This is a genomic window from Nonomuraea indica (assembly GCF_002850745.1).
Taxonomy (GTDB): Bacteria; Actinomycetota; Actinomycetes; order Streptosporangiales; family Streptosporangiaceae; genus Nonomuraea; species Nonomuraea indica.
The window spans coordinates 324,555-381,207 of sequence record NZ_KZ559470.1; the positions used below are offsets into that span (position 1 = coordinate 324,555).

The 56,653-nt window shown below is 72.3% G+C and carries 51 protein-coding genes (1 of these 51 running past the window's edge); 15 read left to right on the plus strand and 36 right to left on the minus strand.

What is annotated here, in order from left to right:
• Positions 1–67 precede the first annotated feature (67 nt).
• A complete protein-coding gene (locus CXR44_RS16210; RefSeq protein WP_101786858.1) occupies positions 68–1,108 on the minus strand; it encodes a LacI family DNA-binding transcriptional regulator in 1,041 nt (346 codons plus the stop codon).
• A gap of 147 nt (positions 1,109–1,255) precedes the next feature.
• On the opposite strand from CXR44_RS16210, the gene CXR44_RS16215 reads away from it, so the two are divergent.
• The 3 genes from CXR44_RS16215 to CXR44_RS16225 all read left to right on the plus strand — a co-directional run bounded on the left by CXR44_RS16215 (position 1,256) and on the right by CXR44_RS16225 (position 3,828).
• A complete protein-coding gene (locus CXR44_RS16215; protein WP_101786859.1) occupies positions 1,256–1,864 on the plus strand; it encodes an AAA family ATPase in 609 nt (202 codons plus the stop codon).
• A 52-nt stretch (positions 1,865–1,916) separates the two neighbouring features.
• Positions 1,917–2,453, plus strand: a complete 537-nt coding sequence (locus CXR44_RS16220; RefSeq protein WP_101786860.1) for an NUDIX hydrolase family protein — start codon at positions 1,917–1,919, stop codon at positions 2,451–2,453.
• Between the two features lie 94 nt (positions 2,454–2,547).
• On the plus strand, positions 2,548–3,828 hold the full coding sequence (locus tag CXR44_RS16225; RefSeq protein WP_101786994.1) for an ArsB/NhaD family transporter: 1,281 nt from the start codon (positions 2,548–2,550) through the stop codon (positions 3,826–3,828).
• Between the two features lie 19 nt (positions 3,829–3,847).
• Here CXR44_RS16225 and CXR44_RS16230 read toward each other — a convergent pair whose 3' ends face one another.
• The 4 genes from CXR44_RS16230 to CXR44_RS16245 form a co-directional block, all read right to left on the minus strand.
• The gene (locus CXR44_RS16230; RefSeq protein WP_144069980.1) at positions 3,848–4,501 is read right to left on the minus strand and encodes a class I SAM-dependent methyltransferase; all 654 of its coding nucleotides are present in this window, start codon (positions 4,499–4,501) and stop codon (positions 3,848–3,850) included.
• Positions 4,502–4,692: 191 nt separating this feature from the next.
• On the minus strand, positions 4,693–5,172 hold the full coding sequence (locus CXR44_RS16235) for a hypothetical protein (protein WP_101786862.1): 480 nt from the start codon (positions 5,170–5,172) through the stop codon (positions 4,693–4,695).
• Positions 5,173–5,300: 128 nt separating this feature from the next.
• Positions 5,301–6,536, minus strand: a complete 1,236-nt coding sequence (locus tag CXR44_RS39450; protein ID WP_101786863.1) for a hypothetical protein — start codon at positions 6,534–6,536, stop codon at positions 5,301–5,303.
• Positions 6,537–6,611: 75 nt separating this feature from the next.
• Complete coding sequence (locus CXR44_RS16245) at positions 6,612–8,444, minus strand: AMP-dependent synthetase/ligase (RefSeq protein ID WP_101786864.1); 1,833 nt, start codon at positions 8,442–8,444, stop codon at positions 6,612–6,614.
• Between the two features lie 149 nt (positions 8,445–8,593).
• On the opposite strand from CXR44_RS16245, the gene CXR44_RS16250 reads away from it, so the two are divergent.
• Both CXR44_RS16250 and CXR44_RS16255 read left to right on the plus strand, forming a co-directional pair.
• Complete coding sequence (locus CXR44_RS16250; protein WP_101786865.1) at positions 8,594–10,111, plus strand: peptide MFS transporter; 1,518 nt, start codon at positions 8,594–8,596, stop codon at positions 10,109–10,111.
• Positions 10,104–10,718, plus strand: coding sequence for a trimeric intracellular cation channel family protein (locus tag CXR44_RS16255; protein WP_245899201.1), 615 nt, complete (start codon positions 10,104–10,106; stop codon positions 10,716–10,718). Before CXR44_RS16250 ends, CXR44_RS16255 begins: the two co-directional genes overlap by 8 nt.
• A gap of 125 nt (positions 10,719–10,843) precedes the next feature.
• Here the strand turns inward: CXR44_RS16255 and yczR are convergent, their stop codons facing one another.
• The gene (gene yczR, locus CXR44_RS16260) at positions 10,844–12,274 is read right to left on the minus strand and encodes a MocR-like transcription factor YczR (protein ID WP_180903460.1); all 1,431 of its coding nucleotides are present in this window, start codon (positions 12,272–12,274) and stop codon (positions 10,844–10,846) included.
• Between the two features lie 63 nt (positions 12,275–12,337).
• Between yczR and yczE the strand changes: the two genes are divergently transcribed.
• Positions 12,338–12,976, plus strand: a complete 639-nt coding sequence (gene yczE, locus CXR44_RS16265; protein WP_101786868.1) for a membrane protein YczE — start codon at positions 12,338–12,340, stop codon at positions 12,974–12,976.
• A 9-nt stretch (positions 12,977–12,985) separates the two neighbouring features.
• A complete protein-coding gene (locus CXR44_RS16270) occupies positions 12,986–14,797 on the plus strand; it encodes a glycoside hydrolase family 15 protein (RefSeq protein ID WP_101786869.1) in 1,812 nt (603 codons plus the stop codon).
• Between the two features lie 198 nt (positions 14,798–14,995).
• Here the strand turns inward: CXR44_RS16270 and CXR44_RS16275 are convergent, their stop codons facing one another.
• Together CXR44_RS16275 and CXR44_RS16280 are read right to left on the minus strand one after the other, a co-directional pair.
• Positions 14,996–16,006 (minus strand): hypothetical protein, encoded by a 1,011-nt coding sequence (locus tag CXR44_RS16275; protein ID WP_101786870.1) that lies wholly within the window; start codon positions 16,004–16,006, stop codon positions 14,996–14,998.
• 39 nt (positions 16,007–16,045) lie between these two features.
• On the minus strand, positions 16,046–16,942 hold the full coding sequence (locus tag CXR44_RS16280; protein WP_101786871.1) for a S66 peptidase family protein: 897 nt from the start codon (positions 16,940–16,942) through the stop codon (positions 16,046–16,048).
• A gap of 54 nt (positions 16,943–16,996) precedes the next feature.
• Between CXR44_RS16280 and CXR44_RS16285 the strand changes: the two genes are divergently transcribed.
• The gene (locus CXR44_RS16285) at positions 16,997–17,905 is read left to right on the plus strand and encodes a sulfotransferase family protein (protein ID WP_101786872.1); all 909 of its coding nucleotides are present in this window, start codon (positions 16,997–16,999) and stop codon (positions 17,903–17,905) included.
• Here the strand turns inward: CXR44_RS16285 and CXR44_RS16290 are convergent.
• From CXR44_RS16290 to CXR44_RS16350, 13 genes are all read right to left on the minus strand, one after another.
• Entirely contained in the window at positions 17,898–19,763 is a 1,866-nt protein-coding gene (locus tag CXR44_RS16290; protein ID WP_101786873.1) for an ABC transporter ATP-binding protein, read from the minus strand. The two genes, CXR44_RS16285 and CXR44_RS16290, sit on opposite strands and share 8 nt — an antisense overlap.
• A 230-nt stretch (positions 19,764–19,993) precedes the next feature.
• The gene (locus CXR44_RS16295; RefSeq protein ID WP_101786995.1) at positions 19,994–20,827 is read right to left on the minus strand and encodes an enoyl-CoA hydratase/isomerase family protein; all 834 of its coding nucleotides are present in this window, start codon (positions 20,825–20,827) and stop codon (positions 19,994–19,996) included.
• 120 nt (positions 20,828–20,947) lie between these two features.
• Positions 20,948–21,163, minus strand: a complete 216-nt coding sequence (locus CXR44_RS16300) for a helix-turn-helix domain-containing protein (protein ID WP_020547488.1) — start codon at positions 21,161–21,163, stop codon at positions 20,948–20,950.
• Between the two features lie 113 nt (positions 21,164–21,276).
• Positions 21,277–22,875 carry an ABC-F family ATP-binding cassette domain-containing protein gene (locus tag CXR44_RS16305; RefSeq protein WP_101786874.1) on the minus strand — a complete coding sequence of 533 codons (1,599 nt, stop codon included), beginning with the start codon at positions 22,873–22,875 and terminating at the stop codon, positions 21,277–21,279.
• Between the two features lie 114 nt (positions 22,876–22,989).
• Positions 22,990–25,662: an exo-rhamnogalacturonan lyase family protein gene (locus CXR44_RS16310; protein ID WP_101786875.1), complete on the minus strand. Its 2,673-nt coding sequence runs from the start codon at positions 25,660–25,662 to the stop codon at positions 22,990–22,992.
• On the minus strand, positions 25,659–26,279 hold the full coding sequence (locus CXR44_RS16315) for a rhamnogalacturonan acetylesterase (protein ID WP_101786876.1): 621 nt from the start codon (positions 26,277–26,279) through the stop codon (positions 25,659–25,661). Before CXR44_RS16315 ends, CXR44_RS16310 begins: the two co-directional genes overlap by 4 nt.
• Positions 26,276–27,184, minus strand: a complete 909-nt coding sequence (locus CXR44_RS16320) for a carbohydrate ABC transporter permease (RefSeq protein ID WP_101786877.1) — start codon at positions 27,182–27,184, stop codon at positions 26,276–26,278. The genes CXR44_RS16315 and CXR44_RS16320 overlap by 4 nt, the downstream gene beginning before the upstream one ends.
• 12 nt (positions 27,185–27,196) lie before the next feature.
• Positions 27,197–28,174, minus strand: a complete 978-nt coding sequence (locus tag CXR44_RS16325; RefSeq protein ID WP_219601826.1) for an ABC transporter permease — start codon at positions 28,172–28,174, stop codon at positions 27,197–27,199.
• A gap of 59 nt (positions 28,175–28,233) precedes the next feature.
• Complete coding sequence (locus CXR44_RS16330; protein WP_219601827.1) at positions 28,234–29,667, minus strand: extracellular solute-binding protein; 1,434 nt, start codon at positions 29,665–29,667, stop codon at positions 28,234–28,236.
• A 116-nt stretch (positions 29,668–29,783) separates the two neighbouring features.
• Positions 29,784–30,398, minus strand: coding sequence for a YesL family protein (locus CXR44_RS16335; protein ID WP_245899202.1), 615 nt, complete (start codon positions 30,396–30,398; stop codon positions 29,784–29,786).
• A gap of 141 nt (positions 30,399–30,539) precedes the next feature.
• Positions 30,540–31,196: a DUF1961 family protein gene (locus CXR44_RS16340; protein ID WP_219601828.1), complete on the minus strand. Its 657-nt coding sequence runs from the start codon at positions 31,194–31,196 to the stop codon at positions 30,540–30,542.
• Between the two features lie 11 nt (positions 31,197–31,207).
• Positions 31,208–32,227: a LacI family DNA-binding transcriptional regulator gene (locus CXR44_RS16345; protein WP_101786880.1), complete on the minus strand. Its 1,020-nt coding sequence runs from the start codon at positions 32,225–32,227 to the stop codon at positions 31,208–31,210.
• A 352-nt stretch (positions 32,228–32,579) separates the two neighbouring features.
• The gene (locus CXR44_RS16350) at positions 32,580–33,173 is read right to left on the minus strand and encodes a TetR/AcrR family transcriptional regulator (RefSeq protein WP_101786881.1); all 594 of its coding nucleotides are present in this window, start codon (positions 33,171–33,173) and stop codon (positions 32,580–32,582) included.
• Positions 33,174–33,253: 80 nt separating this feature from the next.
• On the opposite strand from CXR44_RS16350, the gene CXR44_RS16355 reads away from it, so the two are divergent.
• The gene (locus tag CXR44_RS16355; RefSeq protein ID WP_101786882.1) at positions 33,254–34,075 is read left to right on the plus strand and encodes an NAD(P)H-binding protein; all 822 of its coding nucleotides are present in this window, start codon (positions 33,254–33,256) and stop codon (positions 34,073–34,075) included.
• 172 nt (positions 34,076–34,247) lie between these two features.
• Here CXR44_RS16355 and CXR44_RS16360 read toward each other — a convergent pair whose 3' ends face one another.
• Positions 34,248–34,901, minus strand: a complete 654-nt coding sequence (locus tag CXR44_RS16360; protein WP_180903461.1) for an acVLRF1 family peptidyl-tRNA hydrolase — start codon at positions 34,899–34,901, stop codon at positions 34,248–34,250.
• Between the two features lie 196 nt (positions 34,902–35,097).
• Between CXR44_RS16360 and CXR44_RS16365 the strand changes: the two genes are divergently transcribed.
• Both CXR44_RS16365 and CXR44_RS16370 read left to right on the plus strand, forming a co-directional pair.
• Complete coding sequence (locus CXR44_RS16365) at positions 35,098–36,147, plus strand: EAL domain-containing protein (RefSeq protein WP_101786883.1); 1,050 nt, start codon at positions 35,098–35,100, stop codon at positions 36,145–36,147.
• A 64-nt stretch (positions 36,148–36,211) separates the two neighbouring features.
• Positions 36,212–37,531 (plus strand): aminotransferase class V-fold PLP-dependent enzyme, encoded by a 1,320-nt coding sequence (locus CXR44_RS16370; protein WP_219601829.1) that lies wholly within the window; start codon positions 36,212–36,214, stop codon positions 37,529–37,531.
• A 168-nt stretch (positions 37,532–37,699) separates the two neighbouring features.
• On the opposite strand, the gene hisG is transcribed toward CXR44_RS16370, so the two are convergent.
• Complete coding sequence (hisG, locus tag CXR44_RS16375; RefSeq protein ID WP_101786884.1) at positions 37,700–38,545, minus strand: ATP phosphoribosyltransferase; 846 nt, start codon at positions 38,543–38,545, stop codon at positions 37,700–37,702.
• A gap of 63 nt (positions 38,546–38,608) precedes the next feature.
• Positions 38,609–38,872 (minus strand): phosphoribosyl-ATP diphosphatase, encoded by a 264-nt coding sequence (locus CXR44_RS16380; RefSeq protein WP_101786885.1) that lies wholly within the window; start codon positions 38,870–38,872, stop codon positions 38,609–38,611.
• A gap of 237 nt (positions 38,873–39,109) precedes the next feature.
• Here CXR44_RS16380 and CXR44_RS16385 point away from each other — a divergent pair, with 237 nt between their 5' ends.
• Together CXR44_RS16385 and CXR44_RS16390 are read left to right on the plus strand one after the other, a co-directional pair.
• Positions 39,110–40,213 carry a cytochrome P450 gene (locus CXR44_RS16385; RefSeq protein WP_144069981.1) on the plus strand — a complete coding sequence of 368 codons (1,104 nt, stop codon included), beginning with the start codon at positions 39,110–39,112 and terminating at the stop codon, positions 40,211–40,213.
• 90 nt (positions 40,214–40,303) lie between these two features.
• On the plus strand, positions 40,304–41,530 hold the full coding sequence (locus tag CXR44_RS16390) for an MFS transporter (RefSeq protein ID WP_101786887.1): 1,227 nt from the start codon (positions 40,304–40,306) through the stop codon (positions 41,528–41,530).
• A gap of 26 nt (positions 41,531–41,556) precedes the next feature.
• Here the strand turns inward: CXR44_RS16390 and CXR44_RS16395 are convergent, their stop codons facing one another.
• The 12 genes from CXR44_RS16395 to CXR44_RS16450 form a co-directional block, all read right to left on the minus strand.
• Positions 41,557–44,004 carry a glycoside hydrolase family 2 protein gene (locus CXR44_RS16395; RefSeq protein WP_101786888.1) on the minus strand — a complete coding sequence of 816 codons (2,448 nt, stop codon included), beginning with the start codon at positions 44,002–44,004 and terminating at the stop codon, positions 41,557–41,559.
• Positions 44,005–44,191: 187 nt separating this feature from the next.
• On the minus strand, positions 44,192–46,198 hold the full coding sequence (locus CXR44_RS16400) for a DEAD/DEAH box helicase (protein ID WP_101787000.1): 2,007 nt from the start codon (positions 46,196–46,198) through the stop codon (positions 44,192–44,194).
• 332 nt (positions 46,199–46,530) lie between these two features.
• Positions 46,531–46,890, minus strand: a complete 360-nt coding sequence (locus tag CXR44_RS16405; protein ID WP_101786889.1) for a metal-sulfur cluster assembly factor — start codon at positions 46,888–46,890, stop codon at positions 46,531–46,533.
• Positions 46,887–47,327: a Fe-S cluster assembly sulfur transfer protein SufU gene (sufU, locus tag CXR44_RS16410; RefSeq protein WP_101786890.1), complete on the minus strand. Its 441-nt coding sequence runs from the start codon at positions 47,325–47,327 to the stop codon at positions 46,887–46,889. Before sufU ends, CXR44_RS16405 begins: the two co-directional genes overlap by 4 nt.
• Positions 47,328–47,329: 2 nt before the next feature.
• Entirely contained in the window at positions 47,330–48,607 is a 1,278-nt protein-coding gene (locus tag CXR44_RS16415) for a cysteine desulfurase (RefSeq protein WP_101786891.1), read from the minus strand.
• Positions 48,604–49,350: a Fe-S cluster assembly ATPase SufC gene (sufC, locus tag CXR44_RS16420; RefSeq protein WP_101786892.1), complete on the minus strand. Its 747-nt coding sequence runs from the start codon at positions 49,348–49,350 to the stop codon at positions 48,604–48,606. The genes CXR44_RS16415 and sufC overlap by 4 nt, the downstream gene beginning before the upstream one ends.
• 4 nt (positions 49,351–49,354) lie before the next feature.
• The gene (locus CXR44_RS16425; RefSeq protein ID WP_101786893.1) at positions 49,355–49,678 is read right to left on the minus strand and encodes a non-heme iron oxygenase ferredoxin subunit; all 324 of its coding nucleotides are present in this window, start codon (positions 49,676–49,678) and stop codon (positions 49,355–49,357) included.
• Positions 49,675–50,799, minus strand: coding sequence for a Fe-S cluster assembly protein SufD (gene sufD / locus CXR44_RS16430; RefSeq protein WP_101786894.1), 1,125 nt, complete (start codon positions 50,797–50,799; stop codon positions 49,675–49,677). The genes CXR44_RS16425 and sufD overlap by 4 nt, the downstream gene beginning before the upstream one ends.
• Entirely contained in the window at positions 50,799–52,211 is a 1,413-nt protein-coding gene (gene sufB, locus CXR44_RS16435) for a Fe-S cluster assembly protein SufB (RefSeq protein WP_101786895.1), read from the minus strand. The genes sufD and sufB overlap by 1 nt, the downstream gene beginning before the upstream one ends.
• Positions 52,208–52,915, minus strand: coding sequence for a helix-turn-helix transcriptional regulator (locus tag CXR44_RS16440; protein WP_245899203.1), 708 nt, complete (start codon positions 52,913–52,915; stop codon positions 52,208–52,210). Before CXR44_RS16440 ends, sufB begins: the two co-directional genes overlap by 4 nt.
• Before the next feature lie 177 nt (positions 52,916–53,092).
• Positions 53,093–54,331 (minus strand): multidrug effflux MFS transporter, encoded by a 1,239-nt coding sequence (locus tag CXR44_RS16445; RefSeq protein ID WP_101786896.1) that lies wholly within the window; start codon positions 54,329–54,331, stop codon positions 53,093–53,095.
• A 93-nt stretch (positions 54,332–54,424) separates the two neighbouring features.
• Positions 54,425–55,201 (minus strand): VOC family protein, encoded by a 777-nt coding sequence (locus CXR44_RS16450; protein ID WP_101786897.1) that lies wholly within the window; start codon positions 55,199–55,201, stop codon positions 54,425–54,427.
• Between the two features lie 145 nt (positions 55,202–55,346).
• On the opposite strand from CXR44_RS16450, the gene CXR44_RS16455 reads away from it, so the two are divergent.
• Both CXR44_RS16455 and CXR44_RS16460 read left to right on the plus strand, forming a co-directional pair.
• Positions 55,347–56,255 carry an ABC transporter ATP-binding protein gene (locus CXR44_RS16455; RefSeq protein ID WP_101786898.1) on the plus strand — a complete coding sequence of 303 codons (909 nt, stop codon included), beginning with the start codon at positions 55,347–55,349 and terminating at the stop codon, positions 56,253–56,255.
• Positions 56,252–56,653 carry the start of an ABC transporter permease gene (locus tag CXR44_RS16460; protein ID WP_101786899.1) on the plus strand. Its footprint extends 402 nt past the window's final position, so 402 of the gene's 804 nt are visible here — the first part of the coding sequence; the start codon lies at positions 56,252–56,254; the stop codon falls past the right edge of the window. Before CXR44_RS16455 ends, CXR44_RS16460 begins: the two co-directional genes overlap by 4 nt.

Genomic DNA, 56,653 nt, shown 5'->3' on the forward strand with positions numbered 1-56,653 from the left:
CGGCCAGCAGGGGGCCGGGCCGCCGTCATCCGAGGGTGCCGGAGGTGGCGGGGCGGTCGGAGGTGGTTCAGCGGGCGGGGCTTCGGGGCGCGCCGGTGCTCTCGCGGACGACGAGGTCGGGCTCCACCATGCGGCGGGACTCGCGCTCCTCCCCCGCCATGCGGTCGAGCAGCAGGTGGAAGGCGAGCCGGCCGACCTCGCGGAAGTCCTGGCGGACGGTGGTGAGCGGCGGCCAGTAGTAGGCCGCCTCCGGGATGTCGTCGAACCCGACGACGCTCACGTCCTCCGGCACGCGCCGGCCCGCCTCGCGCAGCGCGCGCAGGAAGCCCAGCGCCATCTGGTCGTTGGCCACGAAGACGGCCGTGACCGACGGGTCCTCGGCGAGCCGCAGGCCCAGTTGGTAGCCGCTGCGCGGGCTCCAGTCGCCGCGCAGCGGCTCGGGCACCGCGCGGCCCTCGGCCTCCAGCACGCCGCGCCAGCCCTCGATGCGGCCGCTGGCGTCGATCCAGTCCGCCGGACCGCCGAGGTGCCACACGGTCTCGTGGCCGAGGCTGAGCAGGTGCCGGGTGGCGCGGGCGGCCCCGGCGCGCTGGTCGACCGTCGCGACGGGCACGGGGATGTCCTCGCCGGCGTCGACGGCGACCACGGGCAGATCGGGCGGCAGGTGGCGCAGGCCGTCGCCGGCCGACTCGTGCGGCGCGACGATGATGACGCCGTCGACCGACTGCGAGCGCAGCCGGTGCACGGCCTCCTCGATCGACCGGCGGCTGAGCGCGCTCAGGCTGGCGATGCTCACGGCGTAGCCGCTGAGCCGGGCCGTCTGCTCGATGCAGTAGAGGGTGGAGGCGGGGCCGTACAGGGTGGTGTCGATGCTCACCACGCCCAGCACGCCGGACCGGCCGGTCACGAGCTGCCGCGCCGCCGTGTTGGGCCAGTAGTCGAGCTCGCGGACCGCCGCGAGCACCCGTGCCCTGGTCTCGGCGCGCACCCGGTCGGGCGCGTTGAGCACCCGCGAGACGGTCATCGCCGACACCCCGGCCAGCGCGGCGACGTCGCTGAGCACCGCGGGCCTGGATCGCGGGTTGGGTTCGCCGGAACCGGCTGCCATGCGCTCACCCCCACTTCGTGGCGATAACGCTAACAGGGCCGGCGCCGGTTCGCGTGCCCGGCAGCCGATCTCCGGCAACCGCTCCCTTGGTGCGGAACACCCGATTTGACCTATACTGCGTCGCCGAGACGGCGGGAGGTCGAGATCATGGTTGCCGCTGTGCCGGCCGTCCCGCCCACGGCCGGAACGCTCCGCTTTCCGGCGGGAGCGCTGGTGATCCTCACGGGGCTGCCCGGCGCGGGCAAGTCCACCCTGCTGCGCCGCCTGTACGGCCTGGACGGCACCGAGAACGCCCCCGTGGCGGCCGGCGGCGTCATGGTGATCGATTCGGCGCAGTCGCGGGCGCGGTGGGCCGGCAGGCTCGGCTGGGCCCCCAAGCCGGCCCGCACGGCCCTGGTGTTCGCCACGCACGTGTGGCGGATCCGGCGGGCGCTGCGGTCCGGGCACGCGGTGATCGCCCACAACCGCGGGTGCGGCCCGGTCGTCCTGCGCGGCTTCGCCTGGCTGGCCCGCCGCTCGGGCGTGCCCTTCCACCTGCTGCTGCTGGACGCCACGGTCGAGGCGGCGCTCGCCGGCCAGCGGGCGAGAGGGCGTGTGGTGCCGCCGCGGACGTTCGCCGCGCACCGGCGGCGCTGGGCGGCGCTGGTGACGAGGGCGCGGGCGGGCCTGCACGCCCCGGCGGTGGGCGCCCTCGTGCTGGACCGCGCGGCGGCCGACCTCCTCGTGAGCGTCCACTTCGACGGCACGGCGCCGTGAGTGCAGGAGGCAGGTCCCGCGTTCGGCGGCCCGGGGCAAGTACGATCAGCGGATGACCGAAATGACCGAAACCGCGTCCGGCTGGCTGTCGCCCGAGGAGCTGGAGTCGCTGCGGGGCCGCATGCCGATCCTGTACGTGGACGCCGTGCCGGTGCGGGTCGACGACACGGGCACCGTCACCCACGTCGGCCTGCTGCTGCGCATCGCCCCGGACGGGACCGTGAGCAGGGCCCTGGTCTCGGGCCGGGTGCTCTACCACGAGCGGGTGCGCGACGCCCTGCTCCGCCACCTGGAGAAGGACCTCGGGCCGGTCGCGCTGCCCAGCCTGCCGCCGTCGCCGGCGCCGTTCACCGTGGCGGAGTACTTCCCCACACCGGGCGTCACGCCGTACCACGACCCGCGCCAGCACGCCGTGTCGCTGGCGTTCATCGTGCCGGTGCGCGGCGACTGCCGGCCCCGGCAGGACGCGCTCGACCTGGTGTGGTTCACGCCGGAGGAGGCCGCCTCGCCGATGGTGCAGCAGGAGATGACCGGCGGGCACGGGGTGCTGCTCAAGCAGGCGCTCGCGCACGTGGGGCGGCTGCCGTAACGCGGCCCGGCTTGATAGGTTGCGGGGCAGGTGAGCCGGGAAGTCTGGTCGGCGCGTTTTCGCCGTTTCCGTGTGCCGACGGGTGGAGGACTTCTTGAGCGTGCTGGCCTGGGTGAGCGTGGCGGTGTTCCTGGGCGCGTACGCGTTGATCGCGACCGAGAAGGTGCACCGGGTCGCGGCGGCGCTCGGCGGCGCCGGGATCATGCTGCTGATCCATGCCACCGACGCCGAGGCGGCGTTCTTCTCCGAGCACTCCGGCATCGACTGGAACGTCGTCTTCCTGCTGCTCGGCATGATGGTCATCGTCGGGGTGCTGAAGCAGCCCGGCGTCTTCGAGTACCTCGCGATCTGGGCGGCCAAGCGGGCGCGGGGGCGGCCGTTCCGGCTGATGGGGCTGCTGGTGGGCATCACGGCGGTCGCCTCGGCGCTGCTGGACAACGTGACCACGGTGCTGCTGATCGCGCCGGTGACGTTCCTGGTGTGCGAGCGGCGGGCGGTCTCGCCGGTGCCGTTCCTCATTGCCGAGGCGATGGCGTCCAACATCGGCGGCGCCGCCACGCTGGTGGGCGACCCGCCGAACATCATCATCGCCAGCCGGGGCGGCCTGACGTTCAACGACTTCCTCGTGCACATGGCGCCGATGGTGATCGTGCTCGTGGTGGTGTTCGTCGGCCTGTGCTGGCTCATGTTCGGCCGGGGGTTCCACCACGACCACGAACGCGCGGCGGAGGTGATGGCGCTGGACGAGCGGGAGGCCATCGCCGACCGGCGGCTGCTGTGGCAGTCACTGGCCGTGCTGGGCCTGGTGATGGCGGCGTTCGTGCTGCACCCGGTGCTGCACTACGAGCCGTCGGTCGTGGCCCTGCTCGGCGCGGGCGTGCTCGTGGCGGCCACCAGGGTCACCACGGAGGAGGCCATCTCGGAGGTGGAGTGGCCGACCCTGGTGTTCTTCGCCGGGCTGTTCGTCATGGTCGGCGCCCTCGTGGAGACCAAGGTCATCGAGCAGATCTCGCAAGCCGCCGTCGAGGCCACCGGAGGGCGGCTCGCGCTCGCCACGATGGGCCTGCTCGGCGGCTCGGCCGTGATCTCGGCCGTCGTGGACAACATCCCGTACGTCGCGACCATGAGCCCGATCGTGGCCGAGCTGGTGGAGGCGAGCGGCGGCGAGCAGGTGCTGTGGTGGGCGCTCGCGTTCGGCGCCGACCTCGGCGGCAACGCGACCGCCGTCGGCGCCGCCGCCAACGTGGTGGTCCTCGGGATGGCCGCCCGCAACGGGACGCCGATCAGTTTCTGGCGGTTCACCAAGTACGGCCTGATCGTCACGGTGGTGACCGTCACGCTGGTGGCGCCCTACCTGTGGCTGCGCTACCTGTGAGGCCGTGCCGGCCGCGGGCTCAGGCGGCCCTGCCGGGCTCGTGCTGGTAGACCGCCACGGAGAACGGGCGGGGCGACGTGTCGTGCACGTGGTGGGCGATCCGCGACATCGCCCGGTCCTCCTCCACGAACCGGTGCAGCCGTTCGGCCTCCGGCCACGGGTGCACCAGGACGAGGACCCCGCCGGGGGCGAGCACGCCGGTGAGCCGCTCCGACGCCCGCCGCAGCCGGTCGGGCCGGCCCACGTAGTAGAGGGTCTCGGCACAGAAGACCAGGTCGAAGGCGCGGCCCGTGGCGAAGGTGACCAGGTCGGCCTGGACGAGCGCCGTGCGGGCCGCCGATTCCCTGGTCCGGTCGCGGGCCCGCCGCAGCGCCCGGTGGGAGATGTCGATCCCCATGATGCGGGCCCCGGGGTGCGCCGCCGCCAGCAGCCCGGTGAACACGCCCTCGCTGCAGCCCACCTCCAGGATCCGCCGGTACGGCCTGGCCGGCACCTGCCCGAGCGTGGCCTCGTACTTGTGCCGCTCGTAGCCGTCGGTGCCCAGGTGCCACGGGTCCGGGCTGCGGTGCCACCAGTCGAAGTAGCGCCGCAGCACCCCTCCCTGGCCCCGCGGGGAGAGCAGGGAGATCGTCCTGAAGAAGGCTCGGTGCATGAGCTCGGGAAGTCGTGCCACGACGGTTCCACCCTCCGGCCGAGGTACATCTCGTCACGAACCTAAGCCGCCGTCCTCCGTCCGTCATCGTTCCCCGGACCCACCGCCGGCATGACACTCAGGGAGGAGACGGGTCATGCCCGAGGACCGGCCGCGAACGCGGAACGCCCGGCCCCCGTCACGGGGGCCGGGCGTCCAGCGGCCGAGCCGGATCAGTGGTGGCGGCCGATGACCTTGACGTAGTCGGTGGCCCCGGCGGGCTCCAGCCCGCGGGAGCCGTCGAAGACGGCCTTCCACGTGCCCGAGGTGTGGGCGCGCGCGGTGGTGTGGAAGTAGCCGTCGCCGCTGGTCCGGACGGTGTCCACGTAGTGCCACCGGCCGCTGTGGTTCGGCTTGAAGAGGATGGTGATCCGCTTCCAGCCGAGCCGGTGCCAGGCCTCGGATTCGCCGCAGTCGTCGGCGTGGTGGACGGAGACGAAGCCACTGATGTAGTCCTCGTCGCACTGCACCGACAGCCTGCCTTCGAGGTCCAGCGTCGTGCCGCGCCAGACGGGCTCCGGGTTGGCGTCGAACTGGAGCCGGGTGTGACCGCCGTCGTAGCCGGGATCGGCCAGTGCCGGAGCGGCGGCCGCTCCCAGCACGGTGGCGCCGAGAGCGGCCGCCGCCAGGCCGGCGGCGAGTCGTCGCATCATGATCCAAGGTCCTTCCCCGTGAGCGCACGCCCCGGTTGGGACGCGCTACTCACAAAGATGTGCAAAAGGGAAGGAAAGTTTCGACCAAGATGATCACAGTTCGACAACGGTCACGGCGGTGCCGGGCCTCAGTCCCGGTGACCGCCCATGTCGAACACACGTGACAGGACCGGGGCGTGAACCTCGGTGCCGGGGAAGCGGACGCGCCACTGGCCGCCCGGCCGGGCGCGCACCGTCCTGGTGAACGCGCCGTCCTCCCCGGTCCGCGCGGTGGCCACCTTCTGCCACGTGCCCGACGAGGCGGCCCGCCAGAGGATCTCGAGCGGCTGTTCGGCGAACGTCGTGTAGTCGGTGTGTCCGCGCGCCCCCACCCGGGTGAGCACCCCGCTCAGCCGTACCTGGGCGGCGCTCTGCGACTCGCCGAGACGCACCGACGTCAGCCTGGTCTCGCGGCGCAGCTGGAACGTGGTGGTCCTGGTGACGCTGGCCCCCGCCGCGTTGCGCGCGGTCGCGGTGATCGTCCACGTGCCCGGCGGGTAGAAGCGGTTGAGCGCCTTGTCCGGCAGGAAGCGCCAGGTCTCCCAGCCCTCCGTACGGCCGCGGGGCTGCGCCACGGCGAGCCGCGTCGCACGGTCGGGCCAGGCGGCCGGCCCCATCTCCCCCTGCCGGCCCTGCGCGTGCCCGGCCTGTCCGGGGCGCGCCGGCCAGCGCGACAGCGGCCACTCCATGTTCGACGGCGTCCGGCCGGTCTTCCGCCCGAGCGGCCCGCCGGCGGCCTTCCCGCCGGGATTGCCGGGCTTACGGGCCTTGACGGGCCGGGCGGTCACGGCCTTGACCGCGGCGGGCCCGGCGGCCGGCGCCGCGGCGTGCGAGGAGGGGGCCCGGCCGATGGCCGGCAGCGTGACGGGCTGCGAGGGCACGTGCTGGACCGGTATGGACGCGGCGGGCTCGGGCCGGACGAGCGCCGGGTCTCCGGGCCCGTCCTCGGCGGGGAGCGTGGACACGGCCGGCTCCGGGGTGGGCGGCGTTCCCTCCTGGGCGGTGCCGGCCGCCGGGTCGTCGGCGGGCTGCGCCGGCGCGCCGGGCTCGACCTTGACGGTCACCCCCTCCTTGCCCTCGACGCCCCTGGCGATCACGTCGATCACCAGGCGGACGGAGTTCGCCGGCCCGACCACGGGATCGCCCGGCCGGACGAGGATCTCCCGGATGGCGAGCTCAGTGGTGACCGGCGTCGCGGCGGCCGCGGAGGCGAGGCCGGAGGGAGCGGAGGACGTGAGGGCGTGCCCGGTCGCGGCGGAGGACGCCGGCGCGGGCGCCGTGAGCGCCCCCACCGCGAGCGAGACGAGTACGAGTCTTCTGGTCATGACACAGGACGCTAGGAACCGCCCGGTCATGACGAGGTCCAGGACACACGCCCCGGATGGCAAAACGGCGCGCGGTCAGCCGGCGTAGAGCCCCTCGATGACGTCGGCGTACTTGGCGTGGATGACCCGTCGCTTCAGTTTCAGGCTCGGGGTGAGCTCCTCGGTCTCCGCCGTCCACTCGGCGCCGAGCAGGGCCCACCGCTTGACCTGCTGCACCCGGGCGAGCCTGTCGTTGGCCGCCGCGACGGCCGCCTCGACCTCCTTGAGCACCTCGGGGTGGGCGGCCAGCTCGGCGAGCGATCCCTCGATGCCCCGCGCGGCCGCCCAGCCGGGCGCCACCTCGGCGTCCAGGGTGAGCACGGCGACGGGGTAGGGCCGGTTGTCGCCGTAGGCGAGGGCCTGCCCGATGAGGGGGTGCTCCTTGAGCTGGTTCTCGATGCCGGCCGGGGAGATGTTCTCGCCGCCCGAGGTGATGATCAGCTCCTTCTTGCGGTCGATCACCCGGTAGAAGCCGTCGTCGTCGACGGTGCCGATGTCGCCGGTGTGCAGCCAGCCGTCGTCGTCGATCAGCTCGGCGGTCCCGTCGGGCCGGTTGAGGTAGCCGCGCGTGTTGAGCGGGCTGCGGGTGAGGATCTCGCCGTCCTCGGCGATGCGCACCTCGGCGCCCGGCTCCGCCCGGCCGACGCTGCCGAGCCGGTAGCAGTCGGGGCTGTTGGCGGTGAACGCCCCGGTCGTCTCCGTCATGCCGTACACGTCGATGACCTTGAGCCCGAGGCCCGCGAAGAAGCGCTGCACCTCGGCGGGCAGCGGCGCGGCGCCGGTCGCCGTCCACCGGGCGCGGTCGAAGCCGATCATGCCGCGCACGATGGACAGGAGCGACCGGTCGGCCTCCTCGAACGCGGCCCGGACCTCGGGGGTGACGGTGTTGCCGTACTGGCCGGCCTCGACGTAGGCGAGCCCCGCCGCCATGGCCCGGCGGACGGCCTCCTGCTGCTCCTGCGGCTGGGTGGCGAGGACGGCCAGCAGGCGGGCCATCATCTTCTCCCACACGCGCGGCACGCCGAAGAACAGCATCGGCCTGACCTGGCCCAGGGTCGCGCCCAGGTTGGCCAGGTCGGTGCAGAAGTGCACGTGCGAGGCCTTGGCCAGCGGCAGGTAGAGGCTGAGCACCCGCTCGGCGATGTGGGCGTAGGTGAGGTAGGAGATCTGCGTGCCCAGTTCGGGCAGCGCGGTCATCCGGTTGGTCGCCTCCACCTCGTAGAGCACGTTGTGGTGGGTGAGGGGCACGCCCTTGGGCATGCCGGTGGTGCCGGAGGTGTAGAGGACGGTGACCACGTCCTCGGGCGTGACCGCCCGCCAGCGCGCCTCGACGGCTTCCGGATCGGCGGCCAGCGCCGACCGGCCGAGGGCGAGGAAGTCGTCCCAGGACATGAAGCGCTCACCTGCGGGGGCGCCCTCCAGCATGATGACGCGGCGCAGGCCGGGCAGCCGGTCCAGCACCGGTTCCCAGCGGGTCAGGTCGGCGGGCCCGCCGAGGACCGCGTACCTGACGCCCGCGTCGTCCGCCACGAAGGCGATCTGGTCCGGCGCGAACGTCGAGTAGACCGTGCAGCCGACGCCGCCCGCGTGCACCGCGCCGAGGTCCGCCAGGACGTGCTCGCTGCGGTTGACCATCATCAGCGCCACCGCCTCGCCGGGCCGCAGCCCGAGCGCGGCGAACGCGGCGGCGATCTCCAGCACCCGCTGCCTGGCCTCGGCGTACCCGAGCGTCGCCCAGCCGCCCTCGACGGGATCGGAGTAGGCGGGGGCGTCGGGGTGCCGTTCGGCGACCTGCCGGAGCTGTTCGCACACGGTACGGCCCGCGATCAGGCTCTCGATCTCGGCCCGGACTTCGAGGACATCGGCCATGCCATCCGCCTCCAGTCAGTGTTCACTTGTGCCAGGGGCATGCATCGCACCACACGACCGGGGAAGCGGCAAGACCCCTGCGGCGAACCGCGAGACCGGACACGTAGAGTGATGCCTTACGGGCGAAAGGTGACGCCGGGGGGTGTGCCATGACCAGCGAACGGACCTTCTTCGGGCACCCGTGGGGCCTGGCGACGCTGTTCGGCACCGAGATGTGGGAGCGCTTCAGCTGGTACGGCCTGCGCGCGATCCTGGCCACGTTCATGGCCGCCTCCCCCGCCCACCAGGGGCTCGGCATGACCGAGCAGACCGCGCAGGCCGTCGTGGGCGTCTACGGCGCCCTCATCTACCTGGTGGCGCTGCCGGGCGGCTGGATCGCCGACCGGATTCTCGGCCCGCGCCGCTCGGTGTTCTGGGGCGGGTTCGTCATCATGTGCGGCCACATCAGCATGGCCGTCCCGGTGCGGTCGGCGGCGTTCGTCTGGCTCGGCCTGCTCCTGATCATCGCCGGCACCGGCCTGCTCAAGCCCAACATCTCGGTGATGGTCGGCAAGCTCTACCCGGAGGACGCCGACGCCCGCAGGGACGCCGGCTTCTCCCTGTTCTACCTGGGCATCAACCTGGGCGCGTTCTTCGCGCCGCTCGTGGTGGGCCGGCTGGCGGCCGGTGACCGCTGGCACTTGGGGTTCGGCGCGGCGGCGGTCGGCATGGCGCTCGGCCTGCTGCAGTACGTCCTCGGCCGTCGGCACCTGCGGGGCGTCGGCGACCGGCCCGGCATGCCGCTCCCGGCCGACCGGCGCCGGCGCGTGCTGACCCACGCCGGGCTGGCGGCGGCGGCCGTCGCGGTGCTGCTCGCGGCGTGGGCGGCGACGGGCACCTTCTCGCTCGACGCCTTCACGGTGGTGCTGACCGTCGTCATCCTCGCGGTGCCGGTCGCCTACTTCGGCTACGTCATGCTCGGCAGCCACGACCTGACCGCCGACGAGCGGGTGCGGATGAAGGCCTACGTCTGGCTGTTCGTCGCCGCCGCGATCTTCTGGATGCTGTACGACCTGGCGCCGAGCAAGCTGCTGTTCTTCGCCCAGAACCACACCGACCTGTCCCTGTTCGGCATCCGCATCCAGGCCGCGACCACCCAGTCGTTCAACCCGCTGTTCATCATGATCTTCGTGCCGGTGTTCGCCGCGCTGTGGGTGCGGCTGGGCAGCCGGGTGAGCACGCCGCAGAAGTTCGCCTTCGCCCTGGTCATGGTGGGCCTGAGCTTCGTGGTGATGGCGCTGGCGGCGGCGCTGGCCGGCGCGGGCAGGGTGTCGGTGTGGTGGCTGGTGCTGGTCTACCTCATCCAGGTGTTCGGCGAGCTGGCGCTCAGCCCCGTCGGCCTGTCGGTCACGGCCAAGCTGGCGCCGCAGGCGTTCAAGGGGCAGATGCTCGGCATCTGGTTCATCGCCACGTCGGTGGGCGACGCGGTGGGCGGGCAGACCGGCAGGCTGTCGCAGGTCATGTCCGACCCCGCCTACTTCCTGACGCTGGCCGTCATGGCCATCGTGGCCGGGCTGGCGCTGCTGATGTTCACGCGCCGGCTGAGGGAGATGATGGCCGAGCACCACGAGCCCGCCCTGCCCGCGCCCGGCGGCGGACCGTCCGATACAAATGGCCGACGTGCCTGAGCTTCTCGACCTCATCGGGATCTTCGTCTTCGCGCTGTCGGGCGCGCTCATGGGCGTGCGCAAGCGGCTCGACGTGGTCGGCATGGCCGTGCTCGCCGAGATGACCGCGCTCGGCGGCGGTGTGGTGCGCGACCTGGTGCTGAACGTCCGCCCGGCGGCCTTCCAGAGCGTCGGCTACGTGCTGGTGCCGCTGGCGGCCACCGCGATCGTCTTCTTCTGGCATCCGCACGTGGCCAGGGTGATGCCGGCGATCCTCGTGCTCGACGCGGCGGGTCTCGGCCTGTTCTGCGCGGTCGGCACGCTGAAGGCGCTGGAGTACGGGCTGAGCCCGCTGCACGCGACCCTGCTCGGCGTCGCCACCGGCGTGGGCGGCGGCATGCTGCGCGACGTGCTGGCCGGGGAGATCCCGACGCTGCTGTACGACCGGCAGCTGTACGCGGTGCCGGCGCTGGTGGGCTCGGCGATGATGGCCGGGCTGTCGGCGGCGGGCCTGCACGGCTGGCCGGTGACGCTGGCCTCCGCCGTGCTGGCCTTCGGGCTGCGCATCGCGGCGATGCGGTTCCGCTGGCGCGCCCCGCTGGCCAGGGGCGTCGCCCCGCCCGACTGACACCGCCCGGCCCAGACGGCCGGACGGAGGCGGCCGGACGGAGGCGGCCGGACGGAGGCGGCCGGACCTGGAACGGCGGGATCGAGGCAGCCGGACCTGGGACGGCCGGACCGGGACGGCCCGCGTCACACCATCGCGACGAAGGAGTCGGGCGGGCGGGCCGTGCCGGCGGGACCCCGCTCGCGGGCCGTGGCGATGCGGGCCACGGCCTCGCGCAGCACCGCCGGCCCCAGCGTGTACGGCAGGCGCAGGTAGCCCTCCAGCGTGCCCTCGACGCCGAACCACGGCCCGGGCGCCAGCCGCACGCCGTGGCCGGCGGCGGCCTCGGCGAGGGAGACGGCCGAGCCCTCGTCCAGCCGCACCCACAGGGTGCCGCCGCCCCGCGGGACGGCGAAGGACCAGCCGGGCAGGTGCTCGCGCAGCGCGGTCACCAGCGCCTCACGGGAGGCGCGCAGGGTGCGCCGGCGCTCCGCCCTGGTCTCCTCGATCCGGTCGAACAGCCGGGCCACCACGAGCTGCTCCAGGACCGGGCTGGCGATGTCGACCGACGCCCGGTGCAACGCCAGCCGGCGGGCCAGCGCGGCGGTGGTACGCACCCAGCCGATGCGCAGCCCGCCCCACCACAGCTTGGAGGCCGAGCCGATGCTGACGATCCGGCTGTCGGTGTCGAACGCCGCCATCGGCGCGGTGCGCGGCACCTCGTCCAGCTCCAGCTCCGACCACGTCTCGTCGATCACCAGGGTGGTGTCGTGCCGCCGGGCCGCCCCGGCGACGGCGGCGCGGGTGGCGTCGTCCATGAGCGCGCCCGTGGGGTTGTGGAAGTCGGGCATGAGGTAGGCCACCCGGGCGGCCGACTGGCGCATCGCGCAGGCCAGCAGGTCGGGCTGCCAGCCCTCGTACGAGATGCCGACGGGCACCAGCCGGGCGCCGCGCAGGCGGGCCGCGTCGAGGGCGTGCGGGTAGGTGGGCGACTCGACCAGCACCGGGTCGCCGGCGCCGAGCAGCAGGCCCGTGACGATCTGGATGGCGTGCTGGGAGCCGGTGGTGACGAGGATCTGCTCGGGCCGGGTGGCCACGCCGCGGGCGGTGTAGCGGGCGGCGATCCGTTCGCGCAGGACGGGCAGGCCCATCGGGTTGTAGCCGTGGCCCATGCCGTACCTCGGCAGGTCCTCGACCGCCTCGGCCATCGCGGCGCGCAGCGCCGACGGGGCGGGCGGGGCGGCGGCGTGCAGCTGGATCAGGCCGTCGGCGCCGGTGGACAGCCACGGGTTGTCGACGGCGGAGGCCGGGTCGGGCAGCGCGGTCCAGCTTCCCGAGCCCTGCCGGCTCTCCAGGTAGCCGCGTTCGCGCAACAGGTCGTAGGCGGCGGTGACGGTGGTGCGGCTGACGCCGAGGGCCTGCGCCAGGTGCCGTTCGGCGGGCATGCGCACCCGGACGGGGATGCGGCCGTCCATGACGAGCGCCCGCACGGCGTCGGCCAGGGCCCGGTAGTAGGGCCGCGCCCCCGCCGGGACGTCCACGAGCCGGGCCACCTGAGCCGCGCCGAAAAACCTCATAGGGCCACTTTTCATGATTGGCCCTGTTATGGCAAGGCGCAAGCCTGCCATGGTGGGACCATCATGAGCGAAGCGACACTCCCGTACGCCGGATCCCTGCCCGCCCGCCTGCTGCGCCTGTACGGCGGCCTCGCCCTGTACGGCGGCGGCATCGGCCTGCAGGTCCGGTCCGGGCTCGGCAACAACCCCTGGGACGCCTTCCACCAGGGCCTCGCCCTGCGGGCCGGGCTGTCCATCGGCACCGTCATCATCGCGGTCGGCGCGCTGGTGATGCTGCTGTGGATCCCGCTCCGGCAGCGGCCCGGCGTCGGCACGATCAGCAACGTCATCTTCGTCGGCCTGTTCGCCGACGCGGCGATCATGCTGCTGCCCGGTCCCGGCCACTGGACGCTGAGCTGGCTCTACCTGCTGCTCGCCGTCGTGTCGATCGCGCTGGCCACGACCCTGTACATCAGCGCCGGCATGGGACCCGGGCCGCGCGACGGCCTCATGACGGGCCTGATGCGCCTCGGCCTTTCGGTCCGGCTCGGCCGTTTCCTCATCGAGATCTCGGTCCTGGCGGTGGGCTGGCTGCTGGGCGGGACGGTGGGCGTCGGCACCGTCGTCTTCGCCGTGGCCATCGGGCCGCTGACCCAGCTGTTCGGCCGCTGGTTCCCGCTGGAGACGCCGGCGAGGGCCGACGGGAGCCGTCCGGCCGAGTAGCGTCAAGGCATGCGGATCGAGGACTACGCACTCATCGGGGACATGCAGTCGGCCGCCCTGGTCGCCAGGGACGGCTCGATCGACTGGCTCTGCCTGCCGAGGTTCGACTCTCCCGCCTGCTTCGCCGCCCTGCTCGGCGGCGAGCGCAACGGGCACTGGTGGCTCGGCCCCACCGGCCGCCGCCCCGCCGACCGTCGCCGCTACCGTCCTGACACGCTCATCCTGGAGAGCGAGTGGGACACCCCCACCGGCACGGTCCGCGTGATCGACTTCATGCCGCCGCGCGACGTCAACCCCGACGTGGTGCGCATCGTGGAGGGCGTCTCGGGCACCGTCGAGATGTCCATGCAGGTGCGGGTGCGCTTCGACTACGGCAGGATCGTGCCGTGGGTGCGCCGCACCGACGGTCACCTGCAGGCGGTCGGCGGGCCCGACTCGGTGTGGCTGCACTCCCCCGTCCCGCTCAAGGGCGGCGACTACGCCCACCGCGCCACCTTCCGCGTGGAGGCGGGACAGCGCCTGCCGTTCGTGTTCACCTGGCATCCCTCCCACGAGCCGATGCCGCCCCAGATCCACTGCGAGGACCAGCTCGCCGAGACCGAGGCCATGTGGACCGAGTGGGTCGGCCGCTGCAGCCACCAGGGCCCCTGGCGCGACGCCGTGGTGCGCTCGCTCATCACGCTCAAGGCGCTCACCTACGCGCCCACGGGCGGCATCGTGGCCGCCCCCACCACCTCCCTGCCGGAGGACCTCGGCGGGGTGCGCAACTGGGACTACCGCTTCTGCTGGCTGCGCGACGCCACGATGACGATCGACGCGCTGATCGGCAACGGCTACCTGGAGGAGGCCGCCGCCTGGCGCGCGTGGCTGCTGCGCGCCATCGCCGGCCGTCCCCAGGACCTGCAGATCATGTACGGCGTGGCGGGCGAGCGCCGGCTGCCCGAGCTGGAGCTCGACTGGCTGGACGGCTACGCCGGATCACGGCCGGTCCGCATCGGCAACGACGCGGTCAACCAGCTCCAGCTCGACGTCTACGGCGAGGTGATGAACTGCCTGTTCCTCGCGCACGACTCCGGCCTGAGCCTCGACAACCGCGCCTGGTCCATCCAGCGCGAGCTGCTCGCCTACGTCGAGGAGCACTGGGACGAGCCCGACGAGGGCCTGTGGGAGGTGCGCGGGCCACGCCGGCACTTCACCCACTCCAAGATGATGTGCTGGGTGGCGCTCGACCGGGCGGTGCGCAACGTCGAGCGCTTCGGCCTGGCGGGGCCGGTGGAGCGGTGGCGGGCGGTCCGCGACGCGATCCACGCCGAGGTCTGCGCCAAGGGCTACGACCCGCGGCGCAACACCTTCACCCAGTCCTACGGCTCCTCCGAGCTGGACGCGGCGCTGCTGCTGATGCCGATCGTCGGCTTCCTGCCGGCCGACGACCCGCGCGTGCTCGGCACCGTGGCGGCCATCGAGAAGGAGCTGATGGCCGACGGTTTCGTGCTGCGCTACCCGGTGGCGGCCGACAACGACGTCGACGGGCTGCCGGGCGGGGAGGGGGCGTTCCTGGCGTGCAGCTTCTGGCTGGTGGAGGTGATGGCCATGCAGGGGCGCACGGAGGAGGCGCGGGAGCTGTTCGAGCGGCTCCTGGCGCTCCGCAACGACGTGGGGTTGCTGGCCGAGGAGTACGACCCCCGCTACGGCAGGCTCGTGGGCAACTTCCCCCAGGCGTTCAGCCACGTGCCCCTCGTGCACGCGGCGCGGGCGCTGTCGGCGGACGTGCCGCGTGAGGGCATGCTCTCGTCGGAGGGCCGCTCCGCGAGCCACCCCTGACGACGGGATCACAGGCCGGTGCGGCGGAGCGGGCTGGGCGCCGCGAGACCGGGCGAAAGCGGGACCAGTCGAAGCGGGCCGAGCGAGGCGGGCCGAGCGAGGCGGGCCGAGCGAGGCGGGCCGAGCGAGGCGGAACAAGGCGGCCGGGATCGGGCGAAGCGGGATCAGGAGAAGCGGGGCAAGGCGGGCGGGGCGGGGTCAGGCGGCGAGGCGGGCGAGGACGCGGGCGAACTCCGGTGGCGGCGCCACCACCAGCCGCGTCTGCCCGCCGTGCAGGACGATGTCGGCCTTGATGAGCCGCAGCCGCCCCTCGTGCCACCAGTAGACCTGCGCGCTGAGCCCGCCGGTGCGGGCGGCGTGCACGCGCAGCCGCTCGATGGCGCGCACCGCGCCGATCCCGGTCACCGGGTAGACGAGCAGCGTGTACGGGTCGGGCAGCACGGCGAGCACACCGTCGGCGGGCACCGGCACGTAGTCGCCGAGCCAGCGCAGGTGGGTGGCCGTGGACGGGCCCTGCCCGGTCAGCCGCGAGACGGGCGTACCCGACAGCTGGATGGCCTCCACCGACAGCCGCTCCTCGCGCCGCACGTTCGAGGCGGCCAGCTCCAGCGCCTGTCCCGGCGGCACGGGCCAGCAGCCCGCCTCCTCCGGGCGCACCACGCGGGAGCCCACGGTCAGCAGTTCCACCAGGTCGCCGTTGAGGTGGCGGCCCACCACCCGGGTCAGGTCGGCCACCTCGTCGACGGCCTCCACCCGGGTGCGCAGCAGCGGCCGCACCTGGTTGAGGTCGCACACGTCGATCGGGTCGCCGTCCACGGCGACGGCGTGGGCGAGGTGCTCGGAGACCAGCATGGGCCAGTCCTCCCGGGTCCGCCGTCCGGCGACCCGCCGCAACCCGGTCAACCGGACCACGATCTCCCCGGCGCCCTCCCCCGCCCGCCACGACGCGCCGTGCCCACCGGACCCGCCGTACTCGCCGTGTCCGCCGTCCGATGGCCGCTCCTGCGCGAGCCGGTCCGCGGCACCATCCGCGGGCCCGTCCGCCTGCCCGTCGGGCCGTCCGTCCCTGCGCAGGGTCAGGGAGTGACCGTCGACGGCGAAGACGCAGGTGTAGCCCCGGGATTCGGCCACGAGCGCGAGCAGCGAGTCGAGGTCGATGTCCTCGGCCGCCCTCTGCGAGGGCTTCCGGTCGCGTCTCAGCCAGGCCACGCGCCCGCCTCCATGTCCGTTTCGTCCCGGTATGTCTCTCTACCTTGCCTGGTCGCCGTCGCGGAACAGACCAGCCAGCGAGCACGATTCGGTATCGATAACCCCAAGCGTCCCAAGCCACACGCTCAGCTGGGGTGATCCGTGTCCAACGGGCAGCCCGGCCAGGATCGGCACCCCCAGCGGCGCGAGCCGGTCGCGCAGCACCGGGTACGGGTCACCGCAGTCCACCCACGAGCCGAGCGCGAACCCCCGCACGCCGTCGAAGGCGCCTGCCTGCAGGAGCTGGGTGAGCATCCGGTCGATCCGGTACGGCTCCTCGCCGATGTCCTCCAGCAGCACGATCCGGCCGGCGAACGACGGCTGGTAGCGGGTGCCGCACATCGAGGCGAGCAGCGAGAGGTTACCGCCGGCCAGCACGCCCTCGGCCCGGCCGGCCACGATCACCCTCTCGCCGGTGACCGGCGGCGGCGGGCCGAACAGCGCCGCCCGCAGGTGCTCGAACGACCGCGGCTCCGGCTCGACCTCGTCGGCGATCGTCAGGCAGGCGGGCATCGGCCCGTGCAGGGTGGGCACGCCCAGCTCGGCCGCGAAGGCGTGGTGCAGCGCCGTGATGTCGCTGGAGCCGACGAGGACCTTCGGACCGGCCGCCCGCATGGCGTCCCAGTCGAGCAGGTCGAGCAGCCGGGCCGCGCCGTAGCCGCCCCGTGAGCAGAACACCGCCGAGACGGCCGGGTCGCACCAGGCCGCCTGCAGGTCGGCGGCGCGGCCGGCGTCGGAGCCGGCGAGATAGGGCAGCACCTGCCGGTCGAGCGCGCGCCCGCCGACGATCACCTTGAGCCCCAGCCCCTGCTCCAGCCGCTCCACTCCCCGGTCGAGCAGGGCGGCGTCCGGCGGGCCCGACGGCGAGACGATGGCGACGGTGTCACCTTGCTGCATGGATCGACTCCTTGGCTCGGCCACCCGCAAAACGGTGCCACACTTACCTGACGTATGCGACTTCCGCCCCACATCCTCGTGGTCAACGGCATCAAGGTCCGCCGCCCGGTCTTCCTGCTGGGAGCCCCGCATTCCGGCGCGGACCTGGTCGGCCGTGCCCTCAAACGCTCACCCGGGTTCCACGTGACGATGGGCCGCGCGTCCGTCGCCCACGTCGTCCACGCCTTCGCGCGCAAACCGTCGATCGCCGAGAGCTCGGGGGCCGTCCGCGTGCTGCGCGACGCGCTGGCCGAGTCGTGGCAGGTGCTGCCCGGCTCGTGCGGGCGATGCGCCGAACCCTGCCGGGAGGCGGGCGGCGTCACGGGCGGCGGCCCGTGCGTGGCCACCGGCTCCGTGACGAGGTTCGGCGACGCGAGCACCGATCTGCTCTACTGCGCGCCGGTGCTGCTGCGGGCCTTCCCCGACGCGAGGTTCGTGCAGCTCATCCGCGACGGCCGCGACGTGGTGGCCGACATGCTGGGCGACCCGGCGTGCCTGACGTGGTTCAAGCCGGCGATGCTGAGCGAGGGGACCGAGTTCCCCAACGCGTTCCTCGGCGTCAACCGCGACGAGCACGTCGAGAAGTGGAAGGGCATGCCGGTGGCGGGCAAGTGCGCGCTGCGCTGGCGCAGCGCGGTGCGGCTCAGCGCCGCGCTCCGTCGCGACCTGCCGGAGGAGCAGTTGCTGACGGTGCGCTACGAGGACCTCGCGCTGCAGCCGGCGCGGACGGTGGCGGCGCTCACCGACTTCCTCGGCAGCCGCGTCTCCAAGGTGGCCCTGTACGGCGGGGGCGACGGCCCGCCCCTGGACGGCCGTGGCGCCGAGCCCGGCGCGTGGCGGACGCGGCTGCGGCCCGCCGACGTGACACTGGTGGAGAAGGTCGCCCGTGAGGAGCTCATGAGGCTGGGCTACCTCCTCAGCTGAACTGGGTGCGGTGCAGCTCGGCGTAGAGCCCGCCGCGGGCCAGCAGCTCGTCGTGGGCCCCCCGCTCGGCGATGCGGCCGTCCTGGACGACGAGGATCTCGTCGGCCTCGCGGATGGTGGCCAGGCGGTGGGCGATGACCAGCGAGGTGCGGCCGGCCAGGGCGGTCTTGAGGGCCTGCTGCACGGCCGCCTCCGACTCCGAGTCGAGGTGGGCGGTGGCCTCGTCGAGCACGACGACGCGTGGCGCCTTGAGCAGCAGCCTGGCCAGCGCCAGGCGCTGCTTCTCGCCGCCCGACAGGCGGTGGCCGCGGTCTCCCACGACGGTGTCGAGGCCGTCGGGCAGGCTCTCCACCAGGTCGGCGATCTGCGCGGCCCGCAGCGCCTCCCACAGCTCCTCGTCGCCGGCCTCGGGGCGGGCGTAACGCAGGTTGGCCCCGATGGTGTCGTGGAACAGGTGGGCGTCCTGGGTCACCACGCCGACGGTGTCGCGCAGCGAGGCGAGCGTCGCCTCGCGCACGTCGAGCCCGTTGAGGCGGACGGCGCCCTCGGTCGCGTCGTAGAGCCGCGACACCAGCGAGGTGATCGTGGTCTTGCCCGCGCCGGAGGGCCCCACGAGGGCGACCAGCCGGCCGGGGGCCGCGGTGAACGTCACGCCCTTGAGCACGGGGTGGGAGGGGCCGGTGTCCTGCTTGGCCACCGACTCCAGCGAGGCGAGCGACACCTCCTCGGCCGCCGGGTAGCGGAAGCGGACGTCGTCGAACTCGATCGTCACGGGCCCGGGCGGCACCGGCACGGCGTCCGGCCGCTCGGCGACCATCGGCTTCAGGTCGAGCACCTCGAAAACCCGGTCGAAGCTGACCAGCGCCGTCATGACGTCCACCTGCACGTTGGACAGCGACGTCAGCGGGCCGTACAGGCGCATCAGCAGCGCGGCCAGGGCGACCAGCGTGCCGAGCTCGAACACGTCGCCGACCGCCAGCATGCCGCCGATGCCGTACACCAGGGCCGTGGCGAGCGCGGCGACCAGGCCGAGCGCGACGCGGAAGACGGTGCCGTACATGCCGACGGTGACGCCGACGTCGCGCACCCGGGCCGCCCGCGCGCCGAACATCGCGGCGTCGTCCTCGGGCCGGCCGTAGAGCTTGGCGAGCATCGCGCCGGCCACGTTGAACCGCTCGGTGGTGACGGAGCTCATCTCGGCGTCGAGCTGCATCTGCTCGCGCGTCAGCGCGGACATGCGGCGGCCCACCCACTTGGCGGGCACCACGAAGACCGGCAGCAGCACGAGGGCGACGAGGGTCACCTGCCACGACAGCACGAGCATGGCGCCGAGCACGATGACCAGGCTGATCACGTTGGACACGACGGACGACAGGGTGCTGGTCAGGGCGCGCTGGGCGCCGATGACGTCGGTGTTGAGCCGCGAGACGAGCGCGCCGGTCTGCGCCCGCATGAAGAACGCGACCGGCATGCGCTGGACGTGGTCGAACACCTCGGTGCGCAGGTCGTAGATGAGCCCCTCGCCGACGCGGGCGGAGAACCACCGCTGCGCCAGCGTGAGCGCGGCGTCGACCAGCGCCAGCGCGGCGATGGCCACGGCCAGGCCGACGACGACCCCCGGCCGTCTGGGCAGGATGCCGTCGTCGATGATCGCCTTCATCAGCAGCGGGTTGGCCACCACGATGACCGCGCCGGCCATGACGAGCACCAGGAACGCGGTGATCTGCCGGGCGTGCGGCCGGGCGTAGCGGGCGATGCGCCGGACCGTGCCGGGCCGCAGCCGCTGCTTGGTGACGGAGTCGTCGCGCCGCAGCGAGGCCATCACCTGCGGGCCGAAGCCCGATCCCATCATCGCCATCCGGGGTCCTCCTCCCCGGTGTGAGCGCTCGGGGTCATCGCCGTGTTCCCCCGTCCGCTGAGCGCGAAACCGCGCTCAGCCCGCGGCCCTCGTCGCCGTGCCGGTCACGGCAGTGCCGCCGTGCCGGTCACGGCAGTGCCGCCGTGCCGGTCACGACAGTGCCGCGGCGCCGGTCACGGGAGTGTCGCCACGCCGGTCGCGGGAGTGTCGCCGCTCCGGTCGCGGAGGCGTCAGGAAGCGCCGCCGAACAGCGCCTTGATGCGCAGCGCCTGCTCGGCCCGCTCGGCCGCGCACTGCTCCTCCAGGGTGCGCCCCGCCGCGCCCTGGAGGAGTCGCTTGGTCGCCGCCGCCGCGTCCCGGTTGGTGGACAGCAACTCGGCGGTCTTGTCACGGACGGCGTCCGCCAGCCCGTCGCGGGTCACGACACGCTCGGCGAGGCCGATGCGAAGGGCCTCGTCGGCCTCCACGATCCTGGCGGTCAGGCAGATGTCGGTCGCCCTGGCCAGGCCCACGAGCTCCACGAGCGGCTTGGTGCCGGTCAGATCGGGCACCAGCCCCAGCGCGGGCTCCTTCATGCAGAACTTGACGTCGTCGGCCACGATCCGCAGGTCACAGGCCAGCGCGAGCTGGAACCCCGCGCCGATGGCGTGACCCTGCACGGCCGCGACGGAAACGATCTCGGGTCGGCGCAGCCACAGGAACCCCTGCTGGGCCTGCTGCACCGTCTGCTCGAACGACGCGTCGCCGAGCCTGGCGACCGAGCCGAACGAGCCCTGTCCGGGCACTCCCTCCGGTGTGAACATGCGCAGGTCGATCCCTGCCGAGAAGGACGGTCCCTCACCTCTCACGACGACGACGCGCACCTGCTCCGGCAGGCTTTCGCCGATGCGGGCCAGCCCCGACCACGTCGCGAACGTCTGTGCGTTCCGCTTGTCCGGCCGGTCCAGCGTGATCGTCGCGATCTCACCGTCCACCTCGTAGCGCAGTCCGATCTCCGCCAACGACTCGGCAGAGACGTCCTCCGTGAACCCCCCGCGCCCATGTGGCGCCTTCGCTTCCGCCATCGCCCGCTCCTTCATCACTGAACCGTCGCGCCCGAGCTTACAGAACTTCATTCTGGGCTCGGGCGCGACGGCTGGCTGACTAGGGACGAGCGGCTGCGGTCGCACGTTCCGAGGCGGCCGTCAGCGCTTGGACTTGCCTCGGGTCGCCCCGCCGCGCCCGCGCAGAGTCACACCGGACTCGCTCAGGATGCGGTGGATGAACCCGTAGGACCGACCGGTCGAAGCGGCCAGTGCGCGGATGCTCTCACCCGCGGCATAGCGCTTCTTGAGATCGCCGGCCAGTTTCTCCCGGTCGGCCCCGGTCACCCGGGTGCCCTTCTTCAGTGTCTCGGCCACGAGTACCTCCTGTAGTGCCGGACTTCCGCAGCGTTACTCCGCCATGATCAGTCATTTCAGCGGGATCGGCTACCTACTCCACGGGAAAAGATCCGTACCCACCCAAATTAAGATCAGGCAAGTGCCACAAGATCGGAAAATTCGTCGCTCCACGCGTCTTCAGTTCCGTCCGGTAGCAAGATCACCCTATCCGGTGACAGGGCGTCAACGGCACCCTCGTCATGGGTGACGAGCACGATGGCTCCTGAGTAGGACCGCAGAGCCTGCAGAACCTGCTCGCGGCTGACCGGGTCGAGGTTGTTCGTGGGCTCGTCGAGGAGCAGGACGTTGGCGCTGGACAGCACCAGGATGGCCAGCGCCAGACGGGTCTTCTCGCCGCCGGAGAGCACCCCGGCGGGCTTGTCGACGTCGTCTCCGGTGAACAGGAAGGAACCGAGCACCTTGCGCAGCTCGGTGTCGGTGAACGTGCCGCCGGCCGAGCGCATGTTCTCCAGCAGGGTCCGGTCGGGGTCGAGGGTCTCGTGCTCCTGGGCGTAGTAGCCGATCTTGAGGCCGTGGCCGGGCCTGATGGCGCCGGAGTCGGGCTGCTCGATGCCGCCCAGCAGGCGCAGCAGCGTGGTCTTCCCGGCACCGTTGAGGCCCAGGATGACGACCCGGTGACCTCGGTCGATGGCCACGTCGACGTCGGTGAAGACCTCCAGCGAGCCGTAGGACTTGGACAGCCCCTCGCCCACCAGCGGGGTGCGGCCGCACGGCTGGGGCTCGGGGAAGCGCAGCCGGGCCACCTTGTCGCTCTGGCGCTCCTCCTCGGTGGAGGCGAGCAGCCGGTGGGCGCGGCGCATCATGTCCTGGGCCGCCTTGGCCTTGGTGGCCTTGGCGCGCATCTTGTCGGCCTGGGCGAGCAGCGCGCCCGCCTGCTTCTCGGCGTTGGCCCGCTCGCGCTTGCGCCGCTTCTCGTCGGTCTCCCGTTGCGCAAGGTAAGCTTTCCAACCCACGTTGTAGTGGTCGATCACGCATCGGTTGGCGTCGAGGTGCAGAACCTTGTTGACCGTCGCTTCAAGAAGGTCTACGTCATGGCTGATGATCACCAAGCCGCCCTGATGGGATCGCAAAAAATCGCGAAGCCATCCGATTGAGTCCGCATCTAGGTGGTTTGTCGGCTCGTCGAGAAGGAGAGTTTCCGCCCCGCTGAAAAGAATGCGGGCCAATTCGACACGCCTGCGCTGACCACCAGAAAGCGTTTTCAGCGGTTGGGAGAGCACGCGGTCCGGCAAACCGAGACTCGAGGCGATGGAGGCCGCCTCCGACTCGGCCGCGTAGCCGCCGAGGACGTGCATCTGGTCCTCCAGCCGGCCGTACTGGCGCACCGCCCGCTCGCGGGTGCGCTCGTCCGCCGACGACATGCCGAGCTCGGCCTCGCGCAGCCTGCGCAGCACCTCGTCGAGGCCCCGCGCCGACAGGATGCGATCGCGGGCGAGCACCTCCAGGTCGCCGGTGCGGGGGTCCTGTGGCAGGTAGCCGACGCTGCCGCTCGTGGTGACCGACCCGGCGGCGGGCAGCGCCTCGCCGGCGAGCACCTTGGTCAGCGTGGTCTTGCCCGCCCCGTTGCGGCCGACGAGGCCGATCTTGTCGCCCGGGTTGACCCGGAAGGAGGCGCTTTCGATGAGCAGGCGCGCGCCCGCGCGCAGCTCGATGTCACTGGCGATGATCATGGTTGACGTGACACTCCCGTGCTAGGAAACGAGGGATTTAGGCGCGCGGCGCCGGTCAATCGGGAGTGTGCATACGGATCAGTGTATGGCCCCCTGACGGGGGCCTACCTCTTGTTATTCCTCCGGCAGGTGGTCGCGGACCAGGGCGAGGTTCTGGATGGCGGCCAGGCCGTACTGCGCGGCGTCGTTGGTGGAGACGAACGCGGCCTCCTCCACGGGGGCGAGCACGTGCGGCCCGGCCACCCGGGTCAGCCTCCAGTCGGGCTCGCGCTGCAACTCGTTGCGGTTGAGCTGGTCGTCCTCGTCGAGACGGAACTTCCGCCAGGCCCGGGCGGCGAGCACGGCCGCCTGCCCGGGGTCGGCGCTGCGGGCCGACGCGTAGGCGGCCAGCCGGCTGTGGGCCTGCACCAGGGAGATGCCGCGCAGCGCCTGGCCCACCTCGGCCTCCTGCTCGGCGGCGGGGGCCAGGTAGAGCCGGCAGTAGTCGAGCCAGGCCCGCTCGAAGCCGGGCACGTCCAGCTCCAGCGCGATCAGCTCCGAGCACATCTCGGGCAGCCCGAAGACGGCCGACAGGTGCGAGACCGCGATGGCGTCGCGGGAGGTGTCGAACCGGCCGGTGGCCAGGTCGAGCCGGGCCTCGCCGGTGAGGAAGCCGTGCGGCAGCGCGCCGATCCCGGCCATGGTGCCGAGCAGCCGGTCCCTGGCGCGTTCGTCGCCGTGGCGTTCCCAGCGGGTCAGCCAGGCGGCGGCCAGCGCGCCCCAGTCGGCGCCCAGGCCGACCGACAGGGCCGACGGGTCGGGCGTGTACACGTCGTCGCGCACCTTGCGCAGCGGGTCGACGGCGAGGAACGTCTCCTCCGGCACGGCCAGCTCGTCCAGCAGGTCGCCGGTGCGCTCGTCGGCGGTCAGGAAGTAGAACAAGCGCCGGTAGACGGCGTTGGAGATGCGCAACTGCTTGCAGCTGCACCCCCAGTGCTGGACATTGTGCCTGCTGCCGAGCCCCTTCCAGCGGCCGAGATGGTAGACGTCCACCTCGCCGGTGTGGCGGGTCATCGCCTCGGCGAAGCGGAAGACGTCGTGGCGTCCGGTGCGCAGGTACTGGTACCACAGCCACAGGTCGGGCGACAGCTCGGAGTTGTCCCAGGCGTAGCCGCCCACGTCGTAACGCCAGGTGTGCCGGTCGGCGTCGTAGGTGTGCATGACGTCGCCGTAGTCCCAGAAGCCGTACCAGCGGCGCTGCTCGCGCTCGCGGACGTACAGGTCGAACAGGAAGTCGAGCCGGTCCTCGATCGCGGCGCGGGCCGGGGTGGAGCGGTCGGGCACGTCCCAGTCGCCGAAGACGCCGGCTGCGCGGATGCGCTCGGGCGCCGCGGTCAGCAGGGCGGGGTCGTTCATGGCGGCGGCGTGCGCGGCGAGGTCCGCCGACGGCGGGGTGGCGTCGTGGACGCGCAGGGTCAGCTCGTGCGTGCGGGCCACGCCGTGGGCGTCGCCGAAGCCCGGTTCGTGGTCCTCGTAGCTGATCTCCAGGCCTTCGAGCTGCTCGGCGAAGGTGTCCTGGCCCATGCCGTCGTGCCAGAAGCGCAGGTCCATGGCGGGCGCCGAGGGCGACCACAGCCAGACGGTCGCGGTGGCGAGGTCCGTGGCGGCGCCCCGGACGTCCAGGCGGGTGGGGTGCAGCCGCCAGAAGTCGCGCAGGCCGAAGGCGAGGCCCCCGCTGACGCCGCCGACGTAGCCGTAGCCGGCCGACCGGGTGCCGGCCGGGATCGTCACCCAGGCGTGCCCCTCAGCGGTGCGCTTGCGCAGGACGAAGCCGTCGGCGGAGGTCTGGTCGAGGGTGTAGTCGCTCCAGGTCGGGATGAGGTGCAGCCGCCCGGACACCTCGGGGTTGCCGATCGGGCCGCACGGGCGGCCCTCGACCTGGGCCCGCCGCACCCGCTCGCCGGGGTCGCGGCGCAGGCCGGTCAGCCCGCGCACGGCCTCGGTGAGGAAGCCGCCGTCCGGCCCGGCCAGCCGCACGTGACGGTCGTGCGGCCCGTCGCGCATGATCACGTCGGCGCGCAGGCCGAGCCCGGCCAGGAAGTCGCGCCGCGGGTCGCCGTCCCAGACGAACGAGTGCACGACGCGCACATCCGCCGCTCCGGCGTAGAAGTACAGGCGGACGGTGAAGGGCAGCCGGGCGCCCCGCCCGCCGCCGTTCCGCCTCTCCCCCTGCGTCCCGTCGGCCTTCCGCCGGTCACCGTGGTCGCCGTCGAGGCGGACCACGGCGCGCACCGGGCCGTCCTGCTCGACGGTGACGCGGGTGACCCGGCCGGTGGCCCGCTCGCGCGTGACGGAGCCGTCCTCGTCGGGGGTGGGGCGGTCCTGGTGCAGGCTGACCAGGCGGACGTCCCTGACGATCTCCCGCTCGCCCCCGGCGGCCGGCACGGTGACCGAGCGGGCGAGCGTGTCGCCGCCCTCCTCGATCGTCCAGGTCACCGCGCCCGTGCCGACGTGCAGCGCGCCGCCCTCGCGGGTGACGACGACCGGCCGGGCGGGCTCGGCGGGGGTGTCGCCGGGCCGCAGCTCGTACGTCGCGGACGGGCTCTTCTGCGGGCCGGCGGCGTGCGCCGACCACTTGACGGAGCCGTCCGGCCAGGTGGCGGTCACCCAGCTCTGCACGGGCACCCGCTCGCCCGCCGGGCCGGCCAGCGCGAACGGGGTGCCCGGCAGGACCTCGCCGCGCGGCCACGGAACCCCCCAGGTCACCCCCTGCTCGGCGGGTCGGTCCAGCCAGCGGAGCACGGTCATGCGATCTCCTTCAGTCGCGCGGCGACGATCGCGGCCACCTCGTCGGCGCCGCGGAAGCAGAAGTGGGTGTCGTCGGCCACTCCCTCCGGGTACAGCGGGTGCCGGCCGGGCGGGAGGTGGGTGAACAGCGCCTTCGACCCCTCCGGGCCGAGGCGCTCGTACAGCTCGGTGGTGGCGGCGGTCAGGTCGACGAGCGGCACGCCCTCCTCGGCGGCGAGCGCGCGCACCTGGTCCGGGTGGTCGCCGTGCGTCGGCGCCAGCCGGTTCCCGTCGAAGCGGCGGCGCTGCACCGGCGTGCACAGCACCGGCAGCGCCCCCGCCCCGCGCGCCTCCCTCACGAAGGCGCGCAGGTTCTCCTGGTACGGCAGCCCCGGCTCCTTCTGGTCGTTGTGCCCGAACTGGATCACCACGACGTCGCCCGGCGCCGCCTCCAGCAGCAGCGCGTCCCACAGTCCCTCGGCGCGGTGGCTGGCCGTGGTGGCGCCGCCCTTGGCGAAGTTGCGGACCGGGCCGCCGAGGCGGGCGCCCAGCTGGGCGCCCCACCCCGACATCGGCGCCTCGTGGGCGGGACAGGAGGCGACCGTCGAGTCGCCCGCCAGCAGCGTCGTCCGCGTCACTCCTTCACCGACCCGATCAGCACGCCCTTGGCGAAGTGCTTCTGCAGGAACGGGTAGAAGAACAGGATCGGCAGCGTGGCGATGACGACGACGGCGAACTTCAGGCCCTGCTCCGGCGGCACCCAGGTGCGGTCCATCTGCGCCAGCGCGTTGGCGGCGTCGGTGTTGGTGAGCTGCCGCACCAGGATCTGCAGCGTCCACTTGTTCGGGTCGTTGATGTAGAGCAGCGGCGACATGTAGTCGTTCCAGATCGCCACCGCGTAGAACAGGGAGAACGTCGCGATGATCGGCTTGGACAGCGGCAGGACGATCTTGAAGAAGACGCCCATCTCGTTGGCGCCGTCGATGCGCGCCGCCTCCTCCAGGGCCTGCGGCAGCTCCTGGAAGAAGCTCTTGATGATGATCAGGTAGAACGGGTTGATCGCCAGCGGCAGGATCAGCGCCCAGTAGCTGTCGAGCAGCCCCAGGTCGCGCACCACCAGGTAGGTGGGGATCATGCCGCCGCTGAAGACCAGGGTGAAGATCACCAGGTTGAGCACCAGGGCCCGGCCGGGCAGGTAGCGCTTGGCCAGCGGGTAGGCCATGGTGAAGGTCAGCCCCAGCTGCACCACCGTGCCCACGGCCGTCACGATCACCGTCGTGACCAGCGCGCGGACGAAGGTGTCGGTGGCGAAGATGTACTCGTACGCGTCGGTGACGATCTTCTCCGGCCACAGGAAGAACGGCCGTGAGGAGATCTCCGCCTCACCGGCGAACGATCCGGCCAGGACGTACAGGAGCGGCAGGACCGTGATCAGCGCGAGGCCGATGAGCACGATGACGTTGAGCGTGTCGAACACCCGGCTGCCGAGCGAACCGTTGTTGTCGACCGGCGCCTTGGTCTTGCTCGTCGTGATGGCGGACATGTGCCGGGCTCCTTAGAACAGTCCACGCTGGCCGAGGCGCTTGGCCAGCCAGTTCGAGCCGAAGATCAGGATGACGCCCGCCACGCCCTTGAACAGGCCCACGGCGGTGGAGTAGCTGATGGCGCCCTGGGTGATGCCGGCGTAGTAGACGTAGGTGTCGAACACGTCCGCGACCGAGCGGTTCAGCGAGGTGGTCATCAGCCAGATCTGCTCGAAGCCGGAGTCCAGCAGGTTGCCGGAGGCCAGGATGGCCATGACGACGACGGTCGGGCGGATGGCCGGCAGCGTGACGTGCCAGAGCTGCCGGAAGCGGCCGGCGCCGTCCATCCGGGCGGCCTCGTACAGGTTGGGGTCCACCCCGGCCAGCGCGGCCAGGTAGATGATCGTGCCCCAGCCGGTCTGCTTCCAGAGCTGCTGCAGGATGATGAGCGGCCGGAACCACTCCTCCTGCGCCATGTAGTCGATCTTCGCGGTGTCGCCCGACAGCTCGCGGATCCAGCCGGAGATCAGGCCGAAGTCGGCCGCGAACAGGATGTACGTCAGTGAAGCGACGATCGTCCAGGACAGGAAGTGCGGGATGTAGATGAGCGACTGGACCGAGCGCTTGAGGAGGTTGATCCGCAGCTCGTTCAGCAGCAGCGCGACGATGATCGGCGCGGGGAAGACGAAGACGATGTGCAGCAGCGCCAGGAACAGCGTGTTGAACATCAGCCGCCCGAAGTCCGGACCGGCGAAGAGCTCCTCGAAGTGCTTGAACCCCACCCAGGGGCTGCCCGAGTAGCCGAGGAACGGCAGGAAGTCCTGGAACGCGATCGTCACGCCGTACATCGGCAGGTACTTGAAGATCGCGAAGTACGCGACACCCGGGAGGAGCATCAGGTAGAGCCAGCGGTAGCGCGCCAGCGCACTGCGGATCGGGACCTGGTCCGCCCTCCGCCTCTTCGCCTTGGTGACCGCCTTCTCGGGAGGCGGCGCCAGGTCGGTGGCCACAGCGGCCTCCTTTCGTGTGAGGGGCCCGGGCCCGGCCCGGGCCCCTCCAAGGGCGGGGTCTACTGACCGAGCTTGCCGACGAGGTCGTTGATCTCGGCGGCCACCTGCGTGCCGCCGCTGTCGTACCAGCGCTTGATCTCGGCCTTGAGCTGCTCCTCGGTGAACGTGCCCGACAGGTACTTGATGCGGGCGTCCGGGATGATCGTGTCGAGCTGCGCGCCCTTGGCGACGGCGGTGGGCGCGACCACGGGCAGCGCCACGTTGTGCACGGCCGTCTTGAGGTCCTCGGCCATCAGCTTCTTCTGCAGCGCCACCATGTCCTTGTACGGCTGGCCGGACGGCACGCGCTGGTAGGCGATGCCGCCGATGTCCACGGTGCCCTTGGTGCTGAGCTGGATGAAGGCGTCGTCCACGTTGTCCTGGATGGTCTTGACGGCGGGGTCGTCCTCGTTGATCAGCGCGGCGGTGTCGCCGTTCTCGACCTTGAAGTTGCGGCCCTCGATGCCGTTGGTCACCAGGACCTGGCCTTCCTTCATGGCCAGCTTGTCCAGGGTCTTCAGCACGTTGTCGAGGTCGGCCTCGGTCCGCACGCTCTGCTTGGAGATGGCCAGGACGTCGGCGTAGCCGGTGAACGGGTAGGAGAACTTCTGGCCGTCCGAGCGCTTGAGGTTGCCGACCATGGCGACCTTGTCGCCGTAGGTCTCCTTGTCGTCCTCGTAGAACAGGTCCAGGACCTGCCGCGAGCGGATGTTGACGTCGATGATCATGCCGCCCTTGTTCTGGTGGAACGGCTCGTTCCACTTGGCGGCGTCCAGGGTGGCGAAGTCGGGGTTGACCATGCCCCCGTCCACCATCTTCTTCAGCCAGCGGTTGGCCTCGAGGAACTCGGGGGTGTCGAAGCCCGGCACGATCTTGCCGTCACGCTCGCCCCAGCCGTTCGGCGCGCCGAACCAGGTCTCGATCACGTCGTACGGGCTGGCGCTGGCGTAGTTGCCCGGCCACTTCGGGATGATGAGGCCGTAGGTGTCCTTCTTGCCGTTGCCGTCCGGGTCCTTCTCGGTGAACGCCTTGGCGATCTCGTACAGGTCGTCGACGGTCTCCGGCTCCTGCAGGCCGACCTTCTTCAGCCAGTCCTTGCGGATGACGATGGCCGAGCGCAGCAGGGGCCGCATCCGGTAGAGGCCGTAGATCTTGCCGTTGACGGAGGAGTTGAGCGCCGTCCGCGCGTCCGCCGGCTTCAGGTTCGGGTACTTGTCGATCTTGCCGGTCAGGTCCCAGAACGCACCGGCCTGGGCCGACTTGACGAACGCCGGGAGCTTGGGGTCCACGACCATGACCTGCGGCAGGTTGTCCGAGGCGAGCGTGACGTTGAGCTTGTCGGTGTACTCGGCGTTCGGCACCCAGGTGATCTGGAGCTTCTTGCCGAGGAACTTCTCCACCGCCTGGTGCATCTCGCCCTTGGGGTCGGGCGCGGTGCCGAACAGCTTGGACATGATCGTCAGCGTGTTCGGATCGGAGGCGGGCGCGTCGCCGCCACCGGAACAGGCCGAGGCGAGAAGAGCGGCCGTTAGCGTTACCACACCGGCGGTGAGCCGGCGACGGGATGCGCTCATGAGATCCCTTTCGAGTGCAGACGCGCCTCGTTCTCCTGGAAGAAGCGCAGGCAGAGCCAGGTGTTGACATAGATCCAGGCGCCGATGCTGATCACCGCCGCGAGGACGGGCATCGCCGTGGTGGCGTAGGCGATGCCGCTGAGGACGAGGAGCTGGAGCACGGACGCGGCCGGCCGGGTGATCGCGAACAGCGACGCCTTGGGCAGGTAGGCCCGCAGGGGCAGGTCGTAGTGCGCGTAGATGGGCCCGAGGTAGGAGCCCACCAGCACCAGCGCGGCCAGGGCGACGAGCGTCGCGGTCCGCAGCGCTCCCGTGCCGGGGCCCAGGGCGCTCAGGTAGAGGTGGTTTCCGACCAGGACGACGGCGAGCACCGCCATGGGCAGGACCAGCAGACTGCCACGGACGAACTCCCGCCGGTAGACGACCCAGAACTCCGTCCATGCCTGAATCGATTCACCGCGAGCGTGCCGTCTGGCTAGGGTGTAGGCCGCCACGGTGGCGGGCCCGAGCCCGAGGACCACGCCACCGGCGAGGGTGAACGTGAGCCACAGCAGGTTCAGGCGAGCCGCCCAGGCCACCTCGGTACAGGCGGCCTGGACCTTCATTGACATGGAGTGATGGAACATCCGGCAGCACTTTCTCGTGGCGTGTGCGCGGACACGGGGGTGGGGGCGTTGCGCCGTGGTTCCCGTCCCGTTACGGACGGATGAACGACTGGTTGGAGGCGAACGTAGTGTTGAATCGACTCAGAGTCAATGATGCGAAACGCGGAGATTTGCATAATCCCCGATCAACGGGGCCATCTGCCTGAAACCGATCTTGCCGCCGCGCAGCGCAGGGCCGCCGACGGTGCCGTCGTCCGTCCAGCGGAATGAGACCAAATCGTTGACCCGGAACGTGATCTCCGTGCCTCTGACGTCGAGCCTCATCGCGTACGGACCCTCCGCGTCGAGCACGGCGGGCAGCGGGTCCGGCCCCTGGGCGACCAGGTGGAACCCATGGCTCTTGCGCAGGTTGCAGGTGTGCAGCCGGCGCTCCGACGGCCACATGCGCCGGTAGTAGGACACGTGGTAGGCGTCGATGTCGCCGCTGTGATACTGCTCGTACGGCCCCTCCCGCGGGGCCAGCGCGGGGTCGAGGACGTCCTCGCCTCCCCGGCCGCGGGCATGGAAGAACATGATGGCCAGCCCCGGCTCCCTGACCGGCCAGAAGTCCCACTCGATGCGCACGTCCGCCGGGAAGTCGACAGGGCACCACAGCACCAGGTTGGCCGCCTGCCCGTCGGCCGGCGGCCGGACGCTCTCCAGCCGCATCCGGCCCTGCGGGAACGACACCGTCCCCGGGCCCTCCATCCGGAACCCCGCCAGGTCCTCCGGACCGGCGAGCCGGTTGCGGTAGATCTCGGTCACGTCGTGCTCCTTCACTCGCGCCTGCGCAGCGCGCTCGACTCCCGGACCACCAGGTCCGGCTGGAAGATGACCTGCCGGTGCCGGTGCTGCTCGGGCGCGGTCACCTCCTCCAGCAGCAGGTCGACGGCCGTACGGCCGAGCAGCTCGCGGGGCTGCCGTACGGACGAGAGGGGCACCGCCGCCGCGGCGGCGAAGTCGATGTCGTCGTAGCCGACGATCGCCATGTCGTCCGGCACCCGCAGCCCCCGTGCGGCCATGGCCTGCAGGAACCCGAGCGCTATCAGGTCGTTGGCGCAGAAGGCGGCGGTCGGCCGTCTCTTCGCCGGCAGCCCGGCCACGCGTTCGCCCGCGGCGCGGCCGCCGGCGACGCTCAGCGCGGGCAGCACGTGGCTGACCAGCTCGACGTCGCCGCCCGTCTCGGCCACGGCGTTCATGATGCCGGCGTGCCGGTCGGCCACCTGTTTGATCGACGGCGGTCCGCCGACGTAGGTGATGCGGCGATGCCCCCGCTCGATCAGGTGGGATCCGGCCAGGTGCCCGCCGAGCCGGTCGTCGACCGCGACCGAACACTGCAGCCCGGTGGCGGCGCTGTCGACCAGCACCACGGGGGTGCCGCGGGCGGCCAGCTCGGCCAGCCGGGGGCTGCCCGCGTCGACCGGGGTGATCAGTATGCCCATGACGCGCTGCTGTTCGAGCTGGTCGAGGTGGCGGCGCTCACGACGGGGATCGGCGGCGCTGTTGCACAGCACCACCATCGTGTCGTGCTCGTCGGCCAGCGCCTCCGCGCCCTGGGCGACGTCGGCGAAGAACGGGTTGGCCACGTCGAGCACGACCAGACCGACCGTCCGGCTGCGGCCCACCCGCAGGTGGCGGGCCACCTCGTTGCGGACGAACCCCAGCTCGCGGATCGCCTTGAACACACGCTCGCGCGTGGCCGGGGAGACGATCTCGGGCCTGTTGAGGACGTTGCTCACGGTGCCCACAGAGACTCGCGCCAGCTGCGCGACCTCCTTGATGCTGCTGGTCGCCATCGAACCTCACGAGGCCTTGCTGCCGGGAACCCGGCCATCATAGCGACAGGACAGCGGTTTTTGAATCGACTCAAACCCCCAATCTCACAGCGCCCCCTCGACCCTTTGAAGCGGGGACGCCCGGCGCACCGATCCGACGCCCTCATGCCTCGCGGTCCCGCGGACGGTGGCACGCACAAGAAGGCGCGCCTGAGGGGACGGATGTTCAGGAGACGGGTCCCGGTGGGGCGTCCGATTGCGAGCGCCGGAAGGCGGGCGTAGAAGAGCGGGCGTCCGACGCGGGAGCCGTACGGCGGGGGGTAAGAGGCGGGCGCCGGAAGGGGGGTCGGAGGGCGGGATCCGAGGGCGGGGGTCAGAGGGTGGGTGGGGGCGGGGTGAAGGGGGCGGCGGCTTCGGTGCGGAACCCGTCGAGCATCAGCCGCAGGAAGCGTCCCGGGTCGGCGGCGACGCGCGAGGGGAGGTCGCCGGGGTGGCAGGTGAAGAGTTCGAGCAGCGCCACGACGTCCTCGGTGCCCACGCCCGCGCGCAGGGTCCCGTCGTCCCGGGTCCGCTCCACCAGCCGGTCGAGCAGCTCGTACCACTCGCGGCGCTTCCGCGCGAACCCGGCGTCACCGCGGAAGGCGTCCTCCGGCAGCCCGGCCAGCGCGGTGGCGAGCGCGCCGCGGCCCTCCTCCGCCGCCCACAGCACGAACGCGCGCAGACCGCTCCAGGCGTCGGGCGCACGCTCCGCCGCCCTTCGCAGCGCCTCGGTCAGGGACTCGACGTAGTGTTCCCCGATGGCCGCGATCAGCGACTCGCGGTCGGGGAAACGGCGGTAGAGCGTGCCGACCCCCACCCCCGCGCGGCGGGCGATGAGCTTCATGGGCGCGCCGACGCCCTGTTCGGCCACCACCTCGGCCGCGGCGATCACGATCTTGTCGAGGTTCCGTTGGGCATCCGCGCGCACGTGGGCTCCGAAGTGGACTACAAGGTTCCGCTTACTGTAGCGTGCGCAACCGGAATCAAAGGTTCCACTTAGGAGGCATCGTGATAGTCGTGACCGGCGCCACCGGCACCATCGGCAGAGCGCTGATCGGCAGTCTCGGGGGCGAGGACGTGGTGGCCGTGGTCCGCCGCCCCGCCGACCTCGGCTGCCGGTACGTGCTCGGCGACTTCGACCGGCCCGAGACGATCGCGCGGGTCCTGTCGCCGGGAGACCGGCTGTTCCTCAACAGCTCCCTGTGGCCCGGCTTCACCGGCGCCCACCGCGCGGTGATCGACGCCGCTCGGGAGGCCGGGGTGGCGCACGTGGTGACGGTGTCGGTCCGCGGCGCCGCGCCCGGCGCGCCGCTCGGCGGCGGCATGCACGGCGACGTGGACGCCCACCTGCGGGCCTCCGGCCTGCCCTGGTCGGTGCTGCAGCCGGTGGGGTTCATGCAGAACCTGCTCGCGGAGGTCCGCGACGGGCACTTCCACGGCTCGTACGGTCCCGGCCCGGTGGGCTACATCGACGCCAGGGACGTCGCTGCCGTGGCCGCCGCCCTGCTGACCCGCCCCGTAGCGGAGGCCGGCGGCGACCACGTGCTCACCGGCCCGGACGCCCGCACGCACGAGGAGATCGCCGCCGCGATCAGCGCCGTCCTGCGCCGTCCGGTGGCGTACGTGGACCTGCCGGTGCCGGCGATGGCCGCGCACCTGGCCGGCCAGGGCATGCCCGCGGACGCCGCGCACCGCCTCGCAGCCCTCATGGCCGAGGTCGGCGACGGCCGTTGGGCGACCACCACGACGACGGTCGAGGACATCACCGGCCGGCCGCCCCGGTCCCTCACCCGCTTCCTCGCCGAGCACGCCACCGCCTTCCTCCCCTGAGCCCGGCCCGCGGCCCGGCAGCCCCGCGGACGGCCGCGCCCTCGAACCGCCAGGCCCCCGAACCGGCCGGGCCCCCGGACCGCCAGCCCCCCCGGACCGCCAGCCCCCCCGAACCGCCAGGCCCTCGACCCGCCAGGCCCTCGAACCGCCAGGCCCTCGAACCGCCGGATTCTCAGAGCGGGTCCACCACGCGGATCCTGACCGCGCGGAACAGCTCCGGCGTGTCGCGCAGCACCGCCAGCTTGGGGTCGGGGACCGTCAGGAACGGCTCCGCCTCCAGCGCCAGGAGCGGCGTCAGCCGCCGGTCGGCGCGCAGGGCGTCCACGGCCCGGCGGTCGCCGCCGAGCACCACCGCGTCCAGGTCGGCGAGGTGCGGCGTCAGGACGCGCAGCGCCGTCTCGGCCGCCGTGTCGAGGGCCTGGTCCGCCTGGTTGCGGCGCCTCCTGGCGAAGCGCTGCTGCGACCAGCCGCCGGCGGCGGTGCGCCCCTGGACCAGACGGGAGCCCACCTTGGAGGCCACCAGCACGCCACCGTGGAACACCCCGGCCGCGTAGCCGCCCAGCCGGACGAGGATCACGCCGACCCGGCGTTCGGCCCGCGCGTGCGCGACGAGCCGGGACACGTGCGGCGGGCCGGCCGGCATGGGCGGAAAGGGGGCGTGCAGCTCGGCGAGCGCGCCGTCGGCCGCGGCCAGGCGGACGACCCGCTCGTCGCCGGACGCCTCGAACGGACCGTGCCGGTCGGCGAAGCCGTCGATCCACGCGTGCACGCGCTCCGGCGGCACCGACACCCACCGGCCGCCGCCCTTCGCCGGTCGCGCGCTCATGCCGGAAGGCTAGCCCACCCGGCTCCCTCCAGCGGTCGCGCGCTCATGCCCGAGGGCCGGCCGACCCCGGCGCCTCCGCCTCCGGCGGCACCGGGCCGTGGCCGCCCTCGCGCCGGCCGGGAACCGGAGGGGAACTGTCGGTGAACATCCCCTCGGGGGGCTTCTACGGCGGCGACCTGGGCCGCATCATCCCCTCGTGACCTCTCCCGGCCCCCTCCCCGGACCGATCGTGGACCTCGACACGGGCACCGCCATCGCGCGTCCGGCGGCGGTGGACGCGTCCGGCCTCCTGCCCGGCGGGCCGCTGCCGCTCGTGCTGGACCTGCCGTTCACCGTCGTGGCGCGCGGCGCGGGCGCGCTGGTGCCGTTGCACGAGGCGCTGCGGAGATCGGGCCGGCATCCCCGCGAGACGATGTTGCTGCTCACCGGCCCCTGCGGGAACGCGGAGCGGCCGGTGACCCAGGTGACGCTCGACGGGCTGCGCACCCTCGGCTACCTGCTGGGGTTCGGGGACGCCGGGCTGGAGAGCGTACCGCTCGACATGATCGCGGAGGCCTCGCCGTACCTGCTGGCCCTGTCCCCCGCGGTGATGGCGCGTGTGCCGCGCGACCACCGGGCGGTCGCGGTGGTGCGGGCGCTGGTGGAGCTGGCACGCGGCATCGGCGCGCACGTGCTCGCGCCGGGGATCGAGGAGCAGGCGCAGCTCGCCGCGGTGCGCGCCTGGGGAGTGCGGCTCGCGCACGGGCCGCTGCTCGCGCCGGGCCCCGACGGACGGGTACGGGTGCCGCTCCCGGCGCCGGCGGAGGCGGCGGTGGCCGCGGCGGTGGCGGCGGGGCAGGAGCTGGGCCCGCGTGTGCAGGAGATGCTGCTGCCCGCGGTGACGCTGCCGGCCGAGGCGAAGGCGGAGGACGTGGTGGCGGCGTTCGGCGACGAACCGTCGATCACCAGCGTGATCCTGGTGGACGAGTTCCAGCGGCCGCAGGGCAGCCTGGACCGCGGCAGGTTCCTGCTGTCGATCGCCGCCCGGTACGGCCACGCGCTGCACGCCACCAAGCCGGCGCGGCGGCTGGCCGACCCGCCGCGCACGGTGCCGAAGAGCACGCCCGCGGTGGCCGCCATGCGGGCGGCCGGTCAGGACGCGGCCCGCGTCTACGACGACCTGGTGGTCACCGATGAGCTGAATCGCTGCATGGGCATCGTGCGGGTCTCCGACCTGATCCGCCAGGTGACCGCGGCCAACGGCTGAAGATCCGTAACGACTCGGGTGGCGCACTGGGCAGCACGCCCCGGGCCGGGATAGGAAGGGAGGTGTGACGCGGCAGCTGAACAGACGGGCCCTGCTCGGCGCGGGCATGCTGGCGGGGGTGTCCGCCTGCACGGCGACGCCCACGCCCGCCGCCCCTCCCACGACCTCCGGCACGAGCCGGAAGGCGCCGCCGTTCGACCCGAAGGACTGGGCGAACGTGCGGGCGCAGTTCGCGCTCGACCCGGCACTCGCCCACTTCGCGGCATTCGTCCTGGCGCCGGCGCCCGCGCTGGTGCGCGAGGCGATCGAGAGGCATCGCGCGGGCCTGGACGCCGACCCGCACTACCTGCCGCCCGGCGACTCCACACCGGACCTGACCATCCGCAGGACGGCGGCACGCTACCTGGGCGCCCAGCCCGGCGAGATCGCACTCACCGACAGCACCACGATGGGCCTCGGCCTGCTCTACTCGGGGTTGCGGCTGCTGCCGGGCCAGGACGTGCTCACCACCGAGCACGACTTCCTGGCCACTCACGAGGGGGTCCGGCTGCTGGCCGAGCGCACCGGGGCGCGGGTGCGCCGGGTGAAGCTGTACGACGACCCGGCGGCGGCCTCGGCCGACCGGATCGTCGGCGCGATCAAGGAGGGGCTGGGGCCGCGCACCCGGGTGGTGGCCGTGACGTGGGTGCACTCCAGCACCGGCGTGCGGCTGCCGGTGCGGGCCATCGCCGACATGCTCGCCGAGGTCAACAAGGGCCGTGACGAGCGGGACCGGGCGTTGCTGTGCGTGGACGGGGTGCACGGGTTCGGCGCGATGGCCGACGGCGTGGCCGACCTCGGCTGCGACTTCCTGTCCAGCGGCACCCACAAGTGGCTGTTCGGCCCGCGCGGCACCGGCATCCTGTGGGGTCGCGCCTGGGACGCGCTGTCACCGGTCATCCCGGGCTTCGACCAGCCGTCGTTCGTGGCCTGGCAGACCGGCCGGGCGCCGGAGGCGACGACGGCCGAGCTGGTCACGCCGGGCGGCTACAAGGCGTTCGAGCACCGGTGGGCGATGACGCAGGCGTTCGGGTTCCAGGAGGCGATCGGCAAGGACCGCGTCCAGCGGCGCACCCAGGAGCTGGCCACCCGGCTCAAGGAAGGGCTGCGAACGATCCCGCACGTGACGCTGGTGACTCCGGTCTCGGCCGAGCTCTCGGCGGGGCTGGTGTGCTGCGCCATCGCGGGCATGCACCCGCAGACCGCGGTGTCGAGGCTGCGGGAGCGCAAGGTGGTCACGAGCACCACGCCGTACGTGCCGCCGCTGCTGCGCTTCGGCACCAGCATCGTCACGACGCCCGAGGAGGTGGACCGGGCGGTCAAGGCGGTGGCCGAGCTGCGCTGACCGGCTCGGGGCGGCCTCGGTGGCCGCGGCCGCCCGCGCCGGCGGTCAGCGCGCGGTCGCTGTCGAGACGTCCGTGATCGCCCCGCCGGTGACGGCGGTCAGAGCCGGCAGGCGTCGATGCCGGTGACAGCGGTCAGAGCCGGCAGACGTCGATGCCGGTGACAGCGGTCAGAGTCGGCAGGCGTAGATGTCGGTGACGAGGATGGCGCGGGCGCCGATGTCCCACAGCTGGTCCATCACCTGCTGGTGGCCCTTGCGGCGGACCATGGCGCGCACCGCCACCCAGCCCTCGCGGTGCAGCGGTGAGACCGTCGGCCCCTCCATGCCGGGGGTGAGCGCGATGGCCTCCTCGATGCGCTCGGCGCGGATGTCGTAGTCCATCATCACGAAGTCGCGGGCGTGCACGACTCCCTGCAGGCGCCGCACGAGCTGCCCCACGCCGGGGGTCTCAGGGGCGCTCTGCCGCTTGATCAGCACACCCTCGGAGCGCATGATCGGGTCGCCGAACACCTCGAGGCCGACGTTGCGCAGCGTGGTGCCGGTCTCGACGACGTCGGCGATGGCGTCGGCCACGCCGAGCCGGATCGCGGTCTCCACCGCGCCGTCGAGCTTGATCACCCGGGCGTCGACGCCCGCGTCGGACAGGTACTTGCCGAGCAGGCCGGCGTAGGAGGTGGCGATGCGCATGCCGTCGAGGTCCTTGACCGACGTCATCGCGCCGGCCCTGGCGGCCAGCCGGAACGTGGAGCCGCCGAACCCCAGCGACATGATCTCCTCGACGGGCGCGCCGGAGTCGACCAGCATGTCGCGCCCGGTGATGCCGGCGTCGAGCGTGCCCTCGCCGACGTAGACGGCGATGTCGCGGGGGCGCAGGAAGAACAGCTCGCAGCCGTTGTCCTCGTCGAGGACGACGAGCTCCTTGCTGTCACGGCGCGGCCGGTAGCCGGCCTCCTTGAGCATGGCCTGGGCGGCCTCGCTCAGTGCGCCCTTGTTGGGTACGGCCAGTCGGATCATGTCGTCGTCATCCTTGGATCTCGCGAAGGTCGTGCGGACGGGCCAGGTCGGGGCGCGGACGCCCTAGAGATGCTTGTAGACCTGGTCCAGCCCGATGCCCTTGGCGATCATGAGCACCTGCACGTGGTAGAGGAGCTGCGAGATCTCCTCCGCCGCCCGGTCGGTGGACTCGTGCTCGGCGGCCATCCAGCTCTCGGCGGCCTCCTCGACGACCTTCTTGCCGATGGCATGGACCCCGGCGTCGAGCGCGGCCACGGTGCCCGAGCCCGCGGGCCGGGTGCGCGCCTTCTCGGACAGCTCGGCGAACAGCTCTTCGAAGGTCTTCATGGTCTCTCTCGTGGTCGGCAGACGTGCATGACAAGCCTAGTCTGCGCGCGGGAGTCGTACGCCCGGGAGTCCGCCACGCGAGACGGGCCGCATTGAACGATCTTGACCGCCGTTCCTTACTCCTCTATGGTCCATTAAATACTTAATATGTCCGCATTTAGAGCCGCATAAGGGGGCTTTGTGGCAACGGACGGCGTCTTTCCGCTTTCGCTGCGCACGCTGTTACGGCCGGCGATATTGCGAAATCCTGCGCCGGTCTATCACGCGTGGCGGGAGAGTGACCCGTTCTTCTGGTACGAGGAACTGGACACCTGGGTGCTGACCCGCCACCAGGACTGCGCCGCCGTCCTGAAGGGACTCGACCGCTTCACCTCCGACTGGCGGCGGCTGGGCGAGCGGACGCCCGACGAGCTGATCATGCTGCAGACCGTCGACCCGCCCGACCACCCGCCCGTGCGGCGGCTGCTCGCCGCGGCCTACCGGTCCCGGGACCACGCGGCACTGGCCACCCGTACGGCCGGGCGGGTCCGCCGGCTGCTGGCGGACCTGCCCGCGGAAGTGGACTTCGTCCGGGAGGTGGCCGTCCCGCTGACCGTGGAGACGATCTGCGACGTGCTCGGCGTGGACCCGCCGGACCTCGACTGGCTCGCCGGGGTCTCCCCGCCGGTCATCGACACCATGGACGCCGGGCTGCGGCCCGAGGTGATCCCGGCCGGACTGGCGGCGCGGGCCGAACTCGACGCGCTGATGGAACGCTGGATGAGCGACCACCGGCCGGGCGGAATGTTCGCCGTCGTCAGCGAGAAACTCCGCGGAATGAACCTCGACCGGCGTTTGGTGATGAATTCGCTCCGGTCCACTTTCCACGCGGGATTCGAGTCCTCGGCCCGCCTGCTCGCGCTTTCCCTGCTCGCCATAATCGACAATCCAGGAGTTCTCCGGTTTTTCGCGAAAACGCCGGACACTGCGGTTGACGAGGTGATCCGGTACACCAGTCAGGTCCAGGTCCTGGCCCGCGGCTGCCTGGTCGACACCGAGCTCGCAGGCAGGACGGTCCGCGCCGGCCAGGGCGTCACCCTGATCATCGGCGCGGCCAACCGCGATCCGGCCGTCTTCCCCGATCCCGATGCCCTGCTGCCCGACCGCTCCCCCAACCCGCACCTCGGCTTCGGCCGCGGCCTGCACGCGTGCCTGGGCGCGAGCCTGGCCACGATGCAGACCAGGGCGCTGTTCGCCGAGCTGGCCGTCCACCATCCGGAGGTCCGGCCGTGCGGGGAGCCGGTGATGTGGGAGAGCGGGACGCTGCGCGGGGTGCGCAGCCTGCCCGTCACCCTGTCGTGAGGAGGTGACCGTCCATGCGTTACGCCTACTGACCGTCAGCCGCCGTGGCCGCACCCGGCCACGGCGGGCGGCGTCGTCCCGAGGAGCCCGATGAGCAGCCCTTCCACCGGCCGCACCCAGGCGGCGCGCGGCCGCTACCGTGACGCGCTCGCGGTGCCCGAGTTCCGGGCCCTCTTCCTGTCGCACGTCATGTGCATGCTCGGCACGATCGTGACCCAGTTCGCGCTGACCGTGCTGGTCTACCGGCAGACCGGGTCGCCGCTGCTGGCCGCCATGGTGTTCACGGTGGCGTTCGTGCCCTACCTGTTCGGCGGGGTGCTGCTGTCGGCGCTGGTGGACCGGGTGCCGATCCGGCGGCTGCTGGTCGGCTGCAACCTGCTGACGGCCGGGCTGGCCGCCGTCATGGCGCTGCCCGGCCTGCCGGTCGGCGCCGTCCTCGTCCCGGCGTTCGGGATGGGGCTGGTGGCTCCGGTGTTCGCCGGCGCGCGGGCGGCGGTGCTGCCGCGCGTCCTCGACGGCGACGTCTACATCGCCGGCCGGAGCCTGTTCCGGCTGGTGGCCCAGGGCGCGCAGGTGAGCGGTTTCGCCCTCGGCGGCCTGCTGCTCGTGGTGATGTCGCCGCGCGCCGCCGTCCTGCTCAACACGGCCGCCTTCCTGGTGTCGGCGGCGCTGCTGGCGGCGGGCGTGCGGGCCCGTCCCGCGACGGCCCGTGGCGCGGCGGTCTCCCTCGTGCGCGACTCGCTGACCGGGCTCGGGCAGGTCTTCCGGATCGGCCCACTGCGCCGGGTCCTGGTGTTCGGCTGGGCGGTGCCGGCCGTCGGGATCGCGCCGGAGGCGCTGGCCGCGCCGTACGCGGAGGCGGCGGGCTTCGGCACGCTGGGGCTCGGCCTGCTCATGTCGGCGCTGCCGGTGGGCACGGTGCTGGGCGAGGTGCTGTGCATGTGGCTGCCCTCACCGCGGCAGCGGCTCCGCCTGGTCGTGCCGCTGGCGGCGCTGATGTTCGTCCCGCAACTCGGCTTCGGGCTGCGGCCGGGGCTGCCGCTCGCGATCGGCCTGCTCGTGCTGTCCGGCGCGGGGCTGGCCCACCACCTCGGGCTGGACCGGCTGCTCGTGGACACCGCGCCGGAGGCGTTGCTCGGCCGGGCGTTGAGCATCCAGACGTCGGGGCTGATGTTCTGGCAGGGGGTCGGGTTCGCCGTGGCGGGCGCGGCCGCCCAGTTCGCCGCGCCGTGGGCCGTGGTGACGGTGACCGCCGCCGCGGGCCTCGCCCTGATCCCCGTGCTGCGGCCGCGCGGCCCGTACGGGAGCCCCGCCTAGCTCGGCGCCAGGCGCGGGGCCTCGGTTCAGCGTGCGGCCACGTCGTTGACGCAGCGCAGCACGGGCGCGCGGACGAGGGCCCGCTCGTCCACCTGCGGCCCGGCGGCGCTGACGTGGAAGCGGGCCCGCTCCCCCGGCAGCAGCGTGACCAGCTGGTCGTCCACCTCGGCGGCGGGGTCGAGGCGGTCGGGGAAGACGGTCAGGTCACGCAGCAGCGTGTGCGCGGTGACGGTCAGCAGCAGCCCGCCTGGGGTGCGTTCGGTGACGGCGTCGTAGCGGGGTTCGGGCAGGCGCAGGTCGCGGTCGGGCGCGAAGAACCACAGGGCCCGCTCCTCCCCCGCGCCGACGGCGATCAGCTCGCCCGCCGGGTCCCCCGGCTCCGCCACCGGCGCGTCGAGCGCCAGCGTCACGACGGCGCGTGGCGGCACGTCGAGGTGGAGGGTCTGCGTGGCCAGCGCGGACCCGTCGAAGGCGTGCCGTACGGCCAGCGCGCGGGCCCGCCACGGCCGGCCGGTGTCGTTGACGGCCGCCAGCGCCAGGCCGCCGTCACGCGGCTGCACGGTCAGCAGCCGGTCGGCGTAGGCCCTGCGCAGCGCGTGGAAGAGCGGCTTCCTGCGGCCGTCGCCGTCCACGGCCGACCAGGACGTGACCGGCCAGCAGTCGTTGAGCTGCCACACCACGCTGCCTGCGCAGTACGGCCACAGCGATCGGAAGTGCTCCACCCCCAGCCGGATGGCCCGCGCCTGGTTGACCTGCGTCAGGTAGTGCCAGTCGTCGAACGTCTCCGGCGGCGGGAAGTGCGGTTTGAGCCCGGCGGCCAGCTTGAGGCCGCCGTCCGCGGCCTTCTGGTGGTGCAGCATGCCGGGCGAGTCCGGCCGCAGCGGGTCGTCGCCGACCGCCCGGCGGACGGTGGCGTAGGCCGCCGGCGCCTGGAAGCCGAACTCGGCGGCCAGCCGGGGCCGGTAGTCGCGGTAGGCGGTGTAGTCGCGCTGGTTCCACACGTCCCAGATGTGCGTGGTGCCGTGGGCCGGGTCGTTGGGAGGCAGGTCCATCGAGCCGGAGTACGGGCTTCCGGGCCAGTACGGGCGGGTGGGGTCGAGCTCGGCGACGATGCGCGGCAGCGTCTCCAGGTAGAAGCTGGCGCCCCAGCTGCGGCCCTCCAGCCGCTCGGGCCAGCCCCACTCGGCGTGGCCCTGGAGGTTCTCGTTGTTGCCGCACCACAGGACCAGGCTCGGGTGCGGGGTGAGCCGGGCCACCTGCTCGCGCGCCTCCGCCTCCACCTCGGTCCTGATCGGCTCCTCCTCGGGGTAGGCGGCGCAGGCGAACGCGAAGTCCTGCCAGACCATCAGCCCGAGGCGGTCGCACAGGTCGTAGAAGTCCTCGCTCTCGTACAGGCCGCCGCCCCACACCCGCACCAGGTTGACGCCCGCCTCGCACGCCTGGGCGAGCCTGGCCGCGTACCGGTCGCGGCCGACCCGGGTCGGGAAGCAGTCGTCGGGGATCCAGTTGACGCCGCGCAGGAAGACGTCGACGCCGTTGACGGCCAGGGTGAACGCGCCGTCCTCGGTGCCGAGGCGCACCTCGCGCAGCCCGACGTCCCTGCGCCACGTGTCGTCGCCGGCCGTGACGACCAGCTCGTGCAGCGGCTGCTCGCCGTACCCGCGGGGCCACCACAGGGCGGGATCGGGCACCTGGAGGGTGATCACCCCGTCCGGGCGTCCCGCGGGGATCACGGTCCGGCCGGTCACGCCGGCCAGCGACGCGGTGACCTCGGTGGGAGCGGCGGCATCGGTGCTCTCCACGCGCACGTGGACGTCCACCCGGGCCGCCCCGTCGCGCAGGGACACCAGGGGGCGCACCTCGTCGATCCTGGTTCCGCTCCAGGCGTGCAGCCCGATGGGCCGCCAGATCCCGGACGTGACCAGCGTCGGTCCCCAGTCCCAGCCGAAGTTGCAGGCCATCTTCCTGATGAACGGGTAGGGCTCGGTGTACGCGCCCGGCCGGTCGCCCAGTTCGGCGCGCAGCCGCTCGGCGTAGGCGTAGGGCGAGGCGAAGGTCACGCTTAACCGGTTCTCGCCCGCGTGGAGCGCGTCGGCGACGTCGAAACGGTACGACCGGTGCATGTTGGCGGTCTCGCCGATCCGGTGCCCGTTCAGCTCGATCACGGCGACCGTGTCGAGCCCCTCGCACACCAGATCGGTGCGCTCGTGGCCGGTCGGAGCCCAGTCGAACACGGTCTCGTAGCGCCAGGCCGTGCGGCCGATCCAGGTCAGCCGGGTCTCGTTGTCGTCCAGGTAGGGGTCCGCGATCAGGCCGGCGGCCAGCAGGTCGGTGTGCACGCAGCCCGGCACGGTGGCGGGCACGGTGGCGGGCACTCCGGTGGGCGCGGTGCTCGGGGACCTGGCGGGCGGGTGGGGGTCGCCGTCCACCGCGCGGACGGTCCAGGACTCGTGCAAGGCACGCCGAAGGCCCATGCGGCAACGCTCCGGTAATCGATCGGGACGATACGGATATACCAGCATCTATTCGGCGCAGTGGCAATGACTTTACTGAACCGGTTCGCATGATTTCCGGCATGGGCGCGGCGCGAAAAAGGCACCGCCCGCCGCGCCCTCCTCACGGGGAGGGGCACGACGGGCGGTGCCGGAGATCGGTCGGACGTCAGCGACCGTAGCGGCGCTCGCCACCCGAGCGGAAGCCGTTGCCGCGGCCCTCGGAGCGGAAGCCGCCCCGCCCGCCGCGGTCGTCGCCCCGGGCGCCGCCGGAGCGGTAGCCGTCACGCGGCCGGTCCTCGGACCGGAAGCCGCCGCGCTCGCGGTCGGCAGAGAAGGGACGGCCGCGGTCGCCGGCGGCGCGGGGGCCGCGCTCGTCCGAGCGGAACCCGCCCCGGCTCTCGCCGCGGAACCCGCCGCCGCGCTGGCCGCGCTCACCGGACCGGAAGCCGCCCCGGTCGTCGGACCGGAAGCCGCCGCGGTCATCCGAGCGGTAGCCGCCCCGGTCGCCGGACCCGAACCCGCCACGGTCACCACCGCGGTCCGCGCCGCCGTCGCCGCCCCGATAGCCGGAGCGGAACCCGCCACGGTCACCGGCGCGGTCGGCGCCACCGTCGGCGCCGCGGTAGCCGCCCCGGTCACCGGACCGGAAGCCGCCGCGGGCGCCGGCGTCGTCGCGCCGGAACCCACCGCGCTCGCCGTTCGGACGGCGCTCCTCGCCCGCGAAGCCGGAGCCCGAGCCGGAGCCTGCCCCGAACGGCCGGTCAGCGTCGTCGTGCCTGCGGGCCGGACGCTCGGCGTCGTCGTGGCGCCGCGGCCGGCGGTCGCCGTCGAAGTCGCGGCGCGGCCGGCGGCCACGACGCTCGCCGTGCCCGCCACCGTGCCCGCCGCCGTGGCCGTCGCGGCGGGGCCGCAGCGGCTTGCGCACGTCGGGCTCCCACACCGGGATGGACTCGCCGCTCGGCGTGCGGGCGCCGGTCACCTCGGCGACCCTGGGGTGACCCGGGGTGGCCTTGAGCCGGAACGGGTGGATGCCGGCACGCCGGGTGAGCTGCTCGGTCGAGCGGCGCTCGTTCGGCAGCACCAGCGTGACCACGGTGCCCTTCTCGCCCGCGCGGGCCGTGCGGCCGCCGCGGTGCAGGTAGCTCTTGTGGTCCTGCGGCGGGTCGACGTGGAGCACGAGGCTGATGTTGTCGACGTGGATGCCGCGGGCGGCCACGTCGGTGCAGACGAGCACGTTGACGACGCCCTCGCGGAACTCGGCGAGGATGCGGGTGCGCTGGTTCTGGCGCTTGCCGCCGTGCAGGCCGCCGGCGCGGACGCCGACCCGGGCGAGCTGCTTGCACAGCCGGTCGACGCCGTGCTGGGTGCGGACGAAGATGATCGTGCGGCCGTCGCGGTTGGCGATCTCGGCGGTCACGTCGAACTTGTCGTCGCGCGTCACCTGCATGACGTGGTGCTCCATGGTGTCGACCGGGGAGGTCGCGGGCGCCACGGAGTGGGTGATCGGGTCCTTGAGGAAGCGCTGCACCAGCTTGTCGACGTCGCCGTCGAGCGTGGCCGAGAACAGCAGCCGCTGCCCGTCGGCCGGGGTCTGCGCGAGCAGCTCGGTGACGACGGGGAAGAAGCCGAGGTCGCACATGTGGTCGGCCTCGTCGAGGACGCTGACCTCGACCTCCGCCAGCGAGCACTCACCCTGGCGGATGAGGTCGCCCAGCCGGCCGGGGGTGGCGATGACGATGTCGACGCCGCGGCGCAGCGCCTCGATCTGCTTGCCCATGGACATGCCGCCGACGACGACCTTCATGCGCAGGCCGAGGCCCCGGCCGAGCGGCTCCAGCGCGTCGTGCACCTGGAGGGCCAGCTCGCGGGTGGGGACGAGGATCATCGCGCGGGGGCGGCCCGGGGCGGGCCGGACGCCGGCGATGCGCGCCATGGTGGGCAGGCCGAAGGCGAGCGTCTTGCCGGAGCCGGTCTGGCCGCGGCCGAGCACGTCGGCGCCCGTCAGCACGTCGGGGATGGTGGCGCTCTGGATGGGGAAGGGGCTGTCGATGCCCTGCTTGGCCAGGCCGGTGACGAGCGGCCTGGGGAGACCCAGCAGCTCGAATCCGGACGGGCCCTGCTCGGGGGTGAGCTCCTGCTCGGAGGTGAGCTCGGGCAGGACAGCATCAAGCATGGTCACGAACGTCGTGCCTTTCAGTCGAAGTGGCGCGTCACTTCTGCGAAAGGACGAGCCAGGACGTACGGCTGTCTCGCCGTACTTCGTCGGAATGCGCGGGTGATCGGCACCCGCTGGGGTGGGGACAGGCCCGGTCGGTGCTCACCGACTCGTGTGGGCCGTCTACGCGCACCCGCTTGCCGGCCGCAGGCGGCGAAACGCACATGGGTGCGTCAGGTGCACGTCATGCCAACGCGGGGAAGACACCGTGTATTCCCCGGCTGGCCCGGTCTCCCGGGCCTTGGCACGCTGAGGCGGCCGGCACCGGAGTGCCGACCGTTCCGCAAAGATCAGACGTTGAAGCCTAGCATACGAAGCTGCTCACGACCCTCATCAGTGATCTTGTCGGGGCCCCACGGCGGGAGCCAGACCCAGTTGATCTTCACATCGGAGACCATACCATCGAGCGCCGAGTGCGCCTGGTCCTCGATGACGTCGGTCAGCGGGCAGGCGGCGCTCGTCAGGGTCATGTCGATGGTCGCCACCGGCTTGCCGCCGTCGGCGGGGTCGAGGTTGAGCCCGTAGACCAGGCCCAGGTCGACGACGTTGATGCCGAGCTCGGGGTCGACGACGTCCTTGAGCGCCTCCATGACCTCCTCGACGGTGGCGTCACCGTCGAATCCGGTCGGCGTCTCCACCGGCTTGCTCATCGGCTGGCACTCCTCACTACAGCGTCCTTGTAGGCCATCCAGGACAGCAGCGCGCACTTGACCCGGGCGGGGAACTTGGCGACCCCGGCGAACGCCACCGCGTCGCCGAGCACCTCCTCGTCGGCCTCCACCTGACCCCTGCCCTGCATGAGCCGGGTGAACTCGTCCACCACCGACAGCGTCTCCTCGACCGTCGAGCCGGTGGCCAGCTCGTGCAGCACCGAGGCCGCGGCCTGGCTGATGGAGCAGCCCTGGCCGTCGTAGGAGACGTCCTCGATCTTGCCCGCGTCGCCGACCCTGACCCGGAGCGTGATCTCGTCGCCGCACGTGGGGTTCACGTGGTGAACCTCGGCGTCGTACGGCTCACGCAGCCCCCGCCCCTGCGGGTGCTTGTAGTGCTCCAGGATCAGCTCCTGGTACATCGACTCGCCGATCATGGCTATGCGAACACCTTCTGTACGTGATGGAGACCGCGCACCAGGGCGTCGACCTCGCCCGTGGTGTTGTACAGGTAGAACGACGCCCGGGTGGTGGCGGGTATTCCGAACCGCAGGTGCAGCGGGCGCGCGCAGTGGTGCCCGACGCGCACGGCGATGCCGAACTCGTCGTCGAGGATCTGCCCCACGTCGTGCGGGTGAATCCCCTCGAGGGTGAACGACAGCGTGCCGCCGCGCTGTTCGAGCGAGGCGGGGCCGATCAGCCGCAGGCCGGGCACCTCACGCAGGGCGTCCAGCGCGTACGCCGTCAGCTCGCGCTCGTGGGCCTCGACGGCGTCCATGCCGACGCCCTGGAGGTAGTCGACGGCCGCGCCGAGGCCGACCGCCTCGACGATCGGCGGGGTGCCGGCCTCGAACTTGTGCGGGATCGGCGCGTAGGTCGAGTGGTCCATCCAGACCGCCTCGATCATCTCGCCGCCGCCCAGGAACGGGGGCATGGCCTCCAGCAGCTCGCCGCGTCCCCACAGCACGCCGATGCCCGAGGGGCCGAGCATCTTGTGGCCGGTGAAGGCGACGAAGTCGACGCCCAGCTCGGCCACGTTCACCGGGTGGTGCGGAACCGACTGGGAGGCGTCGAGCATGACCAGGGCGCCGACCTCGCGGGCGCGCCGGAGCACGGCGGCGACCGGGTTGACGGTGCCGAGCACGTTGGACTGGTGGGCGATCGAGACGATCTTCGTCCGGTCGGTGACGATCCGGTCCAGCTCCGACAGGTCGAGCCTGCCGTCGTCGGTGACGCCGAACCACTTCAGCGTGGCGCCGGTGCGCTGCACGAGCAGCTGCCAGGGCACGATGTTGGAGTGGTGCTCCATCTCGGAGATGACGATCTCGTCGCCCGGCCCGAGCGCGAAGCGCGGGTCGGCCGCCTCGGTGGCGCCCCACAGGTGGGGCCCGAAGGCGTGGGCGACGAGGTTGAGCGCCTCGGACGCGTTCTTGGTGAAGATCACCTCGTCGCGGGAGGGCGCCCCGACGAACGCGGCCAGCTTGTCGCGCGCGCTCTCGTACGCCTCGGTCGACTCCGCGCCGAGCACGTGCATCGCGCGCCCGACGTTGCCGTAGTGCATCGCCAGGTGCTCGCGCACGGTCTCGACGACCGGGGCGGGCTTCTGGGAGGAGTTGCCGGAGTCGAGGTAGACGAGCCTGCGCCCGCCGGGCAGCTCGCGGGAGAGAACCGGGAAGTCCTTCCTGATCCTCTCCACGTCCAAGCTGGTGGAAGTCATGCACTCGCCTTCGTGTACTGCTCGTAGCCCTCGGCCTCGAGCTTGTCGGCCAGCTCCGGGCCGCCTTCCTCGACGATCCTGCCGCCGGCGAAGACGTGCACGTGGTCGGGCTTCACGTAGCGCAGGATGCGGGTGTAGTGGGTGATGAGCAGCACGCCCGTCTCACCCGAGGCGCGGAAGCGGTTGATGCCCTCCGACACCACGCGCAGCGCGTCGACGTCGAGGCCGGAGTCGGTCTCGTCGAGCACCGCGATCTTCGGCTTGAGCAGCTCCAGCTGGAGGATCTCGTGGCGCTTCTTCTCGCCGCCGGAGAAGCCCTCGTTGAGGTTGCGCTGGGCGAAGGAGGCGTCGATGGACAGGGCGTCCATGCCGGCCTTGAGGTCCTTGGCGAACTCGCGCAGCTTGGGCGCCTCGCCGCGCACCGAGGTCACGGCCGAGCGCAGGAAGTTGGACACCGAGACGCCGGGCACTTCGACGGGGTACTGCATGGCGAGGAACAGGCCGGCGCGGGCCCGCTCGTCCACCGACAGCTCCAGCAGGTCGACACCGTCGAGCAGCACCTGGCCGCCGGTGATCGTGTACTTGGGGTGACCCGCGACGGCGTAGGCGAGGGTGGACTTGCCGGAGCCGTTGGGGCCCATGATGGCGTGGGTCTCGCCGGACTTCACGGTCAGGTTGACGCCGCGCAGGATTTCCTTGTCCTCGACGGCGACCTGCAGGTCACGGATCTCAAGGGTGGACATGTGCTTATGACTCCTTCGAGAGCGAGACGAGGACGTCATCGCCGTCGATCTTGACTGTGTAGACGTTCACGGGCTTGGTGGCGGGCGGGCCGGTGGGCTTGCCGGTGCGGATGTCGAAGCACGAGCCGTGCAGCCAGCACTCCAGGGTGCCGTCGTAGACCTCCCCCTCGCTGAGCTTGACCTCGGCGTGGGAGCAGACGTCGTGCAGCGCGCGCACCTCCGCGCCGGTGCGCACCAGCGCGACGGGGGTCTCCCCGACCTCGACGCCGATGACGCCGCCGTCGGGGATGTCGTCGAGGCGGCACACCTTCTCGAACTGGTCGCTCATCGGGCGAGCTCCGCCTCCACGGCGCCGAGCACGCGCTCGCGGATCTCCTCGATCTCGATCCGCTCGATGAGCTGGCCGAGGAAGCCGCGGATGACCAGCCTGCGCGCCTCGTCGAAGGGGATGCCGCGGGCCTGGAGGTAGAAGATGTGCTCGTCGTCGAGGCGGCCGGACGCCGAGGCGTGGCCGGCGCCGGCGACCTCTCCGGTGAGGATCTCCAGGTTGGGCACCGAGTCGGCGCGGGCGCCGTCGGTGAGGATGAGGTTGCGGTTGAGCTCGTAGGTGTCGGTGCCCTCGGCCTCGACCCGGATGATCACGTCGCCGATCCACACCGCGTGGGCGTCCTGGCCCTGCAGCGCGCCGCGGTAGTCGACGTTGCTGCGGCAGTGCGGCTGGGAGTGGTCGACCAGCAGGCGGTGCTCCAGGTGCTGGCCCGCGTCGACGAAGTAGACGCCGGCCAGGTCGGCGTCGCCGCCGGGGGCGGTGTAGGAGACGCTGGGCGACAGCCGTACGAGGTCGCCGCCGAGGGTGGCGACGAAGCTGCGGAAGGTGGCGTCCTTGCCGAGCTGGGCGTGGTGGTGGGAGACGTGCACGGCGTCGTCGTCCCACTCCTGCAGGCTGACGACCTTGAGGGTGGCGCCGTCGCCGACGACGAACTCGACGTTGTCGGCGTAGACGGCGCTGCCCTGGTGCTCGATGACGACGACGGCCTCGGCCATCGGCTCCACGTTGATCACGATGTGACCGTAGGTGACGCCGTCGGTGCCGCCGCCGCGCAGCTCGATGCCGATGTGGCCGTCGGGCACGGCCTCCTTGGGCACGGTGACGACCAGGGCCTTCTCGAAGCCGTTGTAGGCCTGGGCGCTGATCCGGTCGGCCGGCACGTAGGCCTTGCCGACGCGCGCGTCGTCGCGGCCCACCCACTCGGCGCTCACGCCGGCCGGCGTGAAGGCCTGGGTGATGACCTGCCCGCTGACCTGGGCCTTGCCGTTGTGCAGGCCCTTGAGGCGCGAGAGGGGCGTGAAGCGCCACGCCTCCTCGCGTCCGGTCGGCACCTCGAAGTCGGCCAGGTCGTAGGACGCCTTCTCGTGCAGGGTCGACAGGGGCTTCTCGTTCAGGCCCATCAGCCGACGGCTCCTTCCATCTGCAGCTCGATCAGCCGGTTGAGCTCGAGCGCGTACTCCATGGGCAGCTCGCGGGCGATCGGCTCGACGAAGCCGCGCACGATCATCGCCATCGCCTCGTCCTCGTCGAGCCCGCGGCTCATGAGGTAGAACAGCTGGTCTTCGCTGACCTTGGAGACCGTGGCCTCGTGCCCCATGGACACGTCGTCCTCGCGGACGTCGACGTAGGGGTAGGTGTCGGAGCGGCTGATCTGGTCGACCAGGAGCGCGTCGCACTTGACGGTGCTGGCGCTGCCGTGGGCGCCCTCCTCGATCTGCACGAGACCGCGGTAGGAGGTGCGGCCGCCGCCGCGCGCCACCGACTTGGAGATCACGCTGGAGCTGGTGTTGGGCGCCAGGTGCACCATCTTGGAGCCGGCGTCCTGGTGCTGGCCCTCGCCGGCGAAGGCGACGCTCAGCGTCTCGCCCTTGGCGTGCTCGCCCATGAGGTAGACGGCCGGGTACTTCATCGTGACCTTGGAGCCGATGTTGCCGTCGATCCACTCCATGGTGGCGCCCTCGTAGGCGACGGCGCGCTTGGTCACCAGGTTGTAGACGTTGTTGGACCAGTTCTGGATGGTCGTGTAGCGGCAGCGGGCGTTCTTCTTCACGATGATCTCGACGACCGCGGAGTGCAGCGAGTCGGAGGAGTAGATCGGCGCGGTGCAGCCCTCGACGTAGTGGACGTAGCTGTTCTCGTCCACGATGATCAGGGTGCGCTCGAACTGGCCCATGTTCTCGGTGTTGATCCGGAAGTAGGCCTGCAGCGGGATCTCGACCTCGACGTTCGGCGGCACGTAGATGAACGAGCCACCGGACCACACGGCGGTGTTGAGCGCGGCGAACTTGTTGTCGCCCACGGGGATGACCGAGCCGAAGTACTCCTTGAAGAGCTCCTCGTGCTCCTTCAGGCCCGTGTCGGTGTCGACGAAGATGACGCCCTTCTCCTCGAGGTCCTCACGGATCTTGTGGTAGACGACCTCGGACTCGTACTGGGCGGCGACACCGGCGATGAGGCGCTGCTTCTCGGCCTCGGGGATGCCGAGCTTGTCGTAGGTGTTCTTGATGTCGGCGGGCAGCTCGTCCCAGGACGTGGCCTGCTTCTCCGTCGAGCGCACGAAGTACTTGATGTTGTCGAAGTCGATGTCCGTGAGGTCGGAGCCCCAGGTGGGCAGCGGCTTCTTGTCGAACAGGCGGAGGCCCTTCAGGCGAAGGTCGAGCATCCACTCCGGCTCGTTCTTGAGCGCGGAGATGTTGCGGACGACCTCCTCGGACAGGCCGCGCTTGGCCGCCGCCCCGGCGGCATCCGGGTCGGCCCAGCCGAACTTGTAATTCCCGAGGCCCTCGAGCTCCGGGCGGTCGGTGACAGTCACCTTCCGGTCTCCTTGCTTGTCTCTCTATGTGCGGGATCACCCAGCGTTTGCGGGCTCACATGCGTGGTGCAGACCCCGTCGCCGTGGGCGATCGTGGCCAGGCGCTGCACCGGCGTGCCGAGCAGCTGCGCGAACGCCTCCGTCTCGGCCTCACACAGCTGCGGGAACTCCGCCGCCGCGTGCGCCACCGGGCAGTGGTGCTGGCAGAGCTGGTCACCGCCGAACTTGGCCTTGCTGGCCGAGGCAGCGTAACCCTCCGCCGACAGCGCCTGCGCCAGCACCTCGACGCGCTGGTCGGCCGGCACCGTCCGCATGACCGGCTCCAGCCGCCGCAGCAGGCTGGACACCTGCGAGCGGGCGAAGTCGGCCACGGCTTGCTCGCCCATCCGCTCGGCCAGGAAACGCAGCGCGCTCCCGGCCAGATCGTCATAGGCGTGCTCGAAAGCACTGCGCCCCGCGTCGGTGATGGCGAACAGCTTGGCCGGTCGCCCTCGCCCGCGCTGGCCGCGCGGCCTGACCGTGCGAGGCTCGATCAACCCGTCGGCCAGCAGCGCGTCCAGATGACGGCGGACGGCGGCGGGCGTGAGCCCGAGCCGTTCGCCGAGCGCGGCCGCCGCTACGGGACCGTGCTCGAGGATGAGCCTGGCCACGCGCGCCCTGGTGCTGCGCTCGCTGCCCGGCTCGATCGTGGGCACGTTCTTCATCGGTCGCTCACCACTCCTCGTGCGCCTGGCCGGGGGCTCGCGTGCGGCGCCCCGCTCGGCTCACTGTCGGGCTGGCTCCCATATTTTTGACAACATCAGTGTGCCGTAATTCCTTCCCGGTGCACAAACGGTTCCGGGGAGGCGATCAATGCAATTTCTCACGCAGGCAAGCCTTACCTAACCTGCGGCGGGACGGGTCCGGCCGAGAAGCAGGAAGGCCGCGGCGGCCGCCACGACGAGGCCCAGGATGACAGCGGCCATGGGTGTGGCGGTGCCCGAGCCGGCCAGCCCGACGAGCGGGGCGCAGCACGCGCCGAGCGCGAACTGCAGCACGCCGAGCAGGGCCGAGGCGCTGCCCGCCACCTGGGGCGGCTGGCCGGCCAGGGCGAGCGCTCCGGTGCCGGGCAGGACGAGCCCCTGGCCGCACATCATGACGAACAGCCCGGCGACGAGGCCCGCCAGACCGAGCCCGGCGAGCACGGCGGCCAGCAGGATCACGCCGCCGGCGAGGGCGAGGGTCAGGCCGGCGCGGATGAGGCGGACGGGCGGCACCCGGCCCGACAGGCGCCCGCCGATCTGCGCCATGGCGGTCAGGCCGAAGGCGTTGAGCCCGAAGACGAGGGAGAACTGCTGCGGCGTGGCGTCGTACACCTCCTGCACGACGAACGGCGAGCCCGACACGTAGGCGAACACCGCGGCGAACGACAGCCCGGCGGTGAGGGCGCATCCCATGAACGGGCGGTCGCGCAGCAGCCGGCCGAACGTGCGGACGGTCTGCCGCAGGCCGCCGCCGTGCCGCTCGGTGGCGGGCAGCGTCTCGCGGACACCGCCGAGCACGGCCAGCATGAGGGCTAGCCCGGCCAGGCTGAGCGCGACGAACACACCCCGCCAGGAGGTGAAGGTGAGCAGCTGCGCGCCGGCTATCGGGGCGAGGATCGGCGCCAGGCCGCTGACCAGCATGAGCGTGGCGAAGATGCGGGCGATGGCGGCGCCGTCGTACAGGTCGCGCACCACGGCCCGGACGATCACCAGCGCCGCGCCGCCGAACAGGCCCTGGGTGAGCCGCAGCGCGATGAGCACCGGCACCGAGGGTGCGAACGCGCACAGCAGCGAGGCCAGGGCGAACCCGGCGACGCCGACGATCAGGGGCACCCGGCGCCCGCGCACGTCGCTGACGGGGCCGGCGATCACCTGGCCGGCGGAGACGCCGATGAGGCAGGCGGTCAGCGTGAGCTGGACCTGGGCCGGAGTGCTGAGCAGCTCGCCGGTGATGGCGGGCAGCGCCGGGAGGTACATGTCGATCGCGAGCGGGCCGATGGCCGACAGCGCCCCCAGGATGAAGAGCAGCAGCCGGCGGTGCCCGGTCCGGCCCTCCTCCCGTTCGACGGCGGACGGTGCGGCCTGGGCCACCGGCATGGCGTGCTTCCTCTCCCTCGCAGGCGTGCGGCCCCACGAGGGCCGAGGAATCAAACCTCGGTAAAGTCGTCCTAATTCCCGGATACCGGATTTTTACTGGTTTTCGGCGAGCTGGATCACGGACAGTGCCGCGCCCTGCGGGTCCACGAACATCCCGAACCTGCCGGGAGGGGACTCCATGGCGTCGATGAGGACGCTCGCGCCGAGGCCGCGGGCCGCCGCCATGGTGTCGTCGAGATCGGCGACCGCGAAGTAGACCATCCAGTGGGACGGCGTCCCGGGCGGGTGGTTCGGGGACATCTCCATCATGCCCGCGACGCTCGCGCCGCCCGACACCCACTCGGTGTAGGTCACGCCGCCCATCTCCTGCGGACGCGCGGTCCAGCCGAAGACGGCCCGGTAGAACGGCTCGGCGGCGGCCACGTCGCGGGTGACCAGCTCGTTCCAGCAGAACGAGACCGGCTCGTTGACCAGTTCGGCGCCCCGGTGCCGGCCGGCCTCCCAGACGGAGACGTGGGCGCCGTCGGGCCCGCGGAAGACGGCCATCGTGCCTTCCTCGAAGATCTGCGTGGGCGGCATGACGACCGTGCCGCCGGCGTCCTGGACCCGGTCGGCGGTCGCGGCGGCGTCCTCCGTCGCGACGTAGGTGTTCCAGACCGAGGGCATGCCCTCGGCGAGGACGGGCCCGACCCCGGCGACGTTGCGCCCCTCGTGGAAGAACTGCCCGTATCCCCCGGCCTCGGGGTCGTCGATCATCTCGGCCGTCCAGCCGAAGACCTCGCCGTAGAAGCGGGCGGACCCGTCGACGTCGGTGCTCGACAGGTCCACCCAGCACGGAACGCCCGGCTCGTACCCGCTCCGCAGTGACATCGCGACCTCCTGGTGCGTGGACCCCCGTCATCAGACTTGTGCCCACACCGGACGGCCCTCGGGAAACACCGGGCAAACAGGTGCCCATATCCTGCCGGGCGGGCTGGGATCGTGGCCGCCCCGGGCAGTCCCTAGACTCGTGGCCATGGACTCCCCAGCCGTCGAGATCATCGACCTGGTCAAACGCTACGGCGGCACGACAGCCGTCGACGGCCTGTCCCTGCGCGCCGAGCGGGGGGCCGTGACCGCGGTGCTCGGCCCCAACGGCGCGGGCAAGACGTCCACGGTCGAGATCTGCGAGGGGTTCCGCAGGGCCGACGGCGGCACGGTCCGCGTGCTGGGCCAGGCGCCCGACGATCCCACGCTGCGGCCACGGGTCGGTGTGATGCTCCAGTCGGGCGGCGTGCCCCCGGCGACGCGGTGCGCCGAGTGGCTGCGCCTGGTCTCCCGCTTCTACGCCCGCCCGCTCGACTCCACGGCGCTGCTCGTCCGGCTGGGCCTGGACGAGCACGGCCGCACGCCCTACCGGCGCCTGTCCGGGGGGCAGCAGCAGCGGCTGTCGCTGGCCGCCGCCGTGATCGGCCGGCCGGAGCTGGTCTTCCTCGACGAGCCGACCGCCGGGCTCGACCCGCAGGCCAGGCATGCCTGCTGGGACCTCGTGGCCGAGTTGCGCGGCGCCGGGGTGTCGGTGGTGCTCACCACGCACCACATGGACGAGGCCGAGCGCCTGGCCGACCAGGTGGTGATCATCGACCGGGGCAAGGTCGTCGCGCAGGGCAGCCCGGCCTCGCTGACCGGGGCAGAGCGGCAGCTGCGCTTCCGCGCCCGGCCCGGCCTGGCGCTGGAGGAGCTGCTCAACGCGCTGCCCGCGGGCAGCGCGGCCAAGGAGTCACCGGCCGGCCACTACATCATCGAGGGACTCGTCGCCCCCGAGCTGCTCGCCACCGTGACGGCGTGGTGCGCCTCCGAGGGCGTCACGGCCGACGACCTGCGCATCGAGCGGCGCACGCTGGAGGACGTCTTCCTGGAGCTGACCGGCAGGGAGCTGCGATGACCACGCCCACCGACCCCGCCGCCCCGGCCGTGCCGCCGGCGCTGGACCTCACGCCCGCGCCGGGAGCGGCGCCGTTCGGCCGCATGGTGCTCGCGCAGGCGGGCGCGGAGGTGCGCGCGACGTTGCGCAACGGCGAGCAGCTCCTGCTCACGCTCGTCATCCCGGTGCTGCTGCTGGTCGGGTTCTCCGTGGCGCCGCTGATCGACGTGGGCGGTGGCAGCCGGGTGGAGTTCCTGACGCCGGGCGTGCTGGCGCTGGCGGTCATGTCCACGGCGTTCACCGGCCAGGCCATCGCGACCGGGTTCGAACGCCGCTACGGCGTGCTGAAACGGCTCGGCGCGACGCCGCTGTCCCGGGCGGGCCTGCTCCTGGGCAAGACGCTCGCGGTGCTGGCGGTC

Bases quoted from the DNA above. Each gene is read 5' to 3' on its own strand.
- CXR44_RS16210 (WP_101786858.1), bottom strand. From the start codon at position 1,108: ATGGCAGCCGGTTCCGGCGAACCCAACCCGCGATCCAGGCCCGCGGTG.
- CXR44_RS16215 (WP_101786859.1), top strand. From the start codon at position 1,256: ATGGTTGCCGCTGTGCCGGCCGTCCCGCCCACGGCCGGAACGCTCCGC.
- CXR44_RS16220 (WP_101786860.1), top strand. From the start codon at position 1,917: ATGACCGAAATGACCGAAACCGCGTCCGGCTGGCTGTCGCCCGAGGAG.
- CXR44_RS16235 (WP_101786862.1), bottom strand. From the start codon at position 5,172: ATGATGCGACGACTCGCCGCCGGCCTGGCGGCGGCCGCTCTCGGCGCC.
- CXR44_RS39450 (WP_101786863.1), bottom strand. From the start codon at position 6,536: ATGACCAGAAGACTCGTACTCGTCTCGCTCGCGGTGGGGGCGCTCACG.
- CXR44_RS16245 (WP_101786864.1), bottom strand. From the start codon at position 8,444: ATGGCCGATGTCCTCGAAGTCCGGGCCGAGATCGAGAGCCTGATCGCG.
- CXR44_RS16250 (WP_101786865.1), top strand. From the start codon at position 8,594: ATGACCAGCGAACGGACCTTCTTCGGGCACCCGTGGGGCCTGGCGACG.
- yczR (WP_180903460.1), bottom strand. From the start codon at position 12,274: ATGAGGTTTTTCGGCGCGGCTCAGGTGGCCCGGCTCGTGGACGTCCCG.
- yczE (WP_101786868.1), top strand. From the start codon at position 12,338: ATGAGCGAAGCGACACTCCCGTACGCCGGATCCCTGCCCGCCCGCCTG.
- CXR44_RS16270 (WP_101786869.1), top strand. From the start codon at position 12,986: ATGCGGATCGAGGACTACGCACTCATCGGGGACATGCAGTCGGCCGCC.
- CXR44_RS16280 (WP_101786871.1), bottom strand. From the start codon at position 16,942: ATGCAGCAAGGTGACACCGTCGCCATCGTCTCGCCGTCGGGCCCGCCG.
- CXR44_RS16285 (WP_101786872.1), top strand. From the start codon at position 16,997: ATGCGACTTCCGCCCCACATCCTCGTGGTCAACGGCATCAAGGTCCGC.
- CXR44_RS16290 (WP_101786873.1), bottom strand. From the start codon at position 19,763: ATGGCGATGATGGGATCGGGCTTCGGCCCGCAGGTGATGGCCTCGCTG.
- CXR44_RS16295 (WP_101786995.1), bottom strand. From the start codon at position 20,827: ATGGCGGAAGCGAAGGCGCCACATGGGCGCGGGGGGTTCACGGAGGAC.
- CXR44_RS16305 (WP_101786874.1), bottom strand. From the start codon at position 22,875: ATGATCATCGCCAGTGACATCGAGCTGCGCGCGGGCGCGCGCCTGCTC.
- CXR44_RS16310 (WP_101786875.1), bottom strand. From the start codon at position 25,662: ATGACCGTGCTCCGCTGGCTGGACCGACCCGCCGAGCAGGGGGTGACC.
- CXR44_RS16320 (WP_101786877.1), bottom strand. From the start codon at position 27,184: ATGTCCGCCATCACGACGAGCAAGACCAAGGCGCCGGTCGACAACAAC.
- CXR44_RS16330 (WP_219601827.1), bottom strand. From the start codon at position 29,667: ATGTCCAAGCTGTTCGGCACCGCGCCCGACCCCAAGGGCGAGATGCAC.
- CXR44_RS16335 (WP_245899202.1), bottom strand. From the start codon at position 30,398: ATGTCAATGAAGGTCCAGGCCGCCTGTACCGAGGTGGCCTGGGCGGCT.
- CXR44_RS16345 (WP_101786880.1), bottom strand. From the start codon at position 32,227: ATGGCGACCAGCAGCATCAAGGAGGTCGCGCAGCTGGCGCGAGTCTCT.
- CXR44_RS16360 (WP_180903461.1), bottom strand. From the start codon at position 34,901: ATGAGCGCGCGACCGGCGAAGGGCGGCGGCCGGTGGGTGTCGGTGCCG.
- hisG (WP_101786884.1), bottom strand. From the start codon at position 38,545: ATGATCCGACTGGCCGTACCCAACAAGGGCGCACTGAGCGAGGCCGCC.
- CXR44_RS16380 (WP_101786885.1), bottom strand. From the start codon at position 38,872: ATGAAGACCTTCGAAGAGCTGTTCGCCGAGCTGTCCGAGAAGGCGCGC.
- CXR44_RS16390 (WP_101786887.1), top strand. From the start codon at position 40,304: ATGAGCAGCCCTTCCACCGGCCGCACCCAGGCGGCGCGCGGCCGCTAC.
- CXR44_RS16395 (WP_101786888.1), bottom strand. From the start codon at position 44,004: ATGGGCCTTCGGCGTGCCTTGCACGAGTCCTGGACCGTCCGCGCGGTG.
- CXR44_RS16400 (WP_101787000.1), bottom strand. From the start codon at position 46,198: ATGCTTGATGCTGTCCTGCCCGAGCTCACCTCCGAGCAGGAGCTCACC.
- CXR44_RS16405 (WP_101786889.1), bottom strand. From the start codon at position 46,890: ATGAGCAAGCCGGTGGAGACGCCGACCGGATTCGACGGTGACGCCACC.
- sufU (WP_101786890.1), bottom strand. From the start codon at position 47,327: ATGATCGGCGAGTCGATGTACCAGGAGCTGATCCTGGAGCACTACAAG.
- CXR44_RS16415 (WP_101786891.1), bottom strand. From the start codon at position 48,607: ATGACTTCCACCAGCTTGGACGTGGAGAGGATCAGGAAGGACTTCCCG.
- sufC (WP_101786892.1), bottom strand. From the start codon at position 49,350: ATGTCCACCCTTGAGATCCGTGACCTGCAGGTCGCCGTCGAGGACAAG.
- CXR44_RS16425 (WP_101786893.1), bottom strand. From the start codon at position 49,678: ATGAGCGACCAGTTCGAGAAGGTGTGCCGCCTCGACGACATCCCCGAC.
- sufD (WP_101786894.1), bottom strand. From the start codon at position 50,799: ATGGGCCTGAACGAGAAGCCCCTGTCGACCCTGCACGAGAAGGCGTCC.
- CXR44_RS16440 (WP_245899203.1), bottom strand. From the start codon at position 52,915: ATGAAGAACGTGCCCACGATCGAGCCGGGCAGCGAGCGCAGCACCAGG.
- CXR44_RS16445 (WP_101786896.1), bottom strand. From the start codon at position 54,331: ATGCCGGTGGCCCAGGCCGCACCGTCCGCCGTCGAACGGGAGGAGGGC.
- CXR44_RS16450 (WP_101786897.1), bottom strand. From the start codon at position 55,201: ATGTCACTGCGGAGCGGGTACGAGCCGGGCGTTCCGTGCTGGGTGGAC.
- CXR44_RS16455 (WP_101786898.1), top strand. From the start codon at position 55,347: ATGGACTCCCCAGCCGTCGAGATCATCGACCTGGTCAAACGCTACGGC.